This window comes from Rhodopseudomonas boonkerdii, from assembly GCF_021184025.1.
Taxonomy (GTDB): domain Bacteria; phylum Pseudomonadota; class Alphaproteobacteria; order Rhizobiales; family Xanthobacteraceae; genus Tardiphaga; species Tardiphaga boonkerdii.
In genome coordinates, this window is record NZ_CP036537.1 from 4,864,485 (window position 1) to 4,922,155 (window position 57,671).

The 57,671-nt window shown below is 61.9% G+C and carries 50 protein-coding genes (2 of these 50 cut by a window edge); 16 read left to right on the forward strand and 34 right to left on the reverse strand.

Translation table 11 applies throughout. The annotated features are described in order from the left end of the window. Positions 1-34, forward strand: partial view of an alkene reductase gene (locus tag E0H22_RS22355; RefSeq protein WP_233023156.1) — the end only. Its footprint begins 1,058 nt before the window's first position; 34 of the gene's 1,092 nt are visible here — the last part of the coding sequence; its start codon lies off the left edge, out of view; it ends in the stop codon at positions 32-34. Between the two features lie 217 nt (positions 35-251). On the opposite strand, the gene E0H22_RS22360 is transcribed toward E0H22_RS22355, so the two are convergent. From E0H22_RS22360 to E0H22_RS22370, 3 genes are all read right to left on the reverse strand, one after another. After that, positions 252-1,184 carry a Bug family tripartite tricarboxylate transporter substrate binding protein gene (locus tag E0H22_RS22360; RefSeq protein ID WP_233023157.1) on the reverse strand — a complete coding sequence of 311 codons (933 nt, stop codon included), beginning with the start codon at positions 1,182-1,184 and terminating at the stop codon, positions 252-254. A 116-nt stretch (positions 1,185-1,300) separates the two neighbouring features. Beyond that, the gene (locus E0H22_RS22365) at positions 1,301-2,203 is read right to left on the reverse strand and encodes a DUF1932 domain-containing protein (RefSeq protein WP_233023158.1); all 903 of its coding nucleotides are present in this window, start codon (positions 2,201-2,203) and stop codon (positions 1,301-1,303) included. A gap of 38 nt (positions 2,204-2,241) precedes the next feature. Further along, positions 2,242-2,856 carry an RraA family protein gene (locus E0H22_RS22370; protein ID WP_233023159.1) on the reverse strand — a complete coding sequence of 205 codons (615 nt, stop codon included), beginning with the start codon at positions 2,854-2,856 and terminating at the stop codon, positions 2,242-2,244. Between the two features lie 169 nt (positions 2,857-3,025). On the opposite strand from E0H22_RS22370, the gene E0H22_RS22375 reads away from it, so the two are divergent. Next, on the forward strand, positions 3,026-3,703 hold the full coding sequence (locus E0H22_RS22375) for a GntR family transcriptional regulator (protein ID WP_233023160.1): 678 nt from the start codon (positions 3,026-3,028) through the stop codon (positions 3,701-3,703). A gap of 462 nt (positions 3,704-4,165) precedes the next feature. Here E0H22_RS22375 and E0H22_RS22380 read toward each other — a convergent pair whose 3' ends face one another. The 19 genes from E0H22_RS22380 to E0H22_RS22470 all read right to left on the reverse strand — a co-directional run bounded on the left by E0H22_RS22380 (position 4,166) and on the right by E0H22_RS22470 (position 28,502). After that, positions 4,166-5,911, reverse strand: a complete 1,746-nt coding sequence (locus E0H22_RS22380) for an ABC transporter substrate-binding protein (protein WP_233026488.1) — start codon at positions 5,909-5,911, stop codon at positions 4,166-4,168. A 103-nt stretch (positions 5,912-6,014) separates the two neighbouring features. Beyond that, positions 6,015-6,344 (reverse strand): DUF2160 domain-containing protein, encoded by a 330-nt coding sequence (locus tag E0H22_RS22385; protein ID WP_233023161.1) that lies wholly within the window; start codon positions 6,342-6,344, stop codon positions 6,015-6,017. A 9-nt stretch (positions 6,345-6,353) separates the two neighbouring features. Then, the gene (locus E0H22_RS22390; protein WP_233023162.1) at positions 6,354-7,163 is read right to left on the reverse strand and encodes a carbohydrate ABC transporter permease; all 810 of its coding nucleotides are present in this window, start codon (positions 7,161-7,163) and stop codon (positions 6,354-6,356) included. Further along, positions 7,160-8,062: a carbohydrate ABC transporter permease gene (locus E0H22_RS22395; protein WP_233023163.1), complete on the reverse strand. Its 903-nt coding sequence runs from the start codon at positions 8,060-8,062 to the stop codon at positions 7,160-7,162. Before E0H22_RS22395 ends, E0H22_RS22390 begins: the two co-directional genes overlap by 4 nt. Next, a complete protein-coding gene (locus E0H22_RS22400) occupies positions 8,062-9,147 on the reverse strand; it encodes an ABC transporter ATP-binding protein (protein WP_233023164.1) in 1,086 nt (361 codons plus the stop codon). The genes E0H22_RS22395 and E0H22_RS22400 overlap by 1 nt, the downstream gene beginning before the upstream one ends. A gap of 9 nt (positions 9,148-9,156) precedes the next feature. Beyond that, positions 9,157-10,233, reverse strand: a complete 1,077-nt coding sequence (locus E0H22_RS22405) for an ABC transporter ATP-binding protein (RefSeq protein ID WP_233023165.1) — start codon at positions 10,231-10,233, stop codon at positions 9,157-9,159. Next, on the reverse strand, positions 10,230-11,762 hold the full coding sequence (glpD, locus tag E0H22_RS22410) for a glycerol-3-phosphate dehydrogenase (protein WP_233023166.1): 1,533 nt from the start codon (positions 11,760-11,762) through the stop codon (positions 10,230-10,232). Before glpD ends, E0H22_RS22405 begins: the two co-directional genes overlap by 4 nt. Positions 11,763-12,052: 290 nt before the next feature. After that, the gene (locus tag E0H22_RS22415; RefSeq protein WP_283818749.1) at positions 12,053-12,850 is read right to left on the reverse strand and encodes a DeoR/GlpR family DNA-binding transcription regulator; all 798 of its coding nucleotides are present in this window, start codon (positions 12,848-12,850) and stop codon (positions 12,053-12,055) included. Between the two features lie 120 nt (positions 12,851-12,970). Continuing rightward, positions 12,971-13,168 (reverse strand): hypothetical protein, encoded by a 198-nt coding sequence (locus E0H22_RS22420; protein ID WP_233023167.1) that lies wholly within the window; start codon positions 13,166-13,168, stop codon positions 12,971-12,973. An 85-nt stretch (positions 13,169-13,253) separates the two neighbouring features. Further along, positions 13,254-13,685, reverse strand: coding sequence for an acyl-CoA thioesterase (locus E0H22_RS22425; protein ID WP_233023168.1), 432 nt, complete (start codon positions 13,683-13,685; stop codon positions 13,254-13,256). Positions 13,686-13,712: 27 nt separating this feature from the next. After that, on the reverse strand, positions 13,713-15,806 hold the full coding sequence (locus E0H22_RS22430; protein WP_233023169.1) for a 3-hydroxyacyl-CoA dehydrogenase NAD-binding domain-containing protein: 2,094 nt from the start codon (positions 15,804-15,806) through the stop codon (positions 13,713-13,715). Between the two features lie 8 nt (positions 15,807-15,814). Beyond that, positions 15,815-17,098 (reverse strand): acetyl-CoA C-acetyltransferase, encoded by a 1,284-nt coding sequence (locus tag E0H22_RS22435; RefSeq protein ID WP_233023170.1) that lies wholly within the window; start codon positions 17,096-17,098, stop codon positions 15,815-15,817. Between the two features lie 168 nt (positions 17,099-17,266). Continuing rightward, positions 17,267-19,543 carry an acyl-CoA dehydrogenase gene (locus E0H22_RS22440; RefSeq protein ID WP_233023171.1) on the reverse strand — a complete coding sequence of 759 codons (2,277 nt, stop codon included), beginning with the start codon at positions 19,541-19,543 and terminating at the stop codon, positions 17,267-17,269. A gap of 356 nt (positions 19,544-19,899) precedes the next feature. Then, positions 19,900-20,523, reverse strand: a complete 624-nt coding sequence (locus E0H22_RS22445) for a flavin reductase family protein (RefSeq protein WP_233023172.1) — start codon at positions 20,521-20,523, stop codon at positions 19,900-19,902. 175 nt (positions 20,524-20,698) lie between these two features. Continuing rightward, positions 20,699-21,301: a TetR/AcrR family transcriptional regulator gene (locus E0H22_RS22450; protein ID WP_233026492.1), complete on the reverse strand. Its 603-nt coding sequence runs from the start codon at positions 21,299-21,301 to the stop codon at positions 20,699-20,701. A gap of 18 nt (positions 21,302-21,319) precedes the next feature. Next, positions 21,320-24,466 carry an efflux RND transporter permease subunit gene (locus tag E0H22_RS22455; RefSeq protein WP_233023173.1) on the reverse strand — a complete coding sequence of 1,049 codons (3,147 nt, stop codon included), beginning with the start codon at positions 24,464-24,466 and terminating at the stop codon, positions 21,320-21,322. 33 nt (positions 24,467-24,499) lie between these two features. Next, positions 24,500-25,606 (reverse strand): efflux RND transporter periplasmic adaptor subunit, encoded by a 1,107-nt coding sequence (locus tag E0H22_RS22460; RefSeq protein ID WP_233023174.1) that lies wholly within the window; start codon positions 25,604-25,606, stop codon positions 24,500-24,502. A gap of 169 nt (positions 25,607-25,775) precedes the next feature. Continuing rightward, positions 25,776-27,125, reverse strand: coding sequence for an MFS transporter (locus E0H22_RS22465; protein WP_233023175.1), 1,350 nt, complete (start codon positions 27,123-27,125; stop codon positions 25,776-25,778). Between the two features lie 123 nt (positions 27,126-27,248). Then, positions 27,249-28,502 (reverse strand): Hsp70 family protein, encoded by a 1,254-nt coding sequence (locus E0H22_RS22470; RefSeq protein ID WP_233023176.1) that lies wholly within the window; start codon positions 28,500-28,502, stop codon positions 27,249-27,251. Positions 28,503-28,749: 247 nt separating this feature from the next. On the opposite strand from E0H22_RS22470, the gene E0H22_RS22475 reads away from it, so the two are divergent. Next, positions 28,750-31,089, forward strand: coding sequence for a Tex family protein (locus tag E0H22_RS22475; protein ID WP_233023177.1), 2,340 nt, complete (start codon positions 28,750-28,752; stop codon positions 31,087-31,089). A gap of 94 nt (positions 31,090-31,183) precedes the next feature. Here the strand turns inward: E0H22_RS22475 and E0H22_RS22480 are convergent, their stop codons facing one another. Then, positions 31,184-32,359, reverse strand: coding sequence for an amidase (locus E0H22_RS22480; protein WP_233023178.1), 1,176 nt, complete (start codon positions 32,357-32,359; stop codon positions 31,184-31,186). A 22-nt stretch (positions 32,360-32,381) separates the two neighbouring features. Then, complete coding sequence (locus E0H22_RS22485; RefSeq protein ID WP_233023179.1) at positions 32,382-33,617, reverse strand: amidohydrolase family protein; 1,236 nt, start codon at positions 33,615-33,617, stop codon at positions 32,382-32,384. Between the two features lie 263 nt (positions 33,618-33,880). Between E0H22_RS22485 and E0H22_RS22490 the strand changes: the two genes are divergently transcribed. Continuing rightward, positions 33,881-34,309, forward strand: coding sequence for a nuclear transport factor 2-like protein (locus tag E0H22_RS22490; RefSeq protein ID WP_233023180.1), 429 nt, complete (start codon positions 33,881-33,883; stop codon positions 34,307-34,309). Positions 34,310-34,354: 45 nt separating this feature from the next. Here E0H22_RS22490 and E0H22_RS22495 read toward each other — a convergent pair whose 3' ends face one another. The 4 genes from E0H22_RS22495 to E0H22_RS22510 form a co-directional block, all read right to left on the reverse strand. Next, positions 34,355-35,311 carry a Bug family tripartite tricarboxylate transporter substrate binding protein gene (locus E0H22_RS22495; protein WP_233023181.1) on the reverse strand — a complete coding sequence of 319 codons (957 nt, stop codon included), beginning with the start codon at positions 35,309-35,311 and terminating at the stop codon, positions 34,355-34,357. Between the two features lie 93 nt (positions 35,312-35,404). Next, positions 35,405-36,757, reverse strand: a complete 1,353-nt coding sequence (locus E0H22_RS22500) for a hemolysin family protein (protein WP_233023182.1) — start codon at positions 36,755-36,757, stop codon at positions 35,405-35,407. Positions 36,758-36,873: 116 nt separating this feature from the next. Beyond that, entirely contained in the window at positions 36,874-38,016 is a 1,143-nt protein-coding gene (aroB, locus tag E0H22_RS22505) for a 3-dehydroquinate synthase (protein ID WP_233023183.1), read from the reverse strand. Beyond that, entirely contained in the window at positions 38,013-38,654 is a 642-nt protein-coding gene (locus tag E0H22_RS22510; RefSeq protein ID WP_233023184.1) for a shikimate kinase, read from the reverse strand. Before E0H22_RS22510 ends, aroB begins: the two co-directional genes overlap by 4 nt. Positions 38,655-38,827: 173 nt before the next feature. On the opposite strand from E0H22_RS22510, the gene E0H22_RS22515 reads away from it, so the two are divergent. Both E0H22_RS22515 and xerD read left to right on the forward strand, forming a co-directional pair. Further along, positions 38,828-38,974, forward strand: coding sequence for a histidine kinase (locus E0H22_RS22515; RefSeq protein WP_233023185.1), 147 nt, complete (start codon positions 38,828-38,830; stop codon positions 38,972-38,974). Positions 38,975-38,990: 16 nt separating this feature from the next. Next, positions 38,991-39,947, forward strand: coding sequence for a site-specific tyrosine recombinase XerD (gene xerD / locus E0H22_RS22520; protein WP_233023186.1), 957 nt, complete (start codon positions 38,991-38,993; stop codon positions 39,945-39,947). A gap of 69 nt (positions 39,948-40,016) precedes the next feature. Here xerD and E0H22_RS22525 read toward each other — a convergent pair whose 3' ends face one another. Then, complete coding sequence (locus E0H22_RS22525; RefSeq protein WP_233023187.1) at positions 40,017-40,766, reverse strand: class I SAM-dependent methyltransferase; 750 nt, start codon at positions 40,764-40,766, stop codon at positions 40,017-40,019. A 113-nt stretch (positions 40,767-40,879) separates the two neighbouring features. Here E0H22_RS22525 and gloB point away from each other — a divergent pair, with 113 nt between their 5' ends. Together gloB and E0H22_RS22535 are read left to right on the forward strand one after the other, a co-directional pair. Beyond that, a complete protein-coding gene (gene gloB, locus E0H22_RS22530) occupies positions 40,880-41,647 on the forward strand; it encodes a hydroxyacylglutathione hydrolase (RefSeq protein WP_233023188.1) in 768 nt (255 codons plus the stop codon). Between the two features lie 2 nt (positions 41,648-41,649). Continuing rightward, a complete protein-coding gene (locus tag E0H22_RS22535) occupies positions 41,650-42,069 on the forward strand; it encodes a cupin domain-containing protein (RefSeq protein ID WP_233026494.1) in 420 nt (139 codons plus the stop codon). Between the two features lie 8 nt (positions 42,070-42,077). Here E0H22_RS22535 and yddG read toward each other — a convergent pair whose 3' ends face one another. From yddG to E0H22_RS22550, 3 genes are all read right to left on the reverse strand, one after another. After that, a complete protein-coding gene (gene yddG, locus E0H22_RS22540) occupies positions 42,078-42,953 on the reverse strand; it encodes an aromatic amino acid exporter YddG (protein WP_233023189.1) in 876 nt (291 codons plus the stop codon). Positions 42,954-43,057: 104 nt separating this feature from the next. Further along, on the reverse strand, positions 43,058-43,783 hold the full coding sequence (gene phbB, locus E0H22_RS22545) for an acetoacetyl-CoA reductase (RefSeq protein WP_233023190.1): 726 nt from the start codon (positions 43,781-43,783) through the stop codon (positions 43,058-43,060). 176 nt (positions 43,784-43,959) lie between these two features. Then, a complete protein-coding gene (locus E0H22_RS22550) occupies positions 43,960-45,138 on the reverse strand; it encodes an acetyl-CoA C-acetyltransferase (RefSeq protein ID WP_233023191.1) in 1,179 nt (392 codons plus the stop codon). Between the two features lie 328 nt (positions 45,139-45,466). Here E0H22_RS22550 and phaR point away from each other — a divergent pair, with 328 nt between their 5' ends. Further along, positions 45,467-46,060, forward strand: coding sequence for a polyhydroxyalkanoate synthesis repressor PhaR (gene phaR / locus E0H22_RS22555; RefSeq protein ID WP_233023192.1), 594 nt, complete (start codon positions 45,467-45,469; stop codon positions 46,058-46,060). Positions 46,061-46,292: 232 nt separating this feature from the next. Continuing rightward, on the forward strand, positions 46,293-46,814 hold the full coding sequence (locus E0H22_RS22560; protein WP_233023193.1) for a methylated-DNA--[protein]-cysteine S-methyltransferase: 522 nt from the start codon (positions 46,293-46,295) through the stop codon (positions 46,812-46,814). 170 nt (positions 46,815-46,984) lie between these two features. Here E0H22_RS22560 and E0H22_RS22565 read toward each other — a convergent pair whose 3' ends face one another. Then, a complete protein-coding gene (locus E0H22_RS22565; RefSeq protein WP_233026496.1) occupies positions 46,985-49,792 on the reverse strand; it encodes a [protein-PII] uridylyltransferase in 2,808 nt (935 codons plus the stop codon). 268 nt (positions 49,793-50,060) lie between these two features. Here E0H22_RS22565 and E0H22_RS22570 point away from each other — a divergent pair, with 268 nt between their 5' ends. The 5 genes from E0H22_RS22570 (at position 50,061) to E0H22_RS22590 (ending at position 54,158) form a co-directional block, all read left to right on the forward strand. Next, the gene (locus E0H22_RS22570; protein WP_233023194.1) at positions 50,061-51,035 is read left to right on the forward strand and encodes an aliphatic sulfonate ABC transporter substrate-binding protein; all 975 of its coding nucleotides are present in this window, start codon (positions 50,061-50,063) and stop codon (positions 51,033-51,035) included. After that, on the forward strand, positions 51,035-51,880 hold the full coding sequence (locus tag E0H22_RS22575; protein ID WP_233023195.1) for an ABC transporter permease: 846 nt from the start codon (positions 51,035-51,037) through the stop codon (positions 51,878-51,880). Before E0H22_RS22570 ends, E0H22_RS22575 begins: the two co-directional genes overlap by 1 nt. Beyond that, a complete protein-coding gene (locus E0H22_RS22580) occupies positions 51,880-52,659 on the forward strand; it encodes an ABC transporter ATP-binding protein (protein ID WP_233023196.1) in 780 nt (259 codons plus the stop codon). The genes E0H22_RS22575 and E0H22_RS22580 overlap by 1 nt, the downstream gene beginning before the upstream one ends. A 56-nt stretch (positions 52,660-52,715) precedes the next feature. Next, positions 52,716-53,225: an OsmC family protein gene (locus E0H22_RS22585; RefSeq protein WP_233023197.1), complete on the forward strand. Its 510-nt coding sequence runs from the start codon at positions 52,716-52,718 to the stop codon at positions 53,223-53,225. A 135-nt stretch (positions 53,226-53,360) separates the two neighbouring features. Further along, positions 53,361-54,158, forward strand: a complete 798-nt coding sequence (locus E0H22_RS22590) for a hypothetical protein (RefSeq protein WP_233023198.1) — start codon at positions 53,361-53,363, stop codon at positions 54,156-54,158. 120 nt (positions 54,159-54,278) lie between these two features. Here E0H22_RS22590 and mutS read toward each other — a convergent pair whose 3' ends face one another. Then, positions 54,279-57,005, reverse strand: a complete 2,727-nt coding sequence (mutS, locus tag E0H22_RS22595; RefSeq protein ID WP_233023199.1) for a DNA mismatch repair protein MutS — start codon at positions 57,003-57,005, stop codon at positions 54,279-54,281. Positions 57,006-57,233: 228 nt separating this feature from the next. Between mutS and pcaF the strand changes: the two genes are divergently transcribed. Further along, a protein-coding gene (gene pcaF / locus E0H22_RS22600) for a 3-oxoadipyl-CoA thiolase (RefSeq protein ID WP_233023200.1) crosses the window boundary here: on the forward strand, positions 57,234-57,671 show its beginning. The gene runs 771 nt beyond the window's last position; 438 of the gene's 1,209 nt are visible here — the first part of the coding sequence; it begins with the start codon at positions 57,234-57,236; its stop codon lies beyond the right edge, outside the window.

The window sequence follows — 57,671 nt, forward strand, 5'->3', positions numbered from 1 at the left end:
CACAGACTACCCGACACTGGCGGCAGCGAAGTAAGAGCTGCGGAGCAACACGTCGTCATCCCGACGTGCGACGCTCGACCGGCTAGCATGACTCGCTGCACCTTCTCAGAAGCAGAATGCAAGCGTCGAGCGGGCCATTGCTTCAAGAATCTGGCTCGGCGATCCCGAATAGAAGATCGCCGAGCTAGCTCATTTACGATTTCAACCGATCATCAGCATGGATGCGCCGACGGAACCGACAGAGCATCGTCTTACTCAGCCTTGGCTCCGGTCTCATGAACAATTCTGGCCCATCGAACAGCCTCGGCTTGCATGTAGTCGGCATAGTCTTTGTCGGTCCCGCCGAGTACGATCGAACCGAGCTCCACGAGGCGCCTCTTCACCTCGGGTGACTGCAATGTTCTTTCCAACGCACTCGACAGTTTCCTGCTCACTTCCTTCGGTGTGTCGGCCGGAACGAGGAGACCCTGCCAGGCGCCTATGTCCATCGTTTGCAGGCCGAATGCTTCGCGCATGGTAGGGACATTGGGAAGTTGCGGAATGCGCTGCGGGTGGGTAACGGCAACCGCTTTCAACGACCCGCTGTCCAGATGCGAGGAGATTTCATTGATCGGCAGGAACATAAACTGCACGGAGCCGCCGAGCATATCCGTAATTGCCGGCGCGCTGCCACGATACGCCACATGGGTTGCCTTCGTTCCGGTCTCCTTGAGGAACAGCGCGCCAGCAAGATGAAGCAGCGCACCGCGCCCCGACGACGCGTAGTTGACCTTGCCATCCTGTTCCTTGAGCCACGCGACCAGCTCGGCAGGGTTGGTCGTGGGGACCGACTTGCTGACGACCAACACGAGCGGAATGGTTGCGGTCAACGAGATCGGTTCGAAGTCCTTCGCTTGAAATCCCGGATTCGCATAGACCGAAGGCGCAAGCGCGACAGCAGAGGTCGCATAGAAAATGGAGTATCCGTCCGGAGCCGACTTCTTTGCCTCGACTGCGCCGAGATTTCCTCCGGCGCCGCCCTTGTTCTCGATAACGATTGAACCACCGAGTTCGGCACCAAGCTTTTGACCGACGATGCGGGCATTGATGTCTGCCGAGCCGCCGGGAGCAAAGGCAACAATCATCCGCACCGGGCGCGTCGGATAGTCGTCCGCTGCTTGCAAGGGAGTTTGAGCGACGATCACAACGGCTGTGACGCCGATCAGACGCCGTGCAAGATCAGTAAGTCTGGTCATGTCGATTTTCCTCCCCGGAACAGAATTGACCGTCTCGTTCTAACGAAGATCGGCCGGTCTAACGGTCAAACCGCTTTCATCTTGGCTGCGATGGCGTCGATCGCTGCCTTGTGGTCAGACGGCTCGATTCCCTTGCAATCGTCCTTCAGCCCGAGATCGGCCTTCCACCGCAGTCGCGCGGCGACGGCGCGGGCCATGACCGGCTCGATACCAGCGTCTGCCACCGCTTCCGCCGACATTTCGAGTTCTTCCGCCCGTCGTTTGGCGTGGATAATCCCGGATGGAATCAAGCTCTCCACCGTATCCATCCATGGTCGTGCCAGGGTCTTCGATGCGGAGGCGAGAACGATCTCGTCGATGCCATAGTGGCGCGCTGCGAGAAGCATTTCATCGGTCAGCGCTTCGATGCCCTTGATCAGCACCGAGCGAAGAATCTTGATTCCCGAAGCCCGGCCGAGCTCGTCACCGACGAATTCGATCCGCATGCCCCACGGATTGAGCAGATCGCGCACGCGCTCGCCGGCCGCGCCGCTCGACAGGATCGGCATCGCATATCCGTTTTTCGGCGTGCCCTCGATCGAGGCGTCGCCGATCAATGCGCCGGTAGCCGTCAGGCGCTGCGCGACACCCATCTTGATTTTCGGCGTCGCTGAAGCGAAGTCGACAAAGGTATGGCGCGATGTCAGACAGGGTGCGAAAGCTGCGGCGCTTTCGAGCGACACCGATCCCGGCGTCACGCTGACGATCACATCGGCTGCGTCGGCGAGTTCCTGATTCGAGTGAACCAGCGTCACCCCTGCTTGTTCGGCCCGCTGCTGGATCAGGCCACTGTAAGGGCCATCGAACGCGTATTTATCGTAGCAATGTATCGCGTCGAGCCCGGCCTTGCGAAGCCCCGCCCCGAGCGTACTTCCGATCTCGCCATAACCGACGAGACCCAGCCTGAACTGAACACGAGCTTCCGCCATCATTTCCTCCCTGAATTCGTGGCGTTTCGTCGATGGCGTTACTTGGCGTATGCGCCTTTGTAGGTGCCATCCCGCACGCTTTGCAGGATCATCTCTTCCTTGTCCGCCTGAGCCTGCACTGCCTTCAGAAGATCGCCGGCAACGGATGGCGGAAACGCGACGACGCCGTCTTCGTCACCGACGACGATGTCGCCGGGGTTGACGACCATGCCGCCAATCGCGACGGGGACGTTCATTGCGCCGGGACCATTCTTGTAGGGGCCGCGATGAATCGCAGCGCGTGCGAAAACGGGAAAGTCCGAGCTGGAAAGGATAGCTGCGTCGCGCACGGCACCGTCGATCACCAGACCAGCCGCACCCCGCGTCTGTGCAATCAAGGCCATGATCTCACCGACCAGTGCCCGGCTGGTGTCGCCACCGCCATCGACAACCAGAACATCGCCCGGCTGAAACAGATCGAGCGCCTGATGGATCGTGCGGTTGTCACCGGATGCCGTTTTGATCGTGAAGGCCACGCCAGCCATCACACCACCGCGGTAAAAATGGCGAAGGCCAACCGCACCGGGCAGACGATCCAGATTGTCGCTGATCAAGGCTGTCGGCGTCGCGCTGAACAGCGCAGCAATGTCCCTTGCGGAGGCTGAGGCCTGCATGTGTTTTCTCCCTTGGAAGAGAAAGTACAAAAATAATACAATAAGTCAATATCACCCATGAAAACGTCTATAATATTGGATTTTTAGTACGAAAAACAAACAATTCTGTTCCTGTGGACTTTGCTCTAAATGGTTTTTGGTGAATGGTTTTCGGGGGTAGGACGCCTGGATGGGACGAGGCCAAGACAAAGCGTACGATATCTTGCGGCAACGCTTGGTCGGCGGACACTACTTGCCCGGGTTTCATCTGCGTGAAGAAGCACTGGCCCTGGAGTTCGATGTCAGCCGGACACCCATACGCGCTGCGCTCAAGCGGCTGGTCGAGGATGGCCTAGCAACCGCAGATGCCGGTCAGGGCGTGCATGTCGCGACCTGGAGCGAAGCGGATATCGAAGAGACTTTCCAGATTCGCATTCTGCTCGAACCACATGCTGCTGAACTCGCAGTCCAGCGTGGCGGCGATGCTCTCGTCGCACGTCTGGAGGCCTGCAACGCGAAAATGGAGCAGGCCATCGCACAGCACGGCGCCGTCGCGGTCATTCAGGAAACAAATCGAGATTTTCATCAGACATTGCTGGAATTCTCCGGGGCTCCGCGGCTGCGGGCAATCCTTCAGCCGATGATCGACATGCCCATCGTCATACGGTCGTTCTTTCTCTATTCGCCAGACGAGTTGACACAGAGTCTCAATCATCATCGCGACATTACATTTGCCGCACGTGCAAGGGACGGCTTGCTCGGTATGAACGCGATGCAATTACATCTGCGGATGTCACACGCGCGCGTGTTGCGCCATCGTCGAGACATGTCTGCCGGTGCTCGTCGGCAATCTCCGGAGAACGGCTGATACTTCACTCTCAACCCGCCGCTGAACAAGACCGGCAGGCCGACATTCTATGGCGACGGCGCGAAAGCTACACGGATTACCCGAAGCTGACTGCCGCGAAGTAAAGCCACGGCGTTTCCATACGCTCAGACTGTCATCCCCCGCGAAAGCGGGGGATCCAGGCGACACGGCTCCTCAGTCAAAGCACTACTGCTTTCGTTTACTGGATCACCCGCTTTCGCGGGTGATGACAAACGAAAGTAGCGTGAAGACATCCACGAAATGAAAAGGCCGGGATTGCTCCCGGCCTTTTTGTTTTGTTCGAGCAACACACTCTCTCCTCATCCGGAGGAGCGGCATCTTCGCCGCGTCTCCTTGCGAATGGCGAAGCCATTCGCTGGGGATGCGTCCCACACTCCCTCATGGTTCGAGACGGCGCCAAAGAGGCGCCTCCTCACCATGAGGGCCACGTGGAAGCTCGCCTCAATTCGCCGAGGCGCGCTTTTGCGGAGGTGTCGCGGGCCACGACTTGATCAGTGTATCGTAGTCCACTGTCTCGCCTTTCGGCTTCTCGTTCGCCAGCTTACGCTGGGGCGCGATATTGCCGTCCTTCGCGGACTTGTTGTACCAGAATTCCGCGCTCTCTTTCTTGTTGAGCTTCGGTCCGCATTCGCCCTGAACCTTGGAGCGTTCAAGACGTTCGAGCACCGAATCCTGCGCCGCGGCCAGCGAGTCCATGGCCTGCTGCGGGGTCTTCGCACCGGACGACGCATCGCCGATGTTCTGCCACCACAACTGCGCCAGCTTCGGATAGTCCGGGATGTTGTTGCCGGTCGGCGACCACTGCACACGGGCCGGTGAGCGATAGAACTCGACCAGACCGCCAAGCTTCGGCGCGCGCTCGGTGAACGACTTGTCCCAGATATCACTTTCGCGGATGAAGGTGAGACCGACATGGCTCTTCTTCAGCGACACCGACTTCGAGGTGATGAACTGCAGATAGAGCCAGGCCGCCTTGCGGCGATCCGGCGGCGTCGACTTGAGCAGCGTGCCCGAACCGACGTCCTGATAGCCGAGCTTCATGCCTTCCTTCCAATAGGCCCCCTTCGGCGAAGGAGCCATGCGCCACTTCGGCGTGCCATCGGCATTCACCACCGGCAGACCCGGCTTCACCATGTCGGCGGTGAAAGCGGTGTACCAGAACATCTGCTGGGCGATATTGCCCTGCGCCGGTACCGGGCCGGACTCAGAGAAGGTCATGCCCTGCGCCTGCGGCGGTGCGTACTTCTTCATCCAGTCGAGATACTTGACGATCGAATAGACGGCGGCCGGCCCGTTGGTGTCGCCGCCACGCTCGATCGAGGAGCCGACCGGGCGGCAGCCTTCCATGCGGATGCCCCATTCATCGACGGGCAGACCGTTCGGAAGGCCCTTGTCGCCATTGCCAGCCATCGACAGCCAGGCGTCGGTGAAACGCCAGCCGAGCGACGGGTCCTTCTTGCCATAGTCCATATGGCCATAGACCTTGACGCCGTTGATTTCCTTGATGTCGTTGGTGAAGAAATCAGCGATGTCTTCATAGGCCGACCAGTTCACGGGCACGCCGAGATCGTAACCATATTTGGCCTTGAACTTGGCCTTGTATTCGGGATTGGTGAACCAGTCGTACCGGAACCAGTAAAGGTTGGCGAATTGCTGGTCGGGCAGCTGGTACATCTTCTTGTCCGGCGCAGTCGTGAAAGACGTGCCGATGAAGTCGTTGACATCGAGCGTCGGGCTGGTGACGTCCTTGCCTTCGCCGGTCATATAATCCGACAGCGCGATGGTCTGGCCATAACGGAAATGCGTGCCGATCAGATCGCTATCGTTGATCCAGCCGTCATAGACATTCTTGCCGGACTGCATCTGCGTCTGCAGCTTCTCGACCACGTCACCTTCCTGGATCAAGTCGTGCTTCAGCTTGATACCGGTGATTTCCGAAAAAGCCTTCGCGAGCGTGCGCGATTCATATTCATGCGTGGTGATGGTTTCAGAGACGACATTGATCTCCATGCCCTTGAACGGCGCAGCGGCCTTCTCGAACCACTGCAGTTCCTTGAGCTGTTCGGCCTTGGACAGCGTCGAGGGCTGGAATTCATTGTCGATCCATTTCTGGATGGTGGCGTCATCCGCCCTGGCCGGCGCTGCAAGCAACGCGGTGGCGGCGATCAGCGCACAAGCGCTGGTCATCATGATGCGGCGCGTCGGACGACGGGCCTGAGTGGTCAGGTGCCTCATTACTTCCTCCCGTTTGTTCAGGCCGGGATTATCCCGTACCTGCAGTTCAGACAGGTCAGACGGTGCGGAAAATCCCCACCGCCGCGACCAGCGAAATCAGCGTTGCGAACCAGAGATTCGAAATTTCATAGCCTTCCTCGCCGACCGGCAGCGTCGCGATCGCATCCGAGCCGATGAATCCGATCCACAGCAGGTGGATGACCGCGGCCGTGATCAACGACAGGAACAGACGATCACCACGTGTGGTCGGGATGCGCAGAATGCCGATACGCTCGGCTTCGGGATAACGCACGGCGAGTACGGTCATGGTGCCGAGCATAATCGCTATCGCCACGAAGAAGATCGCGGTCGGCGGCGTCCAGGCCATCCATGCAATGTGATCCATAATCGCCTCCTAGACGCGGCCCAGCGCGAAGCCGCGCGCGATGTAGTTGCGGACGAACCAGATGACGAGAGCCCCAGGGATGATGGTGAGGACGCCCGCCGCTGCTAAGAGCCCCCAATCCATGCCTGAGGCCGACACCGTGCGCGTCATGATCGCCGAGATCGGCTTGGCGTTGACGGAGGTCAATGTGCGCGCGAGCAGCAGCTCAACCCAGGAAAACATGAAACAGAAAAATGCGGCAACGCCGATGCCCGAGGCGATCAACGGCATCAGGATCTTTACGAAGAATTTTGGAAACGAATAGCCGTCGAGAAACGCGGTCTCATCGATCTCGCGGGGCACACCAGACACGAAGCCTTCAAGAATCCAGACAGCAAGCGGCACATTGAATAGGCAATGTGCCAGCGCCACGGCCCAGGGCGTATCGAACAGGCCGACGGCCGAATAGAGATTGAAGAAGGGCAGCGCGAACACCGCAGGCGGCGCCATGCGGTTCGACAGCAGCCAGAAGAACAGATGCTTGTCGCCAAGAAAGCGATAGCGCGAGAAGGCGTAGGCCGCCGGCAGCGCGAAGGAGATCGACAGCACCGTGTTGATGATCACGTATTTCAGCGAATTGATATAGCCGGAGTACCAGCTCTCGTCCGTAAAGATACGGATGTAATTCTCAAGCGTCGGCTTGTGCGGCCACAGGGTCATGGTCGAGACAATCTCGCCATTCTCCTTGAAGCTCATATTGACGAGCCAGTAGATCGGCAGCAGCAGGAAGATCAGGAACAGCGTCAAGATGATGCGACGACCGGGAATGGAGTGATTCATGCCGCGCCCTCCGTCTTGCTGCGATCGGCTCCCGCATTGGTCATCACCGTGTAGAACACCCAGCAGACGATCAGCACGATCAGATTATAGACCAGCGACAGCGCCGCCGCCTTGCCGAGATCGAACTGACCGAGCGCGATCTTGACAAGTTCGATGGAGACGAAGGTGGTCGAATTGCCGGGCCCACCGCCGGTGACGACAAAGGGCTCGGTATAGATCATGAAGCTGTCCATGAAGCGCAGCAGAACGCCGATCAGCAGCACGCGGTTAAGCTTCGGCAACTGGATGGCGCGAAAGACCGCCCAGCGTGAGGCGCCGTCGATCTGCGCCGCCTGATAGTAGGCGTCGGGAATCGATTTCAGGCCGGCATAGCACAGCAGCGCAACGAGGCTGGTCCAGTGCCAGACATCCATGACGATGACCGTGGCCCAGGCATCGAACTCGTTCGAGACGTAATTGTAGTCGAAGCCGAGGGAGTTCAGCGTATAGCCGAGCAGGCCGATATCGGGACGACCGAAGATCTGCCAGATGGTGCCGACCACATTCCATGGGATGAGCAACGGCAGCGCGAGAATCACGAGGCAGGCGGCGACGCGCCAGCCCTCGCGCGGCATCGACAACGCAACGATGATACCGAGCGGCACTTCGATCGCCAGGATGATCGCGGAGAAAGCGAGATTGCGCACCAGGGACGCCAGGAAGCGGCCACCGAGATCGCTGGAGGGATCGAGCAACTCCTTGAACCAGCCGACGCCATTCCAGAAGAACTGATTGTTGCCGAACGTATCCTGGACCGAGTAATTCACCACCGTCATCAGCGGCAACACCGCCGAAAAGGCGACGATGAGGAAAACCGGCAGGACAAGAAACCAGGCCTTGTTGTTGAGGGTCTTGTCCATCACTGCGCCCCCTCGACAAGACGGCTGTCCGCATAAACGTGCACCCGCGCGGAATCGAACACTAGCCCGACATTGTCGCCGGAGACCGAGAAACCGTCCGGCACACGGGCCGCGAATCTCACGCCGCCGACGCGAACCCGGGCGAACCGGATACGACCGAGGTCATCGATGCGTTCGATCTGTGCCGTGAGAAGATCGGGCGCGGGCGTTGCCACATGAACGAATTCGGGGCGAACGCCGATCTCGATCTTCGCGCCGGATGGCAGCGCGTCATAGCTGCGGTCGAGACCGATGGTATGACTGCCAATCCGCACCTGCCGGCCGCTCACCTCGGCAGGAACGATATTCATGCCGGGAGAGCCGATGAAGTAGCCGACAAATGTATGCGCGGGCTTGTCGAACAGCTCCTGCGGCGTACCGGACTGCACGACGCGGCCGTCATGCATCACGACCACAGTGTCGGCGAAGGTCAACGCCTCGGTCTGGTCATGAGTCACGTAGATCATGGTGAGATCCAGCGCACGGTGCAGCGCCTTCAGCTTGGAGCGCAGCTCCCATTTCAGCGCGGGATCGATCACCGTCAGCGGCTCGTCGAACAGCACGGCGGCAACGTCCGAGCGCACCAGGCCGCGGCCGAGCGAGATCTTCTGCTTGGCGTCAGGTGTCAGCCGCGTCGCCTTGCGATTGAGATAAGGCGTGAGATCGAGCAACTCGCCGATCTCGGCGACACGGGCGTCGATCTTTGGCTTCGGCATCCCGCGATTCCTGAGCGGGAAGGCAAGATTTTCGCCCACCGTCATGGTGTCGTAGATCACCGGAAACTGGAACACCTGCGCGATGTTGCGCTTCTGGGTCGGCAGCGGCGTGATGTCATTGCCGTCGAACAGGATCTGGCCACGGGTCGGCGAGATGATGCCGGAGATGAGATTCAACAGTGTCGTCTTGCCGCAACCGGATGGGCCGAGCAGCGCATAGGCGCCGCCCTGCCGCCAGGTCATGGAGATCGGCTTCAACGCAAACGATTCCGGATCGGCATCGTTGCCGCTGTAGGATTGCGCGAGATCGACAAGATCGATGCGGGCCATAATGTGCTCCTACATCGCGGGCGCGGCGACCAGACGGTCGCTGCTGTCGAAGATGAAGATATTGGCGGGATCGAGCACGGCGTCGAGCTTGTCGCCAGGCGCGAACTCATGGATACCGGACAGCACCGAGACCCAGTCCGACTGACCGTGCTTCACATGAATGAAACTCTCGGAACCGGTGATTTCAGTCACGGTCACTTCGGCGGGGAAGACGTGGGCGCCCGTTGCGGCCCGAGCGACACCGAGTTGATGGGCGCGGAAGCCAACGCTATAGCGGCCGTCAGCGAGCGCCGCATAGAGCCCGCTCGCCGGCGCATTGACGCCTCCGGCATATTGCACGCCATCGCCCCTCTTCTCGATATCCACCGCATTCAGCGGCGGGTCGGAAAATACCTCGGCGACTTTCAGCGTGCCCGGCCGGCGATAGACCTTCGGCGTATCGCCGAACTGCAGCACTTCGCCTTCCCACAAGCAGGCGGTGCGGCCGCCGAGCAGCAGCGCCTCGGACGGTTCGGTGGTCGCATAGACGAAGATCGCGCCGGACGCCTCGAAGATTTTGGGCAGTTCGGTGCGTAATTCCTCACGGAGCTTGTAGTCGAGATTGGCGAGCGGCTCGTCGAGCAGCACGAGGTCGGCACCCTTGACCAGCGCGCGCGCGATCGCGGTGCGTTGCTGCTGGCCACCGGAGAGCTGCAGCGGTGTGCGCTTGAGATACGGCTCGAGCTTGAGCAGCGCCGCCGCCTCGCGCACGCGCGTCTCGATCTCGGCCTTCGGTTTGCCCCGCACGCGCAGCGGCGACGCGATGTTTTCATAAACCGTAAGCGAGGGGTAATTGATGAACTGCTGATAGACCATCGCCACCGAACGCTTGCGGATGTCGATGCCGGTGACATCCTTGCCATCCACCAGCACGCGGCCTTGCGCCGGTTTGTCGAGGCCTGCGAGCAGCCGCATGATCGAGGTCTTGCCGGCCAGCGTCGGCCCGAGCAACACGCTGAGGCTACCGCGCTCAAGGGTCAGCGAGACGTCGCGAATGGTCGGCACGCCGTCCACCATCTGCGAGACATGATCGAGCGTCACGCTCATACGCGCGCTCCCGTGTCCGCTGCTGTATCCCGATGGGCGACGAGCCATTCGTCGAGCGCCACGACTTCCTCCGCTGACAATCGCAGGCCGAGTTTGGAGCGCCGCCAGACGATGTCTTCGGCGCTTACGGCCCATTCCTGGGTCATCAGATAGCGCACCTCGCGCTCGGTCAATGTGGCACCGAAGTCGCGACCGAGATCGGAAGCGGATTTCGCATGCGCGAGAAGTTTAGCGGCGCGCGTGCCATAGGCATGGACCAGCCGGCTCGCATGCGCAGCCGCAAGAAACGGATAGTCGCGGCTGATTTCGCCGATCAGCGCATCGACAGAGGAGACATCGACATCGCCGCCGGGCAACGGCGCCTCCGCGGTCCAGCCTTCTTTCGCCTTGTCGCCCTTCAGATAGGGCGACAGCTTCTGCAGCGCTTCTTCGGCAAGTCGGCGATAGGTGGTGATCTTGCCGCCATAGATCGACAGCAGCGGCGCACCGCCGAGCAGATCGAGCTCGAAAACATAATCGCGCGTGGCCGCTTTGGCGTCGCTGGCGCCGTCGTCATAAAGCGGACGGACGCCGGAATAGGTCCAGACGACGTCGTCGGCCAGCACGGGTTTTGCGAAATACTCGCTGACGGAACTGCAGAGATAGGCGATCTCATCCGGCGTGATTTTCACATCGGCGGGATCGCCGTGATAGTCGACATCGGTGGTGCCGATCAGGGTGAAATCGTTCTGATAGGGAATCGCGAAGACGATGCGCCCGTCGGCATTCTGGAAGATATAGGCGCGATCATGCGCGTACAGCTTCGGCACGACGATGTGCGAGCCCTGCACCAGCCGTACCTTCGCTCGGGCATTCACACCGGCGCCGACGGCAAGGACGTTCTCCACCCATGGCCCGCCGGCATTGACCAGCGTCCGCGCGCTGATTGTCTCGCGCTCACGCGTGAGCACGTTCTCGACCGTCACCCGCCAGATGCCGTCGGCTTGACGTATTTCGACGGCGCGGCTGCGGGTGCGGATTTCGGCGCCGCGATCGGCGGCATCGCGCGCGGTGAGCACGACGAGGCGGGCATCATCAACGAAGCAGTCGGAATATTCGAAACCGCGATGGAAGCGGCCGGGCGCCAGCGGCTTGCCGGTCTCGTCCTTCGACAGATCGAGCGTGCGCGTGGCTGGCAGCAGTTTACGGCCGCCGATGTGATCGTAGAGGAACAGGCCGAGACGCAACAGCCACGCCGGCCGCAGTCCGGCATGATGCGGCAGCACGAAGCGCAGGGGGCTGATGATATGCGGCGCGATCGCCCACAACACCTCGCGCTCGAGCAACGCATGGCGGACCAGCTTGAAGTCGTAATACTCGAGATAGCGCAGGCCGCCATGGATCAGCTTGGTCGACCAGGACGAGGTCCCTGACGCCAGATCCTTCATCTCGCAGAGGAATACGGAATTACCGCGACCAACGGCATCGCGGGCGATCCCGCAGCCATTTACGCCGCCACCAATGATTGCAAGGTCGTAAACCTGACCCACCCGGCTTCCCCTTACGCGCCAATTATCTGGCGCCACTACGGTCGCGCCATCTTCGCTTTCAGCGATTTTGCTTTCGCTTTTGATTAAAGCACAAGAGAAAACGAAAGCAATGGGTGTTTTTAGGGTTTCAAATGCGATTTTGCAGCGGTATCGGGCTGGTCCGGGCGCAGCTTGTCATCCTCGCGAAAGCGGGGATCCAGTAGACACAGGCTTGGATGATTGAACCGACCCGGCAATGCCTTCTGGGTTGCCCGGTCGAACCGGCAACGACAGCCAGGACCAGGGAGCTTCTACCCCTCCTCCGCCTCGTCATCCGCCCCCGGCAGCGCTTCGATCACCTTCACCCCGCGGCTCCTGCAGATCTCCTGCAAAGCAGGCGGCAAGGTCGTATCGGTGACAAACGTATGAATCTGGCTGAGATGGGCGATGCGCACGGCCGCGCTCCGGCGCAGCTTGGTGCTGTCGCAAACCAGCATGACGCTGCGGGCATTGGCGATGATCGCCTGGGCCGCCTGCACCTCGCGATAGTCGAAATCGAGCAGCGCCCCCTCTTCATCGATCGCCGAGGCGCCGATGATGGCGTAATCCACCTTGAACTGACCGATCAGCTTGATCGCCGTCGAACCGGTCACGGCGCCATCGGCCCGGCGGACCGTGCCGCCGGCGACGATCACTTCGATATGCGGATGTCGATACAGCATCATCGCAACATTGAGGTTATTGGTGATGACGAGCAGGTTCTCGTGATCCGTCAGCGCATTCGCGACTTCCTCTGTCGTCGTGCCGATATTGATAAACAGCGACGAACCGTTGGGTATTTGCGCCGCGGCGGCGGCGCCGATCGCCTTCTTCTCTTCTGCGGCCACGAAACGGCGGGCTTCGTAAGCCAGATTTTCCACGCCGGACGCAACGATGGCGCCACCGTGGATGCGCGTGAGCAGACGCTGGTCGCAGAGATCGTTGAGATCCTTGCGAATGGTCTGCGCCGACACCTCGAAGCGACGGACCAGATCATCCACCATCACGCGGCCGAAGGCGCGCGCATGATTGAGAATTTCGGATTGGCGATGAGAAAGGCCAGACGTCACATCAACACCTCATGAATGATTTCCATGGTGCTGATGTTGGCGGTATGGGTCAACGCTCTGCGTGTCCCGGCTCTGCGGAGCAGCGCCAAAGCGCTGCACCGCGTCGGAACACGAACGAGGTTAAGCTGCGGTGACAGTCTCCTGCGCGCCTTGGGCGAACTGGAAGGCAGCCCGCTCGGCCTCGCGCGCGTTTCGGAAGATCCGGCCATCCATCCCGTTGAAACGATGCGACGCGGCAAAAAAGCGGAAACCTTCCGGATCGCGCACCACGATGCCGGCTGCCTGTGACGAGACTTCAATGATGTATGTGTCTGACATGGCGGCCCCTTTCGCAATAGGCGATGCATATTCCGGGCCACTAACGGAGATGGCGGTAAATCGTTCCCGCCGAGCTCTCGAATCCTTATGCCGTGATTGCCGCATCCGGCTTTTTGATCGGTTGCGGACGGCCATTCTCGTCAATGGAAACGAAGGTGAAATTGCCATCGGTCACCAAAATCGGCGCGCTTTCGTTGCGACGGAGCACCCAAGCCTCGATATGCACGGTGAGCGACGTGCGGCCCATCCGCACCAGATTTGCATGCACCGACACAACATCACCGACGTGAACGGCCTTGCGAAAGGTCATCGCCTCGATGGCGACCGTGACGGTGCGGGTCCTGGCGACCTTGGCGGCAAAGATGCCTCCGCCGAGATCCATCTGGCTCAGCAGCCAACCGCCAAAGATATCACCATTGGCGTTGGTGTCCGCCGGCATCGCCACGGTGCGAATGGTGAGATCGCCGGTGGGTTCCGTGTCGAGACCGGTGGCGGGCTGATTCGGTGATTCAGTCATGAGCAGACGGTGCCTGAACTTGAGTCATTAGGTAAATGTCTCCCAGCCCGCGTCCGGCGCGAAGCGATCGCCAAACTTGTCGGCCAGCGCACGCAGCGTCGCCGCCACGTTGTCGGGGCCGCGGCTGCGGGCATAGTTCAACGGACCGCCGCGGAACGGCGCATAGCCGGTGCCGAAGATCATCGCCCCATCCACCACATCGGGATCGTTAACGATACCTTCACGCAAGCAGGCGACGCAGACATTGGAAATCGGCAACACCAGCCGGTCGATCATCTCCTGCGAAGGCCGCGCGGTGGCGGCGGCTGCGGAACTCTTCTCAGCCTTGCCGTCCTTCCAGACGTAAAACCCCTTGCCGGTCTTCTTGCCGAGCTCGCCGCGACTGACTTTTTCCCGCAACCAAGCCGGCGTGGGCGGCAGGAGATCTCCGAATTTGGAGCGCAGCATATCGCCGACGGCCATGCAGATATCGAGGCCGACCTGGTCGGCCAACTCGATCGGCCCCATGGGCATGCCGAACTGCTCGGCGGCGGCGTCGATGGTTTCCTTGTCTACCTTCTCGTCGAGCAGCATCATCGCTTCCAGCATGTAAGGCGTGAGCGCGCGATTGACGAGGAACCCCGGCGACGACTTGACCGGCAGCGGCAGGCGATCGATGGCGCCGACAAAGGCCGTGGCGCGCTTCAGCATGTCCTGATCAACGCCGTCATGGCTGACGACCTCGACAAGCTGCAGACGCGACACCGGATTGAAGAAATGCAGGCCGAGCAGCCGCTCCGGCCGCGCCAAAGAGCTGCGCAGGTCCTGCAGCGGAATGCTCGACGTGTTGGTGGCGAGGATCGCATCCGGCTTCATGCGCGGCTCTAAACCGGCATAGACCTTCTGCTTGAGATCGAGCTTCTCCGGCACCGCCTCGATGATGAGATCGGCATTGCGCACGCCCTCTCCATCGATGTCCGGGATGAGCCGGTCCAGCGTGTCGCGCTGGTCGGTCGGTTTGCGGATAATTTTAGCATAGAGATCGGCGGCACGCCCGATCGCACCGGCCAATGGTCCCGGCTTCATGTCGGCGAGCGTGACGCGCAGGCCCTGATGCGCGCACCATGCGGCGATATCGCCGCCCATGGCGCCGGCGCCAATGACATGGACATGCCTGATCGTGTTGCCGCCACCTGCGAGCTTTTTCATCGCCTCCCGCAGGAAGAAGACGCGGATCAGGTTCTGCGCCGTGGTCGTGACCATCAGCCGGGCGAAGGAGCCTTGCTCGGCCTTCAGCATCGCCGCGCGGTCGCCGCCATGTTTCTCCCACAGATCGATCAGCGCATAGGGCGCGGGATAGTGTTCGCGTGGTGCCTGTTTCGCAGCCTCCGCCACCATGCGCGAGGCGAGAAAGCCGCGCACAGGGGAAAAGTTCAGCAGCGGTATCAGGGGCGACGGCCTCGCCCGCTTGAGGCGACCGAACACCGCTTCCTTCACCGCATTGCGGACGTGACGCTCCTCGGTGACGGCGTCAACGAGGCCGATGGCCTTCGCCTTGCGCGCATCGATGGTCTTGCCGGTCAGCATCATCGGCATCGCCTGCAGCGGCGAGACCAGATGCGTAAAGCGCGCGGTACCGCCAAGGCCGGGATGCAGGCCGAGCATCACTTCCGGGAAGCCGAAGCGCGCGCCGTCGATGGCCACGCGCATCTGGCAGGCGAGCACGATTTCGAGGCCGCCACCAAGGCAGAAGCCGTGGATCACCGCGACGGTCGGGATTTTCAGCGCCTCGAAGCGATCGACCACCGCATGGGCACGGGCGATCTGCGCCTCGATGGCAACGGGATCGCTGCCGCGAAATTCATTGATATCGGCGCCGGCGATGAAACCGGAGGTTTTTGCCGAACGGATGACGATGCCGGTCGGGCGCTGGCTCTCCAGCGCCGTCAGCACCATGTCGAATTCCAGCAGCACCTCTTCGGAGAGCGTATTGGCGCTGGCGTCCGCCCGGTCGAACAGCAGCCATGCGACGCCATCACCGTCGCGGGTGAGCTTGAAATTGCGATAGCTGCCTGACGTATCGGGCGTCGGCCCGAGTTCGAGGGTGCGGTCCTTGAGAGCGTCCAAGATTCTGCTTTCCATGACGCGCCTCACACCCTCTCGATCAACATCGCACCGCCGAGCCCGCCGCCGATACATTCGGTGGCGATGCCGCGCCTGGTGCCGAGCCGCTTCATGGCATTGACGAGATGCAGCACGATGCGGTTGCCGGACGTGCCGACGGGATGGCCGAGGCTGATGGCGCCGCCATCGACATTCAGCTTCGCGTGGTCGATCTCGCCGGCCGCGCCGTCGAGGCCAAGCACCTCGCGACAGAACTTCTCATCCTTCCATGCCGCAAGACAGCCGAGCACCTGCGTGGCGAAGGCCTCGTTCAGCTCCCAGGTCTCGATATCGTGGATGGTCATGTTGTTGCGCTTGAGCAGGTCATGCGACGAAAGCACCGGGCCGAGGCCCATGATGGACGGATCGAGCGCCGACCACTGGCTGTCGATGATGACGGCCTTCGGCGTCAGCTTATGTTTTGCCACGGCTTCTTCCGAAGCAAGAATCACCCAGGAGGCGCCATCGGTGATCTGGCTGGAATTGCCGGCGGTGACCTGGCCCCATGGCCGCTCGAACACCGGCTTCAACATAGCCAGCTTGTCCGGTGACGAATCCGGCCGTACGCCGTCATCGTGATCGTAAAACTGGCCCTTGCGATCGAAGGCAGTTTCCACTTCGCCTTTCAGCCAGCCGTTCTCCTGCGCACGCGCAAGCCGCTTGTGGCTTTCCGAAGCATAGGCATCGGCCTGCTGGCGGGTGATGCCGAACAGATGACCGACCTTCTCGGCGGTCTGGCCCATATTGAGATCGGTGATGGGATCGGTGAGACCGCGCTCAAGGCCGATCACAGGTTTGAAGAAAGCCGGCCGGGCCTTAGCGAGCGCCGCGAGCTTGGCGAGCGGACCTTTCGCCATTGCAAGACCGGCGAACCAGCGCACGCCATTCTGCGGCCACACCAGCGGCGCGTGGCTGAGCGCCTCTGCGCCACCTGCCAGGATCAGATCTGCATTGCCATCGCGAATATAGCGATAGCCGGTGTCGATGGATTGCATGCCGGAGCCGCAATTGATCTGCACGGTGAAGGCCACCATGCGCTCGCCCATGCCGAGCCGGAGCGCGGCGACACGGGCGGGATTCATCTCGTCGGCGATGACATTGACGCAGCCGAGGATCACCTGATCGAAGGCGTCGGGCACAAAAGGCTGCCGCGCCAGCAGCGGGCGGCCGCATTGCACGGCGAGATCGACGGGCGTGAACGGGCCGGGGCCGCTGCGCGCCTTCAGAAACGGCGTGCGGCTGCCATCGACGATGTAGACTGGTCTTGCCATTTAGTGCCCTGCCCCTCTGTATCCCGAACGCGATGCAATGCGATGCATTGCTTCGCAGAGCCGGGACCACACCAAACGCCAGAATTCGTTACGGTCCCGGCTCTGCGGGGCAGCGCAAGAAACACTGCACCGCGTCCTGGACAAGTTTGAGTTCAACGGGATCATCAATCAGCTTGCCGCTCGCTGCTCACCGAGGTCCTGAAAGAACTGATGCACATTATCGGACTTGGCTGCGAGCGGCGAGAGATCCCCGGGCGCAAAATCGTCGACCTCGATCACCAGCTTCACGGCTTCGCGGGCCGCCTCCAGCCGTTCGCCTTCCGCCTGCGTGATCACGCCTTGCGCCACGGCCCCTTTCCAATCCTTCAGCTTCGCGGTTCGGATGCGTTTGGCAATATCGTCGGTGGATGTCACCAGTTTGAAGGCCTTTTCCAAGCGTGCGAGCGGGCCATCGTCATCCACAAACGCAAGGTCTGGCGTGAGGCGATCGCGTGTCACCGATGGCTCCAGGATCATCTGGGCGCAGAGATGGACGACGCGGTCAGACGGACCGAGCACCGACGCGCCGAATGGCTGCACGACGAATTTCAGGATCGTCGCGACAAAGCGGTTCGGCAAATTGGCAAGGATTTCGGCAAAGCGGTTCTCGATGGTCTTGAAGCCCGAGGCCATGCACCATTCGAGCGCCGGCAGATCGTCCTGCTGGCGGCCTTCATCTTCCCAGCGCTTGAGTGCCGCCGAGAGCAGATAGAGCTCGGAGAAGATATCGCCGAAACGCGCCGACAGCATCTCCTTGCGCTTCAGCGCGCCGCCCAATGTGAGGAGTGCCATATCGGCGCAGAGCGCAAAGGCCGAGGAATAGCGCGAGAGCTGACGATAGAACTGCGTGGCGGCACCGGCATCCGGCGCCGGCGCGAAGGCGCCGCCGGTCCAGCTGCGGCCCCAGGCGCGGAACAGCGTTGTGACACTGTGGCCGACATGCTTCCAGAAGGCAGTGTCGAAAGCGTCGAGGCCCTTCTTCTTGTCGGAATCGCTGAGCGCATTCATCTCCTGCAGCAGATAGGGATGCGCACGGATAGCGCCTTGCCCGAACACGATCAGATTGCGTGTCAGGATATTGGCGCCTTCCACCGTGATACCTACCGGCACTGCACGATAGAGATTGCCCATATAGTTCCGCGGGCCGTCGATGACCGCCTTGCCGCCATGGATATCCATGGCATCGTCGATGACAACACGCATGCGCTCGGTGGCATGCAGCTTCATGATGCCGGAGATGACCGCGGGATGACGGCCCTGATTGAGCGCCGCGGAGGTCAGGCGCCTCGAGGCATCGAGCAGATAGGCCGTGCCCGCGATACGTGCGAGCGGCTCCTCGATGCCTTCAAACTTGCTGATCGAGATATTGAACTGCTCGCGGATGCGCGCATAGGCGCCGGTGGTGCGGGCGACATAGGCCGCACCGGCCGCGGAGAGCGACGGCAGCGAGATGCCACGGCCAGCCGCGAGCGCCGACATCAGCATCTTCCAGCCCTGCCCCAAACGTGCCTGGCCGCCGATAATGTAATCGAGCGGGATGAAGACATCGCGGCCCCAGTTCGGGCCGTTCTGGAAGACCTGCATCGACGGCAGATGGCGCTTGCCGATTTCGACGCCAGGAAGATCATGCGGAATCAGCGCGACGGTGATGCCGAGTTCGTCCTGATCGCCTACGAGATGATCGGGATCATAGGCCTTGAAGGCGAGACCGATCAGGGTGGCAACGGGACCGAGGGTGATGTAGCGCTTATGCCAGTTGAGTCGCAGGCCGAGCACTTCCTTGCCTTCAAACGTGCCCTTGCAGATGATGCCGCTGTCGATCATCGACGCAGCGTCGGAGCCGGCCTCCGGGCTGGTGAGGCCAAAACAGGGAATGTCACGCCCATCCGCGAGACGCGGCAGCCAGCGCTGGCGCTGTTCGTCCGTGCCGAACTTCATCAACAGCTCGCCGGGGCCAAGCGAATTCGGCACCATCACGGTGACGGCGGCAACCACCGAGCGCGACGAAATCTTGCGCACCACTTCCGAATGGGCATAGGGCGAGAAGCCGAGGCCGCCATAATCCTTCGGGATGATCATGCCGAAGAATTTCTCGCGCTTGATGAAGTCCCAGACCTCCGGCGGCAGGTCGCGCAGCTCCCAGTTGACCTTCCAGTCGTCGATCATCTCGCAGAGACGATCGACCGGCCCGGTCATGAATGCCTGCTCTTCCGCTGTCAGTGTCGCGGGCGCGACCTTGAGCAATTTGCCCCAGTCAGGATTGCCCGTGAACAGGTCCGCATCCCACCAGACGTCGCCGGCCTCCAGCGCCTCGCGCTCGGTATCCGACATTTTCGGGAGCACGCCCCGGGCCCAGCCGAAGATCGGCTTGGAGAGATAGTCCTTGCGCAGGCTGGGTGAGCTCATGGGGAATTCCTCTTCATCGCAGCAACCAGCTTCGGGGGCAGAAGCTGGCCGCTCAAGGGCATTCGCTCTAGCGGGACTGTATTCGTTTCACCTTAGCTTTCGCTTTGAAATTTAAGCGAAAATGGTCAGCATTGAGCCATCGATAACGGCAAGGATACCGCAACGGTTCCATCATGGCGATGAGGGTCCGCGTGGCAGGAGGTCGCGCGACGCGGCGTCCCGGCCAGCCGGTCGCCCCGGCGAACGCTGGGACCATAGCACCGTCGGCATGGATATAAATTCAGATGGCGACGGCAGTGTTTTAGTCACGTTTTCGGAGGGTATGGGTCCCGGCGTTCGCCGGGACGACGCCAAAATCAATCCGGCCGGACCATCTCGAACATGTCTTCGTGCTTGACGGTGAAGTAGTCACCCTTGCGACCGGCGCGCATGATCGGGCTGGCAAGCGCCGTTCGGTAGACGCCGTCCACGATCAGGCTCTTGTCGATGTGAACGGCTACAACCTCACCCATGGTGAGGAAAGCATTGGCAGAGCCGCCATCGGCGCGCTTCAACTCGATGATTTCGGTGACCTTGCATTCGAAGGCGACACGGGCCTCGGCGACACGAGGCACGTTGACCAGCGTGCTGGGCACCGGAGTGAGGCCCGCAACCTCGAATTCATTCACATCGCGGCCGACATGGGCGGCGGTGGCATTCATCTGCTGGGCCAGATCGACGGTGGCCAGATTCCAGACGAATTCTCCTGTCTCCTGCGCGTTGTGGGTGGAATGCTTGATGCCGATGCTGGAGAAACCGATCAAAGGCGGTGTGTAGTTGAAGCCGTTGAAAAAGCTGTAGGGCGCAAGATTAACGCTGCCATCGGCGCCTCGGGTCGATACCCAGCCGATCGGTCGCGGCGCGATGATGGCATTGAAGGGATCGTGCTTCAGGCCATGCCCGTTGCGGGGCTCGTAACTGTGGAATTCGAAAGCGCTCACGATGACGTCCTCTTGTCCCGGACGCGAGCAACGCCCTTCGCGCTGCTTCGCAGAGCCGGGACCGTCGCAAGCGCCGTCGTCTGGAATGGGTCCCGGCTTTGCGAAGCGGCACTGGCGGCGAAGCTTCGCTTCGCCTGAACGCCGCACCGCATCCGGGACGCGATCACGAAAATCTCTACCGGCGCGGCGCCAGCCCGGCAAGAACGAAGTCGATCATCTGGTCGATGGTCGGGCCCGGCTTCTGGGCACATTGCGCAATCATTTGCGGGTGAAAGAAACGCATCATCGCGGTGCAAACGCAATGCGCGGCCACGCCCACATCCGGCGCATCGAATTCCCCGGCGGTTACTCCGTCGGCGATGACAGTCCCGATTGCTACGACGATCCGCTCCATATGAGCCATGCAGACGTCCCAGCTTTCCTCCATCGCGATGGCAACCATCTCATGCAATTTAGCGTCGCCAACATAACGCTCGGCATTCATGAGGTGAATCGTCGACAACAGGACGCGAAGCCGCTGGGAGGCCGGCGAATGCTCGGTGATCAGAACCGCGACCGCCTCATCGACCTCGCCCATCAGACGCTGGGCGACGGCCGAGATGATCGACTTCTTGGAGTCGAAGAAGCGATAGACATTGGCCGGTGACATGCGCAACACCTTCGCGATATCGGCGACGGTGGTTTTCTGATAGCCAAGCTCGCGAAACAGCTTTTCAGCCGTCACCACGATCCGGGTGCGCATGTCGTCAGCTTCAATGTGATCGGAAGCGAGAGTCATCTTGTCCAAGCTATCGTCCTATTCGGCTGCCGCAGCAAGGGGGAAACCGCGTTGCTTGTCGTCATGCTGCGGTGCGTGATGTTCGGTGTCCTCGCCCGGCCCACGCTCGTCGAGGCTCTTCCGGAACCACAACGCATAGAGGCCTGGCAGATAGAGCAGCGTCAGGAAGGTGGCAACGAACAGCCCCCCCATGATGGTCACCGCCATCGGCCCCCAGAAGGCGGAACGTGACAGCGGGATCATCGCCAGAATAGCCGCCAGCGCCGTGAGAACCACCGGGCGGGCACGACGGACCGTCGCTTCCACGATCGCATCGGCGCGGGTCAGGCCATGCTGCACATCCGTCTCGATCTGATCGACCAGGATCACGGCGTTACGCATGATCATGCCGGCCAGAGCGATCAGACCAAGCAGCGCCACGAAGCCGAACGGCATACCGGACACATTGAGCGCCAGTGATGCGCCGATGATGCCGAGTGGAGCCGTCAGGAACACCAGGACGAGCCGCGAAAAGCTTTGCAGCTGGATCATCAGCAGCGTCAGCATGACGATGATCATCAGCGGGAACAGCAGTGCGATCGAGGCATTGCCCTTGTTGCTCTCCTCCACCGCGCCGCCGATCTCGATGCGATATGCCGGCTCCAGGCCATCACGGATCGACTGCAACTGGGGCCAGATCTGGTTGGTAACATCCGGCGGTTGCACGCCATCGACGACGTCGCTGCGCACGGTGATCGCCATATCGCGGTTACGCCGCCACAGGATCGGCTCCTCATGCGAATATTCGATATTCGCGACTTGAGTGAGCGGGACAGCCACGCCATTGCGCGAGACGATGGTGAGGTCTCCGACCTTGCCAAGGTCGAGACGCTCCGAAGGCACGGCCCTGGCGACGACACCGACCTTTTCGATGCCATCGCGGATCGTGGTGACCGTCGTGCCGGAAATCAGCAGCGCCAGCGACTGCGAAACGTCCTGTGGCGTAAGACCAAGCGCTCGGGCACGATCCTGATCGACGACCAGCTTGAGATAAGGCGACTGCTCGTTCCAGTCGAGCTGCGCCTCTGTGACGTTCGGATTGGCGCGCATGACGTCACGCACCTTGTAGGCGATGTCGCGTACTTTCGCCGTGTCCGGACCGATGACACGGAACTGGACCGGGAAGCCGACGGGCGGCCCGAAGTTGAAGCGATCCACGCGCACGCGCGCTTCGCTGAGATCGCCGTCAGCGACAGCCTTTTCGATCTTTGTCTTGATACGCTCGCGGGCCTCGACATTCTTCGAAACGATAACGATCTCCGCAAATGCCTCATTCGGCAGCTGGGGGTTCAGACCGAGCCAGAAGCGCGGCGAACCGCGGCCGACATAGGACGTATAGGTCGCGATATCCTTGTCGTCCTTGAGTAGGGCCTCGGCTTTCTGCACCGACTTTCTGGTGACTTCGAAGGCCGTGCCTTCCGGCAGACGCAGTTGGAAGAACAGCTCCGGGCGCTCTGACAGCGGGAAGAATTGCTGCTGTACATGTCCGAAACCGACCACGGAGGCAAAGAAGATACCGACGGTGGCGACCACCACCTTGATGCGATGACTGACGCACCACTGCACCACGCTGCGCAGAATCCGATAGATGCGAGTCTCGTAGATCGCATGCGGATCGTGGTGCTCGGCGCCGTGCGCGGCCATGTTCGGCAGCAGCTTGACGCCGATATAGGGCGTGAAGATCACCGCCACGAACCACGACGCCACCAGCGAAATGGCGACGACCCAGAAAATACTGCCGGCATATTCGCCGACGGCCGAATTGGCGAAGCCGATGGGCAGGAAGCCTGCAGCCGTCACCAGCGTTCCGGTGAGCATCGGAAACGCAGTGGACTCCCAGGCGAAGGATGCAGCGCGCACGCGGTCCCACCCCTGCTCCATCTTCACCACCATCATTTCGACGGCAATGATGGCGTCATCGACCAGGAGGCCGAGGGAGATGATGAGCGCTCCGAGTGAGATGCGATGCAGGTCGAGCGAGATCGCATTCATCACCATGAAGACGATGCCGAGCACCAGCGGCACCGACAGCGCCACGACGATACCGGTGCGCCAGCCCAGCGCCAGGAAGCTCACGAACAAAACGATGGCCAGCGCCTCGACGAAGGAGCGCGTGAATTCGCCAACGGCTTCGTCGACCACATGCGGCTGATCGGCGATCTGCTCGATTTCGACCCCCTGCGGCACGGCGCGCATGAAATCGGCAGCGGCCTTCTTCACGTTCTCGCCGAGCTGGAGAATATTGGCGCCCTTGGCGGTGACGACACCGACGCCGAGCGCCGGCTTACCTTTCTGCTGGATCTGGAAATCCGGCGGATCGACGAAACCGTGAGTGACAGTGGCAATATCGCCGAGGCGGAAGGTGCGACCGTTGCTTTCCACCGGCGTCGAGGCCACCGCCTGCACGCCGTCGAGGGCACCGGTGACCCGCAGAGGCACCCGCTGCGACGAGGTCTCGACGGTGCCGGCCGGGGTGATCGCGTTCTGCTTGGCAAGGGAGTCGAACAGCGCCTGCGGGGTAATGCCGAGAGTCGCCAGTTTGGCATGCGAGAACTCAACGTAGATGCGCTCGTCCTGCGTACCGTAGAGATTGACCTTGGTCACGCCATCGACCTTCAGCAGGCGCTGGCGCAAACCTTCGGCGACTTTCTTGAGCTGCGCGTAATCGGCACCGTCGCCGGTCATCATATAGAGGATGGAATCGACGTCACTGAACTCGTCATTGACGGTCGGCCCGATCAAGCCCGTGGGCAGGCTGCCCTGCACGTCGGCGAGCTTCTTGCGCAACAGATAGAAAAGATAGGGGACGTCCTTCGGGGGCGCGTTGTCCTTGAAGGAGACCTGCAGCGCGGTAAAAGACGGCTTCGAATAGGTCTGCACCTTGTCGAAATAGGGCAGCTCCTGCATCTTCTTTTCGATGGGGTCCGCGACCTGCTCCTGCATCTCCTTCGCGGTGGCGCCGGGCCAGATCGCGGTGACGTTCACGACCTTCACGGTGAAGAACGGATCTTCGGCGCGGCCCAGACGCTCGTAGGAGAAGAAACCGGCGACACCGAGCGCGATGATCATGAAAAGGATCAGCGTCGGATGCGCCACGGCCCAGGCCGAGAGATTGAAGCGATGCATCGGCTTCGTCCTTATTGTACGGGTTGTACGGGCTTAGAACGACAGGGCGGAGACGACTCGCACCTTTTGCGCGGGATCGAGCTTTTGCACGCCGAGCGTGACCACCTTGGCGCCGTCATCGACGCCCCCGGTGATGATCACGTCGGTACTTTCATAGGTCTTCACCTTCACCGGCCGCAGCGTGATTTCGCCGGCGTCATTGACGGTATAGAGCGAGGACTGGTTGCCCTGGCTGAACAGCGCCGAGAGCGGAATGCGGGCGATACGCTCGGTCTTCGGGTCTGACAGCGTCAGCGTCGCCGTCATGCCGAGTGCAACCTTGTCGTCGGCATCAGGCAGCGAGAATTTGGCGAGATAAGTGCGCGTGGCAGGGTCTGCGTTGGGGGCGATCTCACGCAGCCGGGCCTGATAGGTCCTGCCCGGCTCTGACCACAGGCTGACGCTGGCGATACCATCCTTGGCACGGCCGATCAGCGTTTCCGGGATCGCGACAACCGCCTCCTTCTCGGCAAAGCGCGCGACGCGGATCGCAGCCTGACCGGACGCGACGACCTGACCGGGATCGATCAGCGTGGCGGTGACGACGCCGGCGGTGTCGGCGACGAGGGTCGCGTAGGACAGGCTGTTTTTCGTGAGTTCGACCTGGCGTTCGGCGCGGTTGAGACGCGCGCGCGCTTCGTCACCCGACGCCTTGGCCTGATCGAGTTGCGCCTGGGTTGCCCAGCCCTTGCTCTTCAGTTCATTGGCCCGCCCCTCGGCAGCGCTAGCCTGGGCCAGCACGCCGGTGGCGGCGCTGAGCTCGGCGGCCGCCTGCTCGGCCTGAAGCTTCAGATCGACCTCATCCAGCGTGCCGAGCGGCTGGCCGACCTGCACGGTCTGCCCGACTTCCACGAGCCGCTTGGCAACCTTGCCGGCCACGCGAAAACCGATATCGGTTTCGATACGCGGGCGGATGGTGCCGACGAAACTGCGCGACGGCGATTCCGGCGTGTATTGCACCGTCGTGACCAGAACGGGCCGCGATGGCTTCGACTCCGCCTCCGCCTTTTTCCCGCAACCGGCCAAACCGACGGCCGGAATCAGCAAGAGGGCGGCAATGACGGGCTTGCGGATGGTGGCGAACAGAGAACCGCGGGGCATGATCGTACTTCCTTCGTGAGGTCGCCGGAAGAGTAGATGTGACTAATGACGATTGTCAATATTCGTCACTGATCATAAACTCATCATCGTTGCCGAAGGATCGCGCAATGAAAAGCGCCGGTGAGCGGATGTCCCCGGCGCTTCGTGCTACATCGATAAAGGTAATTAATTACCTTGCCGACTCGCCCCCCTTGCTGGCGGAGGAGAATTCTGTCGCGGTGCCGTGATTGCCGGCGAGCACCAGAATGCCCGCGATCAGCGGCATGGCGGCTAGTACCAGGAGGCCAGTGGACGTACTGCCCGTAGCTTCCTTGACCCAACCGATCAGATACGGGCCACCGAAACCGGCGAGATTGCCGATCGAATTGATCATGGCGATGGCGCCCGCTGCTGCCGTGCCGCTGAGCCAGGCGGTCGGCAGGGTCCAGAACAGGGCGAAAGTACAGAATACCCCGACGGCGGCCACGGTCAGCGCGACCATGGTGACCGTGGGATTGCTGACCACGCCCGAGACAGCCAGCGCCACGGCGATCAACAGCAACGGCAGGCCGACATGCCAGACACGCTCACGGGTGCGGTCCGAATGTCGGGCCCAGAGAATCATGGCGATGGAGCCGAACGCATAGGGAATCGCGGTGACGAAACCGGTCTGGGTATTCGTGAGACCGAACGCCTTGACGATCTGCGGCAGCCAGAACTGCATACCGTAAAGCGCTGCGACGAAGCCGAAATAGATTACGCTCAGCATCAGCACCTTAGGCGACGACAGCGCCTGACCGAGCGACATGCCATGGGCGCTTTCCTTCATGGTGCGCTCGCTTTCGAGCCTGTCGGCCAGCCACATCTTCTGATCCGGCGTCAGCCAGTCGGCTTTCGACGGCTTGTCGGTGAGATAGAACCAGGTGACGATGCCCAGCAGCACCGAGGGAATGCCCTCGATGATGAACAGCCACTGCCAGCCCTTCAGCCCCATGACGCCATCCATGCCGAGCAGCATGCCGGAAATCGGCGCACCGATTACGGTGGACACCGGCACGGCGATGGCGAAGGCCGCGAGGAAACGTGCGCGATATGCAGCCGGATACCAGTAAGTCAGATAAAGGATGATGCCGGGGAAGAAGCCGGCTTCGGCGACACCGAGCAGGAAGCGCAACACATAGAAGCTGGTCGGGCCGCCGACCACCGCCATCAGCGCCGAGATCACGCCCCAGCTCACCATGATGCGCGCAATCCAGCGGCTGGCGCCGAATTTTTCCAGCGCGATGTTGCTGGGAACTTCAAAGATGAAATAACCGATGAAGAAAATGCCAGCGCCCCAGGCGAACACTGTCGGCGAGAAATTCAGATCGGCATTCATGGTCAACGCAGCGAAGCCGAGATTGACCCGGTCGAGATAAGCGAGAAAGTAAGCCAGGATCAGAAACGGAATCAGCCGCCAGGAAATGGCACGGATCGTCGACGTTTCGAGATCGCTCTTCGCACTCTGCTCCGCGCGTGCCCCGATGATGGCCTGACTCATTCTGTTCGCTCCCGATGGCTTCTTTTGCGCAACCGAACGGCCGCGACTTGGCCGTTTAGCCAAACTGCGCGGGTGCGGCAATATGTCAACCGGAAGCGTCCGGTAGAACGCAACGAAAGTCGATCAGGCGTCGCCGTAACGCCTGATCGCTTCGATGGTAAGGCCCTTGCCGACCGCGCCAAAGGTGTCGCCATCGATAGCGCGGGCTGCCGGCAGCGCACCGAGGATCGCCTTGCGGACATGAGCCAGCTGCACCGAGCCGCCAGTGAGAAACACCGCATCAATGTCTTCTGGCTTCAGTTTTGCCTGGGACAGGCAAATGGCGATCCGCGCGTGGATGCGGTCGGCCAGCGTCCGGGTGTGGCTCACGAGTTCCTTGCGCGCCAGGCCGGCGGACAGGCCAGGCTCCAGCCAATCCAGAGCAATGCTCGATTTCGGCTGATCGGATAGACCGATCTTGGCGCCCTCGACCTCCATCGCCAGCGTATGGCCGCGCTGCTCTTCCAGCACGCGAACCAGGCGACCGAGCAATTCGGGCTGCCGCGCTTCGTAGCGTACCTGCCGGATCTCGTTGATGACCTTGGGGTCGTACATCCGGTTGATGCTCGACCAGGTCGCGAGATCGTGGAAATAGCCTGACGGCACATCGAGCCCCGCACGCTTCATGGCCGAGCGATAGCCGAGCAGCGGCATCACCACGCCAAGGCTCAGATGGCGATCGAAATCGGTACCGCCGATGCGCACGCCGTCATTGGCCAGAATGTCGTCCTTGCGATCAGCATGACGATGCCGTTCCGGCGACAGGCGCACGATGGAGAAATCCGACGTACCACCGCCGATATCGGCAATCAGCGCGATCTCTTCCGCATCGATGTGACGTTCGTAATCGAGCGCAGCAGCGATCGGTTCGAACTGGAACGAGACATCGGCAAAGCCGATATCCTTCGCGATGCCGAGCAGCACATCCTCGGCCTTGCGGTCGCCGGCGGGATTGTCGTCGACGAAGAAAACCGGACGTCCATGCACGACCTTGCGCAATTCCTGTCCTGTCGCGGCTTCCGCACGACGCTTCACGGCGCCGATATAGTTGCCGATGACGTTGCGAAAGCCGATGCGCTCGCGGCCGACGCGCGTGGTCTCGTCGACCAGCGAGGTGCCGAGCACCGATTTCAGGCTGCGCATCAGCCGGCCAGGGACGCCTTCCACATAGGCTTCCATCGCGTTGCGCCCGATAAAGACGCCGGTATCGACCTTATAGAAGATGGCACTCGGAATGGTGACATGCGCATCTTCCAGCGCGGCGAGCACCGGGACATCGTTCTCGATGGTGCCGAGCGTCGTGTTCGACGTTCCAAAATCCAGACCGCAAATCGACATGACCGCTCCAAAAGGACGGTCCGTCTACACAGATCGCGCGGTTCGATCCAGCACTATATTTTTGCACAACCGCATCGCGGCAAAGCACGCCGCCATCAGGAAATCCGGGAGCATTTTCAAAGCAGAACCGGCGATCCACAGAACAATCTGCCGCCGCGATCAGGGTTGCTGAATCGCCGAGGGCCGGTCCATAAGCGGAATAAGACGGCGGGATGACCGCCCTGGACTGTCGAAGGAATATGCAGGCGTGACCAATATCAATCTAAAGATCGCTGAAGAACTTGGCGTGCGCGAACAGCAGGTCGCGGCGACGGTGGAACTGCTCAATGGCGGTGCCACCGTGCCGTTCGTTGCGCGCTATCGCAAGGAAATCACCGGCGGTCTCGACGACGCGCAGCTGCGTACGCTGGAAGAGCGCCTGACCTATCTGCGCGAGCTGGAAGACCGCCGCGCCGTGATTCTGGAATCGGTGCGCGAGCAGGGCAAGCTCGACGCCGCGCTCGAACTGGCAATCAAGACCGCCGACACCAAGGGCCGTCTCGAGGACATATACCTGCCGTTCAAGCCGAAGCGCCGTACCAAAGCGGAGATCGCCAAGGAAGCCGGCCTCATGCCACTTGCCGACATCCTGCTCGCCGAGCCGCAGAACGACCCGAAGGTGGTTGCCGAGGCCTATGTTAATGCCGACAAGCAAGTGGCCGACGTCACCGCCGCGCTCGACGGCGCCCGTGCCATTCTCGTCGAGCGCTTCGCCGAAGATGCGGATCTCATCGGCGCGCTGCGCGAGCAAATGTGGTCGAACGGCCTGATGGCCTCGAAAGTGCGCGAAGGCAAGAAAGCCGAGGGCGAGAAGTTCAAGGACTATTTCGATTTCTCCGAGCCACTGCACAAGCTTCCTTCGCATCGCGTCCTGGCACTGTTCCGTGGCGAGAAGGAAGAGGTGCTTGATTTGGCGATGCTGCCCGAGCCGGTGCCGCCGACCCCCGTCCCATCCACGACGCCGAGCTCGTATGAACTCAAGATCATGCAGCGCGTCGGTGTGTCCGACAAAGGTCGTCCTGGCGACAAGTGGCTGACCGACACCGTACGCTGGGCCTGGCGCACCAAGATCCAGGTACATCTCAATATCGACCTGCGCATGCGCCTGTGGACTGCGGCGGAAGAAGAAGGCGTGCGCGTGTTCGCCTCCAACCTGCGCGACCTGCTGCTCGCTGCGCCGGCTGGCGCGCGTGTCACCATGGGCCTCGATCCCGGCTACCGCTCAGGCGTGAAGACCGCCGTGATCGATGCCACCGGCAAGGTGGTGGCGACGACGACGATCTATCCGCATGAGCCGCAACGCGCATGGGACGCCGCGCTCGCAACCCTCGGCAAGCTCGCCGTGCAGCACAAGGTCGAACTGATCGCCATCGGTAACGGCACCGCCTCGCGCGAGACCGACAAGCTGGCAAGCGATCTCCTCAAGCTGCTGCCCGATCTGAAGATGACCAAGATCGTGGTCTCGGAAGCCGGCGCGTCGGTCTATTCGGCCTCGGCCTTCGCCTCGGAGGAACTGCCGGAGCTCGATGTGACGCTGCGCGGCGCGGTCTCCATCGCGCGCCGCCTGCAGGACCCGCTGGCAGAGCTGGTGAAGATCGATCCCAAGGCAATAGGCGTCGGCCAGTATCAGCACGATCTCGGCGAGAGCAAACTTGCGCGCTCGCTCGATGCCGTGGTGGAAGATTGCGTGAATGGCGTTGGGGTCGATCTCAACACCGCCTCGGCTCCGCTGCTGGCCCGCGTGTCGGGCATTGGTACGGGTCTCGCCCAGAGCATCGTGCAGCACCGCGACGCCAATGGTCCGTTCAAGTCGCGCAAGGCGCTGAAGGACGTGCCGCGGCTCGGTCCGAAGGCGTTCGAACAATGCGCGGGCTTCCTGCGCATCAATGACGGCGAAGACCCGCTCGACAAGTCAGGCGTGCATCCGGAAGCCTATCCGCTGGTGCGTAAGATTCTCGAAGCCACGAAGAGCGATATTCACGCGCTGATCGGCAATGCCGAGGTGCTGCGCAAGGTGCAGCCGAAGAGCTTTGTCGATGACACGTTTGGTTTGCCGACGGTCACGGACATTCTGAAGGAGCTCGAGAAGCCCGGCCGCGATCCGCGTCCCGCGTTCAAGGCTGCGGTGTTCATGGAAGGTGTCGAGAAGGTCTCCGACCTCAAGCCCGGCATGATCCTAGAAGGTACGGTTACTAACGTCGCCGCCTTCGGCGCTTTCGTCGATGTCGGCGTGCATCAGGATGGTCTTGTGCACATCTCGGCGATGTCAAAAACCTTCATCAAGGACCCGCGCGAGGTGGTGAAGCCTGGCGACATCGTCAAGGTCAAGGTGCTGGAGGTCGAGGTCGATCGCAAGCGGATCGCCTTGTCGCTGCGCATGGACGATCCGGTCGGCGCCAAGGCCGATCGCCCGAAGGCCGACCGTGGTCCGCGCTTCAGCGAGCGCAACATGACCTCGCGCGCACCGGGCAAGCCGGATTCCGGCGGCGGTGCATTTGCGGAAGCGATGCGGCGCGCGGCGGAAAAGGGCGCCGGCAAAGGACGGTGAACCACAGCGTAGGCAAAGGCGCCTCGGCGCCGTGCCTACCGCTACACGCGATGACAAAGATGGTGGGCACGTTGCGCTTTGCCCACTCTACGAGCTACTGGCCCAGCTCTACCGCCAGCGCCAGCAGATCCTCATCGCAATCGCGCGCGGCCATGATCGACAGGCCGATCGGGCAATCGTCGAGCTTCGCCACCGGCATCGACAATTGCGGCGTGCCGGCATGGCCGGCGACACAGAGCAGTTCGATGGCGCGGGCACGGAACACGTCAAGCAGCGCATCGGGCGTAGCACGCAGCGGCGCGATGCCGGGTACGGTCGGCAACACCATCACCGCATCGCCAGCCAGTAGCCCGTTCACCTTGTCCGTGATCACCTTGCGCAACGGCTTTGCGGCCGCGATTTCCGCAGGATCCAGCACGGCCGCAGCCGCAAAGCGCTCTTTGACACCAGGCCCGAATGTCGGCTTCACCGCCGAAATCCATTTCCCCTGCACGGTCCACGCCTCTTCCGATTGCAGCACGCGAAACGCATTCCGCCACGCATCGCGCTCACCGCCGATCACATCGATCTCTTCGCTCTTGCCAACGAGCGCGATCAGGCGATCCACCGACGGTTGCAGCGCGTCGCGCACTTTCCCATCCAGCGCGGCAAACAGGTCACGTGCGATCAACAGCTTCTTCGGCGCGCGCGGCGTGCGAACCCCATCGAGCAGCACGTTACCGACCCGCACCATCAATTCCGGCGATCGCGCGAACCAGCCAAGCACGTCGTAGCTCGGCGCCAGCGGCACGGCATTGGCCAGCGGAATACGGCCATGGGTAGTGCGAATGCCATAAATGCCGCAATAGCTCGCGGGCAAACGCACGGAGCCGCCGGTGTCCGAGCCGATTGCGAAATCGACGAGCCCACCCGCTGTCGCCGCCGCGGAACCGCTCGACGAGCCGCCGGGAATGCGACCGGGCGCGGCGGGATTCACCGGCGTGCCATAATGCGCATTCTCACCGTTCAGGCTCCAGGCGAGTTCGTCCGTATGTGTCTTGCCCACGAGCTTGGCCCCTGCCGCACGCAGACGATCAACTGCGGGTGTGGACTTCGTCGGCACCGGATGCGTCGCCAGCCATTGCGGATTGCCGGCGGCGGTCGGCACGCCGGCGAGATCGAACACATCCTTCAGCGCAAAGGTCAGCCCCGACAGCGGACCTTCGGACGTCGGCTGCACCTCGATGCGGCCGTGATCCACAAAGGCCCCCAGCGTATCGTCGATCAGCATCGCATTCTCCTTGCAGCTTGAATCACACCGGCTTCAGCAGGCTGGCTGCCGGCCTGACGAATGTGCGGATACCCTTCTTGAAACCGAATATCGGCTGGGCAATCTCGCATACCGCCTGTGCCTTGGTCTCGCAATCCAGCACCACCAGGTCGGCGGGAAGGCCGACGGCGATGCCGTAGTCCTTTGCATTGAGCAGCTGTGCCGAGGCTGCTGTCACCAGATCGAGGCAATCAGCGAGATCGTCGTCACGGCCGATCTGCGCCACATTGGCATAGAGATTGACCATACGGATCAGCGACACGTCACCAAAAGGCGTGAAGGGATTCAGCACGTTGTTGGTGGAGACATTCGCATTCACGCCGAGCGCACGCAGCTTGTGCGCCTGGGTGACGCCGCGCGGAACGTTGTGATCGTGATCGCGACCAGTGAGGAACAGATCGGTGGCCGGCAGGACGGTAACTGCAACACCGGCATTGGCAAGCCGCTGGGCCGCGGCTTCGAAATCCGCACGCGGCATGGCTGAGAGCTTCGTCGCATGGCCGATGGCGACACGTCCTCCCCAGCCGGCCGCCTCGGTCTGCCGGCAGACTTCCGTGAAATCGGCGCGCGAAGGATCGAGATCGAAATCGAGATGGAAATCGATATCGACATCGAACTCCCGCGCCATCGCGAAGATCTTTGCGATCTGGCCGTACGAATCCCTATCCATATAGGGCACCCCACCGACCACATCGGCGCTGTCGCGCAATGCCTGCAGCATCACCTCATCGCAGCCGGGATCGTCGAGCAGGCCTTCCTGCGGAAACACACAAAGCTGCAGGTCGATCGCCCAGGCGTAATCCTTCTTCAGCTGCTTGAGCGCCCGGAAGCTGGTGAGGCCGATGCGCGGGTCGACTTCGACATGGGTGCGCATCCGGTTCGTGCCATGGGTGATCGCCTTCTCCAGCGTACGCGCAGCACGCGCATAGACGTCCTCTTCGGTAAATTCGCGCTTGGCCTTGGCGACTTCGGCGACAACTTCGTCCAGCGTCCCGCGTGCGCAATTGCAGCGACCGAGCAGGCAGGACTTATCGAGATGAAGGTGGGTTTCAACGAAGCCCGGCAGCACCAGCCGGCCGTGCAGGTTCTGATCCGGCGCATCGCCCCGGGGCAGCCCGACCTCGATGGCAGCGAAGCGGCCATCCCTGATGCCGATATCGAACGAACCGCCGGGCCGGTCCGCGATACGGGCATTGCGTAGAACTAGGTCGAACGTCATAGGGGCTCCTGAAGGCATCGCGCAGTCGGCCGTTCTTATAGCCAGACCAGCCAAACCGGAAGCAAGACGTGCGCCAGTACGTATGCGATTATTCATCGCCACAATGCATTGAAAATAAAAGGAATATCTCCGACCTCACCCTTGCGGATCGCCCAATTTTCAGGCCTTCGAGCAAAAAAGTGCATACAATTTAGGATGCCTTGTGAATGCAATTCCGGAGACTCCCTGTTAGAATGGAGCATCACCTCATCCAGGAGCCCCCGATGTCACAAACATCTGCACTCGCGCCCCTCGCCGACGATACGGCCGATGCCGCCTCGCTCGTCGAACGCTTTCTTGTGGCATCGATGATCCCCGATCCGGAGACCGCCGGAACGTTGATGTCGGCCGATGTGGACATCACCTTCACCGGCGGGCGCAAGTTCAAGCATCCGCGCGATGCCACCGCCTTCAATGCGATGCGCTACAAATGGGTGAAGAAGAAGATGGAGCGCACGGATGTCGCACCCGGAGATGGCGAGACGGTCGTCTACAATACCGGCACGCTCTATGGCGAGTGGCACGACGGCACCACGTTCGAAGGCAATCGCTACGTCGATCGCTTCGTGGTCCGCCGCGGCAAGATCGTGAAGATGGATGTCTGGAACGACAGCGCCGAACGCATTCTCGTTCGCATGGATATCGAGGCTTGATACAGGCCTATGAAAGCCGGCGACGACCGCCGCCGGCTTTCTGCGTCACTTTTCCGTCTTGAGCAGCGCCATGTTGGCGGCGACTTCCTTCACGACGAGGTCGTCGATCGCTCTCGGCTCCATGGGCATCGGCACAACACCCATTTTCTTCAGCGCCGTCTGCATCTCCGGTTTGGCTAGCAATTTAGTGCTGACATCGTAGAGCTTGTTGACGATCTCGCGCGGCGTTTTCGACGACACAAATACACCGACCCAGGTATTGCTCACACCGTCCTTGAGACCAGCGTCGACCATCGAGGGTACGTCCGGTAGATCGGCACTACGCTCGGCAGTCGAGACAACCAGCGCCCGCACCTGCCCTTCGCGGATGAGCGGCAAGGCGGTGGCAGCCGGACAGAAATAGAAATCGATGCGACCGCCGAGAATATCGGTGATGACTTCAGGCCCGCCGCGATAAGGTACATGCGTCGCCTCGAAGCCGCCAGCGCGGCGGAATTTCTCCGAGCTGATATGCACGGCACTGCCGACACCCACCGAGCCGAAATTGATCGACGAGCCCTTGGCGCGCGCATCCTTCAGGAAATCATCGACAGTCTTCCACGGACGATCCTTCGGAATGATCATGATGTTCGGGACCGAGCCGATCATGACCACACCGGACAGATCTTTCGACGTGTCATAGGGCAGGTTTGCATTGATCGCCGGGGTGATGGTGAGTGCCGACGAATGCGCGATGATCGTGTAGCCATCGGGGTCCGACTTGGCGAGCGCAGCCGTGCCCACGGCTCCGCCACCGCCGACGCGATTTTCCACCACGATGGTCTGGCCAAGCTCAGGCCCCAGCCGCTCGAAGAACGTGCGTGGCATGACGTCCGTGGCACTGCCCGGACCAAACGGAATGATGGCCTTGATCAGCCGTGTCGGCCAGTTGGTCTCGGCCTGCACGGCGGTGCACAACAGCACGCCAGCAATAAAGCACGACCATCGCAGAAACTTATTCATTACTGTCTCCTGCTGCGCCACTCGATGGAATGGTCGCCTCCGCAGGACATTAAAGCAAGAACCGGACCGGACGATTTTCAGCAGGACTGTCTTCTAAAACGACGCGCCGGCGCGCCGCTTCTTTCCCGGCATCTGCTCCGACTCTGCCGGCACCGGGCCAATGCGCAGCGCCGTGATCCGGTTGCGTTCACGACGCAGCACGCGGAATCGGAAATTGTAGAACGTAAAACTCTGGCCCCGCTCGGGGATCGAGCGCGCTTCGTGGATGACAAGGCCCGCGACGGTGACGGCTTCATCATCCGGCAGATGCCAGTCCATCACACGGTTCAGATCGCGAATCGGCACCGAGCCATCCACCACCACTGAGCCGTCGGCCTGTGCCCGCACACCGGCGACCACAACGTCATGCTCGTCGGAAATGTCGCCGACGATTTCCTCCAGCAAGTCCTCAAGCGTCACCATGCCTTCCACTTCGCCATATTCGTCGACGACGAGAGCGAAATGCGTTTTGCGGCGGCGAAATGCCTTGAGCTGATCGGAGAGTGGCCGCATTTCCGGCACGAACCATGGCGGCAGGGCGATGCTTGCGACGTCGATCTTCGACGTATCGCCATCGGCGGCGCGGATCGCGCGCAAGAGATCCTTCGCATGTAGCACGCCGACGATGTTCTCCGGTTTCTCGCGCCACAGCGGGATGCGGGTGTACTCGGTGGACAGCACCTCGCGCACCAGTTCTTCCGAAGGAAGATCGGCATTCAGCGTGGTCATCGCCGTGCGGTGGACCATGACATCGGAAACGGCTAGATCGCCGAAGCGGAACACATTCTGGATATACTCGGCCTCGCCGCTCTCGATGCCGCCATGCTCGGCCGATTGACCCACCAGCCCTTCGATCTCGACGCCGGTGAGAATCTCATGGGGCGACGCTTCCTTCACGCCGATCAGCGCCAGCACGCCGCGCGATGCGGCATTGAGCAACCAGTTCAGCGGGTAGAACAGCACATAGGACGCAAATAGCGGATAGGCGATCCATTGCGACACCGGCTCCGGCTGGCGGATCGCCAGCGTTTTCGGCACCTGCTCACCGACCACGATATGCAGCGACGAGAAGACGAGGAAGCCAGTCAGGAACGACGTAAAGTGCAGCGCCGATTCCGACATACCAAGCGGATCGAGCAGTGGCTTCAGCAGTGCCGCCACCGTCGGCTCGCCCACCCAACCAAGGCCGAGCGAGGCCATGGTGATGCCGAGCTGGCAGCAGGCGAGATAAGGCTCGATATCCGCCATCATCCGTTGCAGCAAATGGGCGCCGAAACTGTTGCGTTCGGCCATCGCCTTGACGCGAAAGCCGCGGCTCTTCACAAGCGCGAATTCAGCCGCCACGTAGAAAGCGTTGGCCGCGAGGAGGAATGCGGCGAGCAGGATGTTGACGGCGATCGAACTCATGGAATTCCCGTGATCGGTACGCCGTCATTGCGAGAAGCGTAGCGACGAAGCAATCCCGTTCTCCCGTTCGTGGCTCTGGATTGCTTCGCTGCGCTCGCAATGACGCCGCTTGTGTTTCAGGCGGATAATTTCCGATGTAGGAAGTCACGCACCGTAGCAGGATCGACGTCATTCGCGATGACAGCCCGACCAATCGCTTCCAGCAAAATGAAGGTCAGCTTCCCGCGCTTCACCTTTTTGTCCTGCGCCATCAACGCCATCAACCGATCCGCATCGGAGAGACCTTCCTGCTGGAAGCCCGCGATATCCTGCAAGCGCGTCGGCAATCCGGCAGTAGCGAGGTGACGTTCGACACGCGCAGCATCGTCTGCCGCAAGCATGCCTAGCTGCGCCGAAAGTTCGGCGGCCAGCACCATGCCGATGGAGACGCCTTCGCCGTGATAGAGACGATCGGAGAAGCCGGTAACCGCTTCCAGCGCGTGACCAAAAGTGTGCCCGAGATTGAGCAGCGCCCGCTCGCCATTCTCGCGCTCGTCGCGCGACACGACACCGGCCTTGGCGCGGCAAGACGTGGCGACGGCATGTTCGCGTGCCGAGCCACCGCGCATGATGTCAGCGTGATTGGTTTCGAGCCAAGCGAAGAAGGCGGCATCGCCGAGCACGCCATATTTGGCGACTTCGGCATAACCGGCACGAAACTGGCGCGGCGAAAGCGTGTCGAGCACGGCCGTGTCAGCAACGACCAGCACTGGCTGATGGAACGCTCCGATCAGGTTCTTGCCCTGCGGCGAATTGATGCCGGTCTTGCCGCCAACCGAGGAATCCACCTGCGCCAGCAGCGATGTCGGCACCTGCACGAAATCGACGCCACGGCGCAGGATCGACGCCGCGAAACCGGCGAGATCGCCGACCACGCCGCCGCCCAGCGCGATGACGAGATCGTTGCGCTCGATCTTTGCGGCAATCAGCGCTTCGGAAACGGTTTCGAGCCCGGCATAGCTCTTCGAGCCCTCGCCTTCCTCGACAGCAATGTGCGAGGTCGGGATGCCTGCTGCAGCCAGCGAATCTTCCGTCGCCTTGAGCCAATGCCTGGCCACCGTGCCGTCCGTGACGATCGCCGTACGCACGCCCGGCCGCAGCACCGCGATGCGCGCGCCGAGGGACGGCAGGATGTTGCGGCCGATGACGATGTCATAGGCGCGATCGCCTAACCCTACGTTGACCGTGATCGGATCGGAATGCTTCAAAGGTGCAGTCATAAAATCGAACTCAGGGGATCGCCGGACGATGCCGGCAGGGCAGATGCCGCATGCGGGCGGAACAGGTGCTCATGCAGCGCCACGATCGCCTCATCGACGATTTTCTCGTGCGGCACGTCGCGGGAATCGATGGTGATGTCGGTCTGCTCGTAGAACGGATGGCGCGCCTCGATCAGCCGTGCGATGGTGCCGGCCGGATCCGGTGTCTTCAGCAGCGGGCGATTTTCGCGTTTCTTGACCCGGCGCAGGATCACATCGGCGTCGGCCTTGAGCCATAGCGAGATCGCCTTGTCGCGGATTCTCTCGCGGGTCTCCGCACGCATGAAGGCACCGCCCCCGGTGGCCAGCAAAATCGGCCCGCCCTCGAGCAGGCGAGCGATCACCCGCGCCTCGCCATCGCGGAAATGCGGTTCGCCATGAACCTCGAAGATGTCCGGGATCGACATACCGGCCGCGGCCTCGATCTCGTGATCGGCATCGACAAAGGGCAACCGCAGCCTCATCGCCATGCGACGGCCGATGGTGGACTTCCCCGCGCCCATCATGCCAACCAGCACGACGGCGCGACGCCCCAGCGCCGCGACAATCGCAGCCTCCTGGGAAGTGTCGGCCAATGCTGGCAAAGCGGTCTCGGACATCAGAAAAACACTCGTAAAATCAGTGGGCGACAATGCATCGCAGCGGTTTGCCCCATTCCTGTCACCTATACTACCCCCGAAGGCAGCGTTGCCAGCACCTCGTGCAATCTGTATCCGGACATGGTCACCGCCACAGGCGGCCCGAATCGTCCTATCCGCCGAGTTCCAGATCCATGCCCAGCCTGTTCCGCTTCCTGACGGTCGTCGCGGTCGTTGGCGGTGTGATCTATGGCGCGATCTTCGCTTTGGCGAATTTCGTCAATCCAAAGCCGCGGGAGATGACCGTTACCGTCCAGCCGGACAAATTTCTCAAGAAATAGCCGCTAGGGTGTCCCCATGAGCACCCCATCCGACGCCCGCCTTTCCGCCCTGTTCCTCGATATGCTCGCCGCCGAACAGGGCGCCGGCCAGAACACGCTCGACGCCTATCGCCGCGACCTCGAGGATTTTTCCACCTTCGCCGTCCGCGCCAAGGCCAGTTTCGGAACGGCCGACACCCAGCTCCTACGCGACTATCTCGAAGATCTCGACGATCGCGGCTTCAAATCGACCACCGTTGCGCGCCGACTGTCGGCGCTGCGCCACCTGTTTCGGTTCCTCCTGAGCGAGAACATCCGCACCGACGACCCGGCGGCGATCCTATCCGGCCCCAAGCGCGGTCGCAGCCTACCGAAAGTGCTGTCGATCGCGGATGTCGATCGCATGCTGATGCAGGCCCGCAGCATGGCCCGGAACGCGGAAATGACGCTCCCGCAGCGGCTGCGTCATGCGCGGCTGTATTGCCTGCTCGAAGTCCTTTACGCCACCGGACTTCGCGTGTCCGAACTCGTTTCGCTCCCCGTTACCGCCGCCCGCCGCGATGCGCGCATGATTGTCGTGCGCGGCAAGGGCAACAAGGAACGCATGGTGCCATTGAACGAGACGGCCAAGACGGCGATGGCGGACTATCTCGTCGTGATGGCGGAGGCGCAGAAAACCCAGCCGAAGAAGAGCGCCCCATCGAAATGGCTATTCCCGTCGTTCGGCGAAAGCGGCCATCTCACCCGCCAGCACTTCGCGCGTGATCTGAAGGACCTCGCCAGCGCGGTCGGCATCGCGCCGCGCCTGGTATCGCCGCATGTGCTACGCCACGCCTTTGCCAGCCACCTGCTGCATAACGGCGCCGACCTGCGCATCGTGCAGACATTGCTAGGCCACACCGATATTTCGACGACGCAAATCTACACCCATGTGGTGGAAGAGCGGCTGAAAAGCTTGGTGCGGGACCTGCATCCGCTGGCGGAGACAAGCTGAAACGCCGCGGCGGATTTCGGCTTCCGCCGTCGCTCTTCGAGCTTTGGCGAACAAGTCACCTCATCCGCCCTACGGCTCGGAGTCTCTCCGCATGCCCGAACTCGGCACCAGCACCGGTTGCAGCGCCGGAATGAGCTTGGCCCGTTCCCGTTTCGCGGGAATAGCACGATAGACCTGCTTGCTGGCCTCGACGATGTGCAGACCGGCGAACGGCATCGACAATGCCGCGCCGACGCGTTCCCAAACCAGCGCCGAACGCAGGAACCAGCCCATGCCCACCGGCGGCATGAACAGCGCTTCGCTCCACGCCGTCGGCGTGAACCAGGTGCTGCGCAGAAGCTGGGTGATCTGCGAGCGCGAATACGGGCGGCCATGGCCGAATGGCGTCGAATCCGAGCGTGTCCACACGCCGCGGCGATTCGGGATCACCGCGATCATTTTCCCCGACGGGGCCAGAACACGCCAGACCTCGCGCAAAAGCCCTTCGGGATCGTCCGACATTTCCAGCGCATGGACGAGAATGATACGGTCCACTGCCGCATCCGGCAGCGGTAGCGACATCTCATCGACCAGCGTCGCCAGCGCCGGCTTCGCCGTCGGCCATTTCAGCACGCCCTGCGCAGCCGGCATGAAGGCGATGCAGCGCTCGGCATTTTCGCGAAACAGGCCGAGATAGGGCGTGGGATAGCCGATCCCCAGCACCCGTTGACCTTCGGCATCGGGCCAATGCGCCTTGATGCCACGATTGATCAGGCGCCGTGCCACGATGCCGAGGCGGCGGGAATAGAAATCCCGGAGATCGATAACATCAATGGTCATGCCAGTCTTCTACCATGCCGAATGCGGCGCATGCTCCTCCAATCGCGCATTGCCCGGAAAGCGTTAACGCCATATGTCAGGAGGGCTGCGTCGTTCTGAATCACGGAGAAATCATGGCCGCTGAAATTCGTGTGTTCCCCTGCCTGTCGGACAATTTCGGCTATCTGATCCACGATCCCCAGAGTCTGAAGACCGCGGCCATCGACGCCCCGGAAGCCGCACCGATCATGAAGGTGCTGCAACGCGAAGGCTGGAAGCTGACCGATATCCTGGTCACCCATCACCATGCCGACCATGTAGGCGGCATCGGCGAGTTGAAGAAGACCTATGGCTGCAAGGTGACCGCGCCGCACGATCAGGGCACCGCCATTCCGCATGTGGATGTCCGCGTCGCAGAGGGTGACACCGTACAGGTCGGCGCGCTGATGGCCCGTGTGCTGGAGACACCCGGACATACGCTCGACCATATTTGCTACGTGTTCGACAGCGAACTCGCGCTGTTCTCGGCCGATACGCTGTTCTCGGGCGGCTGCGGCCGGGTGTTCGAAGGCACCTATCCGATGATGTGGCAGTCGCTGAAGAAGCTGCGCATGTTGCCCGACGATTACCGCGTCTATTGCGGACACGAATACACCGCCTCGAACATGAAATTCTGTCTCGGTATCGATCCGAACAACGAAGCCCTGAAGAAGCGCGCAGAAGAAGTGACGCAGCTGCGCGCCGCCAACAAGCCGACGATTCCGGTGCTGCTCGGTCTCGAGAAAAAGACCAACGTCTTCCTGCGCGCCGACGATCCGGCCATCGCCGCCGCCGTCCGCCTGAAAGGCTTCAGCGAAGACGATGTGTTCGGCGAGCTGCGCGAGCGCAAGAACAAGTCGTGAGGATGCCAACAGCGGCCGAGATCATCGCGGCACTCGGCCTGCAGCCGCATCCCGAAGGCGGGCACTATCGCGAAACGTTCCGCGACACTCACACGGATGCAAACGGCCGCGCCGCCTCGACGGCGATCTATTTCCTGCTGGCAGCGGGCGAACGCTCGCACTGGCACCGTATCGATGCCGTGGAGATCTGGCACTATTACGCTGGCGCACCCCTGCTGCTGGAAATCGCTGACGACAGCGGACAGAGAGCGATCACGCTCGGCCCGGACCTCGCCGCCGGACAGCAGCCGCAAGGTCTCGTACTGCCGCACGCCTGGCAGGCCGCTTCCACGTTGGGAGAGTGGACACTGGTAGGCTGTACGGTCGCACCCGGCTTCGATTTCGCGGCGTTTGAACTCGCACCAAAAGACTGGAAGCCGTAGCCGTAGGGCTACGATTGTTTCTTCGAAAACATATCCTTCGCCGCAATCAACCCACCTCCCGCGATCAGTGCCGCAGCGATGGCGATATTTGCGCTCGCCTGTGCGAAGCCGGCAAAGATGAGAAAGCCTGTGGACAGCAGCGGCGTCGCATAGGATGCGGCACCGAGCACGCGGATATCGCCGCGCTTCATGCCGATATCCCACGTATAGAACGCCGCGCCCACCGGACCGACACCGAGCGCCATGACTGAAAGCCATTGCAGCGCCGTCTCCGGCCAGACCGTTGTCTCGATGGCGAGATGCACGATGGCAGCCAGACACGCCGTTATCAGACAGAAACCGGCCACGGCATCGGTCGGCACCGCTTTCAGCTGGCGCGACATCACCGAATAGGCCGCCCAGACGAAAGCCGCGCAGAAAGCCGCGAGCAACCCACCAGCGTGGCCGGACTGCAGACCGAGCGCGGCATTGCCCCATAACAGCAGCACCGTACCCACCAAGCCGAGCAGTGCGCCGATTACATGATGCGGGTACAGCCGCTCACCAGGCAGAAGCGACGAGAACAGCACGATCAGCAGCGGCCACAAATAGTTCAGCAACCCCGCCTCGGCCGGCGGTGCGAAGCGGAGAGCGATGAAATACAGTGCGTGATAGCCGAACAAGCCGCCAACACCGACCGCCCATGTCAGCGGCGATTGCCTGAGAGCACGCACGGCATCCGGACGCCAGATCCAGCTCAATCCTGCCGCCAGCGCGCCGATGGCAAAGGTCATGGCGGTCAATTGGAATGGCGGCATGCGCCCGCTCGCCACCGTCAACATCGACAGCAGCGACCACATGAGGATGGCGGTGAGGCCGATGAAAGTGGCGGTACGGGAGGTCATATGAGCGTGATCATCTGTAGGGTGGGCAAAGCGTAACGTGCCCCCCTCCCGAGCATCATGGCGGGCACGGCGCAAGGGCGCCTCTGACCAACCTACAGGATTCGTTACGCGTGATACTGTCCACCATTCACCGTGAGCGTCGAACCGGTAATGAAGCCGGCATCATCCGCTGCAAGGAACAGCACTGCACGCGCGATTTCCTCGGGTTCGCCCAAACGGCCAACGGGAATCAAGGGAAGGATGCTCTTCTCTAGCACGTCCTTCGGCACCGCTTGCACCATCTCGGTGTTGATGTAGCCGGGGCAGATCACGTTCACGGTGATGCCGAGCTTGGCGTTCTCGAGCGCGAGCGCCTTGGTGAAGCCGATATCACCCGCCTTGGCGGCAGAGTAGTTGACCTGGCCGAACTGGCCTTTCTGGCCGTTGATCGATGAAATGTTGATGACCCGGCCGAACTTGCGCGACCGCATGCCATCGATGACAGGCTTGGTCATGTTGAACAGCGAGCCGAGATTGGTGTTCACGACTGCATGCCAGGATTCGGGCGTCATCTTGTGAAAGGCGCCGTCTTTGGTGATGCCCGCATTGTTGATCAGCACTTCTACCGGGCCAAGGTCGGCTTCGACCTTCTTGATCCCTTCAGAGCAGGCCTCGAACGACGAGACGTCCCATTTGTAGACAGGAATGCCGGTTTCGGTCTTGAATTTCTCGGCCGCGGCGTCGTTGCCGGCATAGGTCGCGGCAACCTTGTAGCCCGCATCCTTCAACGCCTTGCTGATGGCCGCGCCAATGCCTCGTGTTCCACCGGTCACCACTGCCACGCGCGCCATGTCGTCCTCCCAAAATCAATTCTGAAATTATAGTAGCGAGTTAAGCTGGCGCTACGATGAACATCAAGAAAAAACGCCCGGCGCGTCGCGCCGGGCGTTTTGATTTGATCGACGATACAGCGTCAATCCGTGTGCAGTGCAATCGCGCCGATGTTTTCAGCGCGCGTGCCGCAGTTTTAGTCGCGTGCCACACACATCGCGATGCCCATGCCCCCGCCGATACACAGCGTGGCAAGGCCCTTCTTCGAATCACGCTTCTGCATCTCGTGCAGCAGCGTCACGAGTACGCGGGCGCCCGACGCGCCGACCGGATGGCCGATGGCGATCGCACCGCCATTGACGTTGACCTTCGAGGTATCCCAGCCGAGATCCTTGTTCACGGCACACGCCTGCGCTGCAAAAGCCTCATTGGCTTCGATCAGGTCGAGATCGTTGATCGACCAGCCAGCTTTTTTCAGCGCCGCGCGCGACGCCGGGATCGGGCCGGTGCCCATGATCTTGGGATCGACGCCAGCCTGCCCCCACGACACGATACGCGCGAGCGGAGTGAGACCTTCCTTGGCCGCCTGCTTGGCGGTCATCAGCACCACGGCGGCGGCGCCGTCGTTGATACCCGAGGCCGAACCGGCGGTAACGGTGCCTTCCTTGTCGAAAGCAGGCTTCAGCTTGGCCATGGCTTCCAATGAAGCGCCGTGACGCGGATACTCGTCGGTGTCGACGACGGTGTCGCCCTTCCGCCCCTTGATCGTCACCGGAACGATCTCATCCTTGAACTTGCCAGCTTTCTGGGCGGCTTCCGCCTTCTGTTGCGACGCAACGGCGAACTCGTCCTGCTGCTGGCGGGTGATCTGGAACTGCTTCGCCACGTTCTCGGCGGTGTTACCCATGTGATAGCCGTTGAAGGCATCCCACAGACCGTCCTTGATCATGGTGTCGACCAGTTCCGTCGAGCCCATCTTCACGCCACCGCGCAGATACTGCGCATGCGGGGCCATGCTCATGGACTCCTGGCCACCGGCGACGACGATGTCGCTATCGCCATTCATCAGCGCCTGATAGCCGAGCGCGACGGTACGCAGGCCCGAGCCGCACAGCATGTTGACGCCCCAGGCCGAGGTCTCGACCGGAAGACCGGCCGCGATCGCTGCTTGTCGCGCCGGGTTCTGGCCCTGCGCCGCAGTGAGAATCTGGCCCATGATCACTTCGGAGACGCGGGCAGGATCGAGCTTGGCGCGCTCGAGCGCGGCCTTGATGGCGACAGCGCCGAGATCATGCGCCGGCGTGGTTGCGAAAGCACCGTTGAAGCTTCCGACCGGTGTGCGGGCGGCGCTGACGATGACGACATCGTCTGACATGGACATCTCCTGTTTTTGTTTTGAAGTGGGCTTGTTCGACTTTCATCGCGCCGAAACGGCTGACGCCGCCTGGCACGTATCCTCTTAAACCTCGCATCGATGTGTCAATTGGACCTGCGGCCATTTCCGACCGCAGCGCACCAAAATTGGCACCAATGTCGCATTGCATAGCACAATCATGCCGTCATTTTAACCGTGACGCACAAAACGGTAGCCGAGCCACTTTGAAAGTGCTTACTTTATTGCATTGCGTTGTTCGACCACCCCATCGATTGGCCTTTTTGGCGCATTGCCGAAAGGTTTCCCGTCACCGGTAGGTAAGTGAGCCATGGCGAAAACAGATCAACCGACCACCATCAAGAAATATGCGAACCGCCGGCTCTATAATACCGGAACGAGTACATATGTGACGCTGGAAGACCTCGCCGCGATGGTGAAGGATGGCGAGGATTTCCTCGTCTACGACGCCAAGACCGGTGACGACATCACCCGGCAGGTGCTCGCACAGATCATCTTTGAACAGGAGAACAAGGCCGGCCAGAACCTGCTGCCGACCACGTTCCTGCGCCAACTGATCCGCTTCTACGGTGACAGCATGCAGATGGTGGTACCGAAATATCTCGAACAGTCGATTGATTCGCTCACGCGCGAGCAGGAGAAATTCCGCAAGCAGATGACGAGCACCTTCGGCATGACACCTTTCGCGCCGCTGGAAGAAACGGTTCGCCGCAACATGGAGCTGTTCCAGCAGACTTTCTCAATGTTCAAACCGTTCGTGCCGCCGCGTCCCGGCGCCGCAGAGCCGGACAAGGCCCCTGAGCCGACTTCGAGTGGAAGCGACAATATCGAAGACCTGCGCCGCCAGATGAAGGACATGCAGGACCGCCTCGAACGCATGTCGCACGAGCCGAAGAGCGAGTAAGATTCTCAGCCCCTCATGGTGAAGAGGCGCGACTTGTCCGCCGTAGCTCGAAGAGCGAAGGCGGAAGCGCCGTCTCGAACCATGAGATGGCCTGGCTCTCGTCTCGCCGCCATCCTTCGAGGCGCGGCTCCGCATCTCCTCAGGATGAGGGTCTGAGATTTTCTCGGAAATCGGAATGCAGCGCCGACCGTGGCACACTACGGTCGGCGTTTTCATGTGATGAGCGCCCCCCATGGCAAAGCCCGCGACACCACTTCATCTCGACCGACTGGACACGCCGATTGGCACGGCATTGCTGGTGACGAGTGCCGATGGCACGCTGTGCGCACTTGACTGGACAGATTACGAAGAACGCCTAAACACCTCGCTGCGCCGCTATCTCGATGCAGCACTTCTCGTCGATGCACCAGCTCCCAAATCGATTCGTCGGGCGTTAACACGCTATTTCGGCGGCGAGCTCAATCAGCTCGACGCGATCCCTTGCCACATCCCGGGTACGCCATTTCAGAGCAATGTGTGGACTGCACTGCGCAAGATCCCCGCCGGCACGACGCTCAGCTATGGCGCCCTCGCCGCACAGCTGGGCTCACCCACAGCGATGCGCGCCGTTGGTCATGCCAATGGGTCGAATCCCCTCAGCGTGGTTGTCCCCTGTCATCGCCTGATCGGCGCCAATGGCGCATTGACCGGCTATGGCGGCGGGATCGAACGCAAGCGTTGGCTGCTGCGGCATGAGGGCGTGGAGGTCGCCTAACACTCAGTCCCTCCCGCCTGAACGCAGTTGCGTTCAGGCTGAGGTGAGGAGGCCTAGCGGCGCAATTGCGCCGCTGACAGCGCCATCTCGAACCATGAAATCGCGAAGCTCCGGCGCTTGGCGCCATCCTTCGAGATGCCGCTACGCGGCTCCTCAGGATGAGGGTGGAGTTACGCCGCCGGTTTCTCCGCGACCTCGTTATTCGCCAGCAGATGGATCAGCGCCCGCTTGATGGCAGCCTGGCGCGTCGGTGCCGTGATCTGCGCACCGAGCAGGTCGGTGACATAGAACACGTCACGCGCGCGCTCGCCGAAGGTGGCCACATGCGCTGAGGCGATGTTGAGATTCAGTTTCGAGATCGCCGTGGTGAGCTGATACAGCAGGCCCGGACGGTCGAGGCCGGAGACCTCGATCACCGTATAGCGATCCGACCACTGATTGTTGACGATCACTTCCGGCTCGACAGTAAAAGCCTTCAGCTTCGCCTTATTGGAGGAGCTCGACGACGCGCGTTTCGCTACCGTCTCCGGCAAACGTAACTTGCCCTCGAGCACATCCTCGATCATGTCGCCAATCCGTGTCGCGCGGCGGCCTTCGTCGTCGTCCCGGTCATACTCGCGCGAGATCGCAATCGTGTCGAGCGCACGCCCGTCGGTGGTCGTATAGATTTGCGCATCGACGATATTCGCTCCGGCTGCAGCACAGGCGCCGGCGATGATCGACAGCAGCCAGGGGTGGTCGACGGCAAGGATCGTAAGTTCGGTGACCCCGCGCGCCTCGTCGAAGCCGACATTGATCGCCAGCTTGTGGCCGGCCTGTTCGCTCGCCTGCAGAAAACGCGCGTGACGTATCTTGCGCTCCAGATCGACCTTAAGCCAGTAAGCCGGATAGTGCCGCGCGATATAGGCATTGAGCTGCTGCTCCGGCCATTCGGTGAAGGCACGACGGAATTCGGCCTGCGCTGCGGCAATACGCTGGGCGCGATTCACTTCGGAGAAGCCGCCGGTGAGCACCGGTTCGGTCTCGTAATACAACGTGCGCAAGAGCTGCGCCTTCCAGCCGTTCCATACACCCGGCCCGACGCCGCGAATATCGGCGGTGGTCAGGATCGTCAGCAGCTTCATCTGCTCGACAGATTGCACCACGGCGGCGAAATTCTCGATGGTCTTGGCGTCCGATAGGTCGCGCGACTGCGCCACCGTGGACATTGTGAGATGTTCCTCGATCAGCCACGCCACCAGATCCGTATCGGCAGCGTTGAAACCGAGCCGAGGACACAGCCGCCGCGCCACTTTGGCGCCCGCAATGGAGTGATCCTCCGGCCGCCCCTTGGCGATGTCATGCAGCAGCACGGTGATGTAGATCACCGCGCGATGTTCGGGCCGGATTTTGCGCATCAGATCGCTGGCGAGCACAAACTCCTCGTTACCGCCACGCTCGATCTCCTGAAGGATGCCGATGCAGCGGATCAGATGCTCATCGACCGTATAGTGATGATACATGTTGAACTGCATCATCGAGACAATGCGGCCGAACGCACGGATGAAGTGGCCGAGCACGCCGGTCTCGTTCATCCGCCGCAGCACCGTCTCGGCATTGTCCGAGGTCAGGATCTCCATGAAGATCTTGTTAGCCTCGGGGTCTTCCCGCATCTCGCGAGTGATCAACCGCAACGAGCGTGTCGCGGTGCGCATCGCATCGGGATGGAACGCCAGATTGTTCTTCTGCGCCAGACGAAAGAACCGCATCAGATTGACCGGATCTTCCTTGAAGACATCGGGTGCGGCCAGATTGATGCGGTTGTTGTCGACGATGAAGACGTCGCTGCCGGGAACACGACGGCGTTTGTTGTCGGGCCGCAGCTTGGCCATCATCCGCGTCAGCGCCGGCGCCGGCTTGGCCTGCTGGTCTTCCAGCTTGGCGCACAGGATCGCGGTGAGGTCACCGACCTCCTTCGCAATCAGGAAGTAGTGCTTCATGAAGCGCTCGACGTCCTGCATGCCGGGATGCGAGGTATAGCCGAGGCGCACAGCGATCTCGCGCTGCAAATCGAACGACAGCCGCTCTTCCGGCCGCTTGGTCAGGAAGTGGATGTTGCAGCGGACCGACCACAGGAAATCCTCGCATCGCCTGAAGGTGCGATATTCCTGCGCATCGAACACGCCGCGCGCCACCAGCTCCTTGCTGTCGCGCACGCGGTAGACATATTTCGCGATCCAGAACACCGTATGCAGGTCGCGTAGGCCGCCCTTGCCGTCCTTGACGTTCGGCTCGACCAGATAGCGCGACTGGCCGCCGCGGCGATGCCGTTCCTCGCGCTCGGCGAGCTTCGCTGCAACGAATTCGGCCGCGGTGCCCTGCACCACCTCTTCATCGAAACGCTTGACCAGTTCTTCGTAGAGCTCTTTGTCTCCGGCGAGGAAGCGCGTCTCCAGGATCGCCGTACGGATGGTCATGTCGCCGCGCGCCTGGCGGATCGATTCATCCACCGAGCGGGTGGCGTGGCCGACCTTGAGCCCCATGTCCCACAGACAATAGAGAATGACCTCGGCGACCTGCTCGCCCCAGGCGGTCTGCTTGTAGGGAAGGATGAACAGGAGATCGATATCGGACTCCGGTGCCATCAAGCCGCGGCCGTAGCCACCGGTGGAAACCACCGACATGCGCTCTCCGCTCGATGGCAACGGAGAGTAATAGAGATGCTTGGTCGCTGCGTTGAACAACAGGCGGATGATATCGTCCTGCACGTCGCAGAGCCGCTCAGCGCAGCGCCTGCCGTGACGGTCCTTCAGCAACGCCGCCTCGGCCGCTTCACGCGCGGTCATCAGTTCGGCCTTGAGCAGCCTGGCGAGCGCAGCGCGAAACAGATCACTCTTGCCGCGGTGCTCCGCAGCAAGCGCATCGATCTCGGCGGCAATCCGCGCGGTATCGAATTCGATGTCGGGAGCCGTCCCGATCTTCAGCACAGCACTGTCCATAGGCATCCCGGATATCGGACGGCGCAAGCGCTGTCACGGTGATTGTGACCCAACAGTTAGTTCATGCTGCCGTTTGCGCAATCGAAGAAACGACATCCTCAAAGCGAGCGCCTTGGCGCGCGATATCTTCTCGTTGACGAAACCGCATAAGCAATTGAAATTAAACAGAGTTTTTGCGTCGCAACGCGATGGTGTCCAGCCGCTTCCGGCGCGTTGGACGAAGCTTGTCGGCGCGCAAGAACGCATGTCATTTCATGGGGAGATTCGAATGTTCAGCCTATCACGGCGCGCGGCCGCCGGTCTGATTGCCGGCGCAGCGTTGCTGCCTGCCACCGCCTTCGCCGCCGACCCGCTCAAGGAGATCCGGCTCGACTGGGCGACCTATAATCCGGTCTCGATCATCCTCAAGCAGAACGGCCTCCTAGAAAAGGAATTCGCCAAGGACGGCATCAAGATCACCTGGGTGCAGTCGGCCGGCTCCAACAAGGCGCTCGAATTCCTCAATGCCGGCTCGATCGATTTTGGCTCGACCGCCGGATCCGCCGCACTGGTCGCCAAAATCAACGGCAACCCGATCAAGTCTGTCTATGTCTATTCGCGGCCGGAGTGGACCGCGCTGGTGACGACAAAGGACTCCAAGATCGCCTCCGTCGCCGATCTCAAGGGCAAGCGCGTCGCAGTGACCCGTGGCACCGACCCGCACATCTTCCTGGTCCGCGCACTGCTCGATGCCAAACTCACCGACAAGGACATCACCCCGGTGCTGCTGCAGCACGCCGATGGCAAGGCTGCGTTGATCCGCGGCGATGTCGATGCCTGGGCCGGGCTCGATCCGATGATGGCGCAGGCCGAAGTCGAGGACGGCGCAAAGCTGTTCTTCCGCAAACCCGAGGCCAATACCTGGGGTATCCTGAATGTTCGCGAACAGTTTTTGAAAGACTATCCGGATGCCGCCCGCCGCGTGCTCGCGGTCTATGAAGACGCGCGAAAGTATTCGCTGGAGAATTATCCGGAGCTGAAGAAGGCCTTTATCGGCGTCACCAAGCTGCCCGAGGCCGTGGTCGACAAGCAGCTCAAGGAGCGCACCGAGCTCACCCATAGCCGCATCGGCGCACCGCAGCGCGAATCGATCCTCGCGGCGGGCCTCGCTCTGCAGCAGGCGGGCGTGATCGACGCGAAAGTCGACGTGAAGGCAACGGTGAACGCCCTGATCGACGACCAGATCCCGCTGCCGAAGAGCTGATGAGCATCGCCCTCGATACGCCAGCGCCGGTGGCAGAAGCCCCGGCACTGCAGGCGACGACCGGACGCTGGCAGCGCTTCGCGCGGCCGGCGCTCGGCATTGTATTGCCCTTCACCCTCGCGCTCGCATGGGAGGCCGCGGTCCGGGCTGGCTGGTCGAACGGCCGGCTGGTGCCACCGCCGTCGCGTGTCATCGCCACCATCGCCGAACTCGCGCAAAGCGGCGAACTCTGGAAACACATCACTACCACACTCATTCGCGTTGCAGCCGGTTTCGGCTTCGGCGTTGTCGCGGGCACACTGCTCGGCGCCATTTCAGGCTATTGGGGCATCGCACGCCGGCTGCTCGATCCCACCGTGCAGGCCCTGCGCGCCATTCCTTCGATCGCCTGGGTGCCACTGTTCATCCTGTGGCTCGGCATCTTCGAGACATCCAAAGTCGCGCTGATCGCAGTCGGCGTGTTCTTCCCTGTCTATCTCGGCGTGATGGGCGCCATTCTCTCGGTCGATCGCAAGATCGTCGAGGTTGGCCGCACCTTCCGCCTGTCTGGCCCGGCCATGATCCGCCGTATCTTGCTGCCTGCCGTGCTGCCGGCCTATGTGGTGGCGCTGCGCGTCGGCCTTGGTCTCGGCTGGATGTTTGTGGTCGCCGCGGAATTCATGGGCGCTTCCGAAGGACTTGGCTATCTCTTGATCGACGGCCAGCAGCTCGGCAAGCCCGCACAGATCCTCGCCGCCATCACCATCTTCGCCCTGCTCGGCAAGACCACCGACTGGCTGATCGAACGCCTCACCGCGCCGCTGCTGCGCTGGCAGGATGCGTTCCGGCCGGGCGGAGACACCTGATGCTCACCCTCGACAAGGTCGACAAGACCTATCCCAATGGCGTCCATGCCCTGGAGCGCTTCAGCGCCCGCATCCAGCAGGGCGAGATCATCGCCATCATCGGTGGCTCCGGCTGCGGCAAGTCCACGCTGCTGCGCGCCATTGCCGGCCTCGATCGGGCCTCGTCCGGCACGATCCGCATCGACGATATCGACATCACCGCGCCGCATGAGAAGATCGGCATCATCTTCCAGGAACCGCGGCTGCTGCCCTGGCTCAATGTCGCTGACAATATCGGCTTCGGCCTCGCCGATCTTCCCGCCACCACACGGCGGGAACGGGTTGAACAGGCGTTGTCACGTGTCGGCTTGCCCGATAAGGCCAAGGCCTGGCCACGCGAACTCTCCGGCGGGCAAGCGCAACGCGTCGCTATCGCCCGCTCGCTGGTGCCGCAGCCCGAAGTGCTGCTACTCGACGAGCCGTTTTCTGCCCTCGACGCCTTCACGCGCCGCGACCTTCAGGACCACCTGCTGGACCTGTGGGCTGACACGCGGCCGACGCTGATCCTCGTCACCCATGACGTGGACGAAGCCGTCGTGCTGGCCGATCGCGTGCTGGTGATGCGACCGCGACCGGGCCGTCTGTTCGCCGAGATCGATGTCAGCCTCGCCCGCCCGCGTGACCGCGCATCTCCGCTGTTCGATGCGGTGAAGAAACGCGTGCTCACCGCGCTCGATCGTTCGCTCGATCGCGACGTGCCGGATCACGCACCTGCCGAGGCTGTCGGCGCCTGGTGGTGACATCGCGCCGACACGCGACTACAAGCTGCAACTAACAAAACTCAGGGAGAGCCATCATGGACGCCGCCACGCTTCGCGCCACCCAGGCACCGATCAAGGAACGCTACAAGACCGATCCCAAAGCGGCTTTCATCACGCTGAAGGCCAAGGGCTCGATCGACAATGACGGCATCGCCTGCAAGGTCGAGACCGGTCGGCAGATCGCGGCCGCCGGCCTGCATCCGGCAACGGGCGGCTCCGGCCTTGAACTCTGTTCCGGCGACATGCTGCTGGAAGCGCTGGTCGCCTGCGCCGGTGTCACCCTGAAATCCGTCGCCACCGCCGTCGAGATCCCGCTGAAGTCCGGCAACGTTATCGCCGAAGGCGATCTCGATTTTCGCGGCACGCTCGGCGTCGACAAGGAAGCCCCGGTCGGCTTCGCCGAAATCCGCCTGCGTTTCGATGTCGAGACCGAAGCACCACAGGACAAGCTCGATCTCCTGCTCAAGCTCACCGAGCGCTATTGCGTCGTCTATCAGACCATCAAGAATGGCCCGAAGGTTTCAGTGACGCTCAATCGGGTCTGACAACCCTGTTCCGTCATGGCCGGCCCCGTGGTCCGGCTCCGCCGGCACGAGCGCAAGGCTTGCCCGGCCATCCACGTCTGGTTACACGACATGATGTGGATGCCCGGCTGCCGGGCATGACAAGAAGAACAACAAATGTCCGCCGACGTCGCCTTCATAGCCGTTCTGATCTTGCGCATGGCGATCACCGCCGCCTTCGTGATCTCTGCCTCCATTATTACCGAACGCTCAGGTCCTGCGATCGGCGCGTTGGTGGCAACGCTGCCGATCTCGGCCGGCCCGTCCTATGTCTTTCTCGCCATGGATCACGACGCCGCCTTCATCGCGCAGGGCGCGCTGGCGAGCCTGCCGATCAACGCGGCGACCATGTTTCTCGGTCTCACCTATATTTTCCTCGCCCAGCGCAACAATGTCGTCATCAGCCTCGGTTGCGCGGTCATCGTCTGGTTCGCACTGGCCATGCTGATAAGGATGATCGACTGGACGCTTTTCGGTGGGATCGCGGTCAATGTCGCCACCTTCGCGATCTGTCTGCCGCTGATGGCGCGGTTTCGCCATGCCGGGATGCCGCTGATCACCCGCCGCTGGTATGACATCCCACTGCGCGCCGCCCTTGTCGCCACGCTGGTCGGCGCCGTCGTCACCCTCTCCGCCACCATCGGCCCGACCGGCAGCGGCATTCTCGCGCTCTATCCGATTGTCTTCACCAGCCTGATGCTGATCCTGCACCCGCGCATCGGCGGCCCGCCCACTGCCGCCGTGATCGCCAATGGCGGCTGGGGTCTGATGGGCTTTGGCATTGCTGTCGCTGCCATGCATCTGCTGGCGTTGCGTTACGGTTCGGCAATTGCCTTGAGCACAGCGCTGCTGATCTGCATGGCGTGGAATCTCGGCCTTTGGTCATGGGGCCGGAGAAAAGCGCGTTACGTCTGAGACCCTCATGGTGAGGAGCGCGTCTTCGCGCGTCTCGAACCATGAGTTGTTTTGCGCAGGAGCTTGCGGCCATGCTTCGAGACGCGGGTCAAAGATGACCGCTCCTCAGGATGAGGACTGTTATTGTTTCGGCAGTTTCGCCTTGAGGGCATAGAGCGCATCCAGCGCCTCGCGCGGCGACATCTCGTCGGGATGCAGCGCCTTCACGGCTTCCATCAGAAGATCGGCCTCGCTCGGCGGCCGCTCTTCTTCCGGCGCGCGCGAGGTGATGGCGAAGAGCGGCAGGTCGTCGACCAGCACCTTGGCGCCCTGGCCGCGATCCTGCGCCTCGAGTTTTGCCAGCACTGCTTTCGCGCGTGAGATCACCGCCGGTGGCAGACCGGCGAGTTTCGCCACCTGAATGCCATAGGAGCGGTCGGCCGAGCCCGGCAGCACCTCGTGCAGGAACACGACGTCGCCGTGCCATTCCTTCACCCGCACCGTGGCATTGAACAGCCGCGGCAGCTTGGTCGCAAGCTGCGTGAGCTCGTGATAATGGGTCGCAAACAGCGCGCGGCACTTATTGCTCTCATGCAGATGCTCGATCGCCGCCCAGGCGATCGACAGGCCGTCGAACGTCGCCGTACCGCGGCCGATCTCGTCGAGGATCACCAGCGCGCGCTCGGTGGCCTGATTGAGGATGACGGCGGTCTCCACCATCTCGACCATGAAGGTCGAACGCCCGCGGGCAAGATCGTCGGCTGCGCCGACGCGCGAGAACAGGCGATCGACGATGCCGATCCGCGCTCGCGATGCCGGCACGAAACTGCCGATCTGCGCCAGCAGTGCAATCAGCGCGTTCTGGCGCAGAAAGGTCGATTTACCGGCCATGTTCGGACCAGTGATCAGCCAGATCTGCCCGGACTTCTGACCCGGCCCCGGCGACAGATCGCTGGCATTGGCGATAAAAGGCTGGCCATCGCGGCGCAACGCTTGCTCGACCACTGGATGGCGCCCGCCCTCGATGGCGAAGAGCAGGGAGTCGTCCACTTCGGGGCGGACATAATTGTCATCGACCGCGAGCTTCGCCAGCGCCGTCGCCACATCGAGCTGCGCGAAAGCATGCGACGCCGCATAGAGGTCATCGGAATCCTCCGCAACCATGCCCGCCAGTCGCTCGAAGATTTCCAGCTCCAGCCCGAGCGCGCGGTCGCCGGCATTGGCGATCTTGGCTTCGATCTCGCCGAGCTCCGACGTCGTGAAGCGCACTTGTCCGGCCAGCGTCTGGCGATGGATGAAGGTCGCATTCAGCGGCGGCGCCATCAGCTTGTCGCCATGCTGCGCAGTGACCTCGACGAAATAGCCGAGCACATTGTTGTGCCGGATCTTCAGTGCCTTGACGCCGGTGTCATCGGCATAGCGGGCCTGCATCGATGCCACAACCAGCCGCGAAGCATCACGCAGATTGCGCGTCTCGTCGAGCACGGGCTCGAAACCCTCGCGGACGAAGCCGCCGTCACGCTTCATCAATGGCAGGTCGTCATCGAGCGCGCGGGCAAAGGTCGCAGCCAGTTCACGCGACGGGCGGCGCAGGCCAGTCACCGCCGCGGCGATCTCTGCCGGCGGATTCTCGACGGCACTCAGCCGATCCAGCACCTGATCCGCCGCGAATACGCCATCGCGGATACAAGCCAGATCGCGCGGCCCGCCGCGGCCGACCAACAGCCGCGCCAGCGCGCGCGACATGTCCGGCGCGATCTTCAATGCCGAACGCAGATCGTCGCGCAGACCGCTATCAGCGACGAAAGTCGCGACGGCATCATGGCGGCGCGCAATACCGGCAACATCGGTCAGCGGCGCGGCAAGCCGCTGCGCCAGCAGGCGGGAGCCGGCCGCCGTCACGGTGCAATCGATCGCATCCAGCAGCGAGCCCTTGCGCTCGCCGCCGAGCGTGCGCGTCAGTTCGAGATTGGCGCGGGTGGCCGGATCGATCGCCATCGTCGTACCGACCACTTCCCGCGTCGGCGGCGACAGCGGGATGCGCTTGCCGATCTGGGTGCGCTCCACATAAGTAACGCAAGCCGCGGCCGCCGTGGCCTCCAGCCGCGACATCGCGCTGAGGCCATCCATGGTGGCGACGGCGAAATAGTCGCACAGGCGGCGTTCGGCAGTGGCGCCGTCGAACACGTCGCGGGTCAGCGGCGTGACGGCCGGGAGTTCGCGCAGGAGCTGGCTAAGATCGGGATCGCTGTAGAGCGCATCCGTGACGATCACTTCATTGGGATTGATACGCGCAAGCGTCGCACCGAGTTCGCCGGTCGCACATTCGGTGACGATGAACTCCGCCGTGGAAATATCGATCCAGGCGAGGCCGATGCGATCTCCTCCGCTCGATCCCTTCGCCCGCGCGATCGCCATCAGATAATTGTTGGCGCGCGCATCCAGCAGGTTCTCTTCGGTCAGCGTGCCCGGCGTCACCACGCGAACGACGTCACGGCGCACCACGCTCTTGCTGCCGCGCTTCTTCGCCTCGGCCGGATCCTCCATCTGCTCGCACACGGCGACGCGGATGCCGAGCCCAATCAGCCGGTGTAGATACTCGTCGGCGCGCACCACCGGCACGCCGCACATGGGGATATCCATGCCCTGATGCTTGCCGCGCTTGGTCAGCACGATGCCGAGGGAACGCGAGGCCAGTTCGGCGTCCTCGAAGAAGATCTCATAGAAATCGCCCATCCGATAGAACAGCAAGAGACCCGGATTGGCGGCCTTGATCTCGAGATATTGCTGCATCATCGGCGACACCTTGGTGTCGTCCGTGGCGGGCGCGGGCGGTTCCGGGGCGGCAATGGTCTGCTGGATCGTCATGGCGGCGGACGCTACCAATTTCGCCCGGCTGATCCCATCCGCAGCGGCGTGAAAGCCGACGTTTTCCCCACCGCAGCGCCCGGTTGACAAGTCAACCGTAGACCCCTATTCGACAATCCGGGTGTGCATTCCAAGCCGGCAGCCATGATTTGACCGGGTCGGCGGGCCTACATAAGAAACACCGCGAAAATCCGGCAAACGCGCGGATGCAGCCCAGGAGGAAGACTTATGAGCGATGTGTTTATCTGCGACGCCGTGCGCACCCCGATCGGCCGTTTTGGCGGCTCGCTCGCGAAAGTCCGCGCCGACGACCTCGCTGCCGCTCCGATCAAGGCGCTGAAAGAGCGCAATCCGAACGTCAAATGGGACGAGATCGACGAGGTTTTCTTCGGCTGCGCCAACCAGGCCGGTGAAGACAACCGCAACGTTGCCCGCATGGCCGCGCTGCTCGCCGGCCTGCCGGAAACCGTTCCCGGCCAGACCCTCAACCGCCTTTGCGCGTCCGGCCTCGACGCCGTCGGTGCCGGCGCCCGCGCCATCCGCGCCGGCGAGATCGATTTCGCCATTGCCGGCGGCGTCGAATCTATGACTCGCGCGCCGTTCGTGCAGGGCAAGGCGCAGGAAGCCTTCTCCCGCCAGTCGGAAATTTTCGACACCACCATCGGC

Bases quoted from the DNA above. Each gene is read 5' to 3' on its own strand.
- E0H22_RS22480 (WP_233023178.1), bottom strand. From the start codon at position 32,359: ATGCTGATCGACGATACGCTGGGGGCCTTTGTGGATCACGGCCGCATC.
- E0H22_RS22500 (WP_233023182.1), bottom strand. From the start codon at position 36,757: ATGAGTTCGATCGCCGTCAACATCCTGCTCGCCGCATTCCTCCTCGCG.
- E0H22_RS22435 (WP_233023170.1), bottom strand. From the start codon at position 17,098: ATGGCAAGACCAGTCTACATCGTCGATGGCAGCCGCACGCCGTTTCTG.
- E0H22_RS22565 (WP_233026496.1), bottom strand. From the start codon at position 49,792: ATGGACAGTGCTGTGCTGAAGATCGGGACGGCTCCCGACATCGAATTC.
- E0H22_RS22485 (WP_233023179.1), bottom strand. From the start codon at position 33,617: ATGACGTTCGACCTAGTTCTACGCAATGCCCGTATCGCGGACCGGCCC.
- E0H22_RS22425 (WP_233023168.1), bottom strand. From the start codon at position 13,685: ATGACTGAATCACCGAATCAGCCCGCCACCGGTCTCGACACGGAACCC.
- E0H22_RS22510 (WP_233023184.1), bottom strand. From the start codon at position 38,654: ATGTCCGAGACCGCTTTGCCAGCATTGGCCGACACTTCCCAGGAGGCT.
- E0H22_RS22460 (WP_233023174.1), bottom strand. From the start codon at position 25,606: ATGCCCCGCGGTTCTCTGTTCGCCACCATCCGCAAGCCCGTCATTGCC.
- E0H22_RS22585 (WP_233023197.1), top strand. From the start codon at position 52,716: ATGGACGCCGCCACGCTTCGCGCCACCCAGGCACCGATCAAGGAACGC.
- phaR (WP_233023192.1), top strand. From the start codon at position 45,467: ATGGCGAAAACAGATCAACCGACCACCATCAAGAAATATGCGAACCGC.
- E0H22_RS22535 (WP_233026494.1), top strand. From the start codon at position 41,650: ATGCCAACAGCGGCCGAGATCATCGCGGCACTCGGCCTGCAGCCGCAT.
- E0H22_RS22390 (WP_233023162.1), bottom strand. From the start codon at position 7,163: ATGAATCACTCCATTCCCGGTCGTCGCATCATCTTGACGCTGTTCCTG.
- E0H22_RS22470 (WP_233023176.1), bottom strand. From the start codon at position 28,502: ATGTCGATTTGCGGTCTGGATTTTGGAACGTCGAACACGACGCTCGGC.
- E0H22_RS22575 (WP_233023195.1), top strand. From the start codon at position 51,035: ATGAGCATCGCCCTCGATACGCCAGCGCCGGTGGCAGAAGCCCCGGCA.
- phbB (WP_233023190.1), bottom strand. From the start codon at position 43,783: ATGGCGCGCGTGGCAGTGGTGACCGGTGGAACACGAGGCATTGGCGCG.
- E0H22_RS22465 (WP_233023175.1), bottom strand. From the start codon at position 27,125: ATGAGTCAGGCCATCATCGGGGCACGCGCGGAGCAGAGTGCGAAGAGC.
- E0H22_RS22515 (WP_233023185.1), top strand. From the start codon at position 38,828: ATGCCCAGCCTGTTCCGCTTCCTGACGGTCGTCGCGGTCGTTGGCGGT.
- E0H22_RS22570 (WP_233023194.1), top strand. From the start codon at position 50,061: ATGTTCAGCCTATCACGGCGCGCGGCCGCCGGTCTGATTGCCGGCGCA.
- E0H22_RS22395 (WP_233023163.1), bottom strand. From the start codon at position 8,062: ATGGACAAGACCCTCAACAACAAGGCCTGGTTTCTTGTCCTGCCGGTT.
- E0H22_RS22490 (WP_233023180.1), top strand. From the start codon at position 33,881: ATGTCACAAACATCTGCACTCGCGCCCCTCGCCGACGATACGGCCGAT.
- E0H22_RS22450 (WP_233026492.1), bottom strand. From the start codon at position 21,301: ATGACTCTCGCTTCCGATCACATTGAAGCTGACGACATGCGCACCCGG.
- E0H22_RS22495 (WP_233023181.1), bottom strand. From the start codon at position 35,311: ATGAATAAGTTTCTGCGATGGTCGTGCTTTATTGCTGGCGTGCTGTTG.
- mutS (WP_233023199.1), bottom strand. From the start codon at position 57,005: ATGACGATCCAGCAGACCATTGCCGCCCCGGAACCGCCCGCGCCCGCC.
- E0H22_RS22430 (WP_233023169.1), bottom strand. From the start codon at position 15,806: ATGGAAAGCAGAATCTTGGACGCTCTCAAGGACCGCACCCTCGAACTC.
- xerD (WP_233023186.1), top strand. From the start codon at position 38,991: ATGAGCACCCCATCCGACGCCCGCCTTTCCGCCCTGTTCCTCGATATG.
- yddG (WP_233023189.1), bottom strand. From the start codon at position 42,953: ATGACCTCCCGTACCGCCACTTTCATCGGCCTCACCGCCATCCTCATG.
- E0H22_RS22400 (WP_233023164.1), bottom strand. From the start codon at position 9,147: ATGGCCCGCATCGATCTTGTCGATCTCGCGCAATCCTACAGCGGCAAC.
- E0H22_RS22365 (WP_233023158.1), bottom strand. From the start codon at position 2,203: ATGGCGGAAGCTCGTGTTCAGTTCAGGCTGGGTCTCGTCGGTTATGGC.
- E0H22_RS22525 (WP_233023187.1), bottom strand. From the start codon at position 40,766: ATGACCATTGATGTTATCGATCTCCGGGATTTCTATTCCCGCCGCCTC.
- E0H22_RS22580 (WP_233023196.1), top strand. From the start codon at position 51,880: ATGCTCACCCTCGACAAGGTCGACAAGACCTATCCCAATGGCGTCCAT.
- E0H22_RS22560 (WP_233023193.1), top strand. From the start codon at position 46,293: ATGGCAAAGCCCGCGACACCACTTCATCTCGACCGACTGGACACGCCG.
- E0H22_RS22405 (WP_233023165.1), bottom strand. From the start codon at position 10,233: ATGAGCGTGACGCTCGATCATGTCTCGCAGATGGTGGACGGCGTGCCG.
- E0H22_RS22375 (WP_233023160.1), top strand. From the start codon at position 3,026: ATGGGACGAGGCCAAGACAAAGCGTACGATATCTTGCGGCAACGCTTG.
- E0H22_RS22590 (WP_233023198.1), top strand. From the start codon at position 53,361: ATGTCCGCCGACGTCGCCTTCATAGCCGTTCTGATCTTGCGCATGGCG.
- E0H22_RS22440 (WP_233023171.1), bottom strand. From the start codon at position 19,543: ATGAGCTCACCCAGCCTGCGCAAGGACTATCTCTCCAAGCCGATCTTC.
- E0H22_RS22370 (WP_233023159.1), bottom strand. From the start codon at position 2,856: ATGCAGGCCTCAGCCTCCGCAAGGGACATTGCTGCGCTGTTCAGCGCG.
- gloB (WP_233023188.1), top strand. From the start codon at position 40,880: ATGGCCGCTGAAATTCGTGTGTTCCCCTGCCTGTCGGACAATTTCGGC.
- E0H22_RS22380 (WP_233026488.1), bottom strand. From the start codon at position 5,911: ATGACCAGCGCTTGTGCGCTGATCGCCGCCACCGCGTTGCTTGCAGCG.
- E0H22_RS22550 (WP_233023191.1), bottom strand. From the start codon at position 45,138: ATGTCAGACGATGTCGTCATCGTCAGCGCCGCCCGCACACCGGTCGGA.
- E0H22_RS22420 (WP_233023167.1), bottom strand. From the start codon at position 13,168: ATGTCAGACACATACATCATTGAAGTCTCGTCACAGGCAGCCGGCATC.
- E0H22_RS22385 (WP_233023161.1), bottom strand. From the start codon at position 6,344: ATGGATCACATTGCATGGATGGCCTGGACGCCGCCGACCGCGATCTTC.
- aroB (WP_233023183.1), bottom strand. From the start codon at position 38,016: ATGACTGCACCTTTGAAGCATTCCGATCCGATCACGGTCAACGTAGGG.
- E0H22_RS22455 (WP_233023173.1), bottom strand. From the start codon at position 24,466: ATGCATCGCTTCAATCTCTCGGCCTGGGCCGTGGCGCATCCGACGCTG.